Here is a 56,191-nt window from a genome sequence, read left to right as displayed (position 1 = left end):
GAGACACGCGCCCCTTGGTGACGCCCATACGGTCGGCCACGTCCTGCTGCGTCAACCCACGAGCCCGCCGCAGCTCCGCCAACCGCCGCCCGGTCATCTCCGCGAGCAGCGCCTCCCTGCCCTCCCGTACGGCGTCCTCTCCACCGGCACGGTCAACGTACTCGGCACGGATGTCCTGCCAACGGCTGTAGCCACTCATGTCGATCCACCTTCTTCCCGAGCTCGTTCCTTCAGATACGCGGAGTAGCGCTGTTCGGCCAGCGGAATCGCTTCCCTGTACCACTCGTTCCACCGACCGGACTTGTCTCCCGCGACCAGCAGAATGCTGCTGCGCCACGGGTCGAAGACGAAGAGGATGCGCACCGTTCCCGGCCGCAGCTCCTTCAGGTTGGCTATCGACGAGTCATGGACGGTATCGACCAGCGGACGCCCCAGTCCGGGACCCCCGTCCGCAAGCGCGTCGAGCGCCTGCACCACACGAGCCAAGGCGGCTCCGTCCAGATTGTCGATCCACTCGCGGACCTCGTCCACGAGAAAGATCTCCCACTCGCCATCCACAGCCCGAGTATAGCAATCGCTATACCGGCGGCCCATCCCGCGGCACGGCGGCCTCGGCAGCCGCAGCCGCAGTCGTCGCCGACCAGGAGGCCAGCAGGTGCAAACGTTCCTCGTCGGCGGAGCCGGGCTCGGCCGCGTGGTCGGTGAGGCTGAGGCCGGGCTCGGCGAGCAGGTCCATGCGCCCGTTGCTGACGTACGCCGGACCGTGGTGATGGCGTCGGGCGTCCAGCGCAGGCCGGGGTGCGGGGTCCGCGGCGCCGGACCTGATCGAACGGGTGCTGTCGGGCCGGATCGACCCGGGCCGGGTCTTCGACCTCGCCCTGCCCCTCGACCAGGTCGCCGAGGGCTACCGGGCGATGGACGAACGCCGCGCGGTCAAGGCCCTGTTGAGGCCCTGAACGCGGCGCGTCGTACACGGGCCCGCGGCGGCGGCATGGTGCGCGCCGGCGCGGGCCGGATCGGCGTCCTGCGGCGGGCGCGGGGTACGCGGCGCCCGGCTCGCGGCCCCGCCGTGGGCCGGGGAGGTCAGGACGCCTGGTAGGGCTTGGCCTCCAGGACCTGGACCGAGGCGCTGCTGCCGTTGGGCAGCTCGTAGCTGGCGTCCTGGCCGACCTTCTTGCCCAGCACGGCGCCGCCCAGCGGGGACTGGGGCGAGTAGGTGTCGATGTCCGAGGTGGCGAACTCGCGGGACGCCAGCAGGAACGTCATCGTGTCGTCCTTGTCGCCGTCGAAGGCGATGGTCACGACCATGCCGGGGGCGACCACGCCGGTGTCGGCGGGCGCCTCCCCCACCTGCGCGGTCTCCAGGAGCTGGGTCAGCTGGCGCACGCGCGCCTCCTGCTTCCCCTGCTCCTCCTTGGCCGCGTGGTAGCCGGCGTTCTCCTTGAGATCGCCCTCTTCGCGAGCCGCCTCGATCTTCTTCGCGATCTCGACGCGGGCAGGACCCGACAAGTGATCCAGCTCCGCCTTCAGCTGGTCATACGCCTCCTGGGTCAGCCAGGTGACAGTGTCGCTGGTCTGCGTCACAGGTGCTCCTCGGGTAGCAAGAGGGGATAAAAACAAGGCCCGTCCCAGACAAGTGCGCTCCTGGGCGGGCGGGCCATCGATCGAAATATCGACTCTAACAACGAAACGGTCGATGTGCGGAAGGATTACCCTTCGCGCTCCGCCACAAACCCGGTACGGGTTGTGGCAGGTCACCGGGGGTTCGCGTGGGTCCGACGCCGGGCGTCGGCCGCTACTCCTCCTGGCCGGCCGCCGAGCAACCCATCAGCTCCGCCGCCGTGGCGCGGGCCGTGGTGCGGAGGGTGACCGCCTCGTGGAGGCTGTCGTCCGGCTGGTCGAAGCGGAACTCGGCCCTGCCGACCTCCAACCCGTCCTCCGCCTGGGCCCGCACCGTACAGACACCCTCGGTGTCGGCCGGTTTGCGGACCGCGAGATGGACGTCGACCTCCTGGTCGGAGATCACCTCGAAGCCGGTCAGTTGGCCCGAGACGCGTTGCTCCCCGATGTAGGAGAAGCCGGCCCAGGCGACGAAGCCCACCAGGGCGACGCCCAGCACGAGCCCGACGACCTTCAGCCGCCGGTCACGGGCCCCGTCGTCGGAGGCGTCGCGGCCGTAGCGGCCCGCCGGTGGTCCGGTGGGGGCTGTGGTCACGGCTCCTCCTCTCGGTGACGTCAGCACGGCGTTCTCGGGGCGCGGACCGGGAATACCGGTGTCCGTTCCATCCGTCACTATAGAACGGTGTCTCCGGGGCCGAGACGACCAGTACCGAACGACGAGGACCGAGCGTTGACAGAGCAACTGCGACTCATGGCGGTGCACGCCCATCCGGACGACGAGTCGAGCAAGGGCGCCGCCGCGATGGCGAAGTACGTGGCCGAGGGCGTGGAGGTGCTCGTCGCCACGTGCACGGGGGGTGAGCGGGGGTCGATCCTCAACCCCAAGCTCCAGGGCGACCCCTACATCGAGCAGAACATCCACGAGGTGCGGGCCAAGGAGATGGCCGAGGCGCGGGAGATCCTGGGCGTCCGGCAGGAGTGGCTCGGCTTCGTCGACTCCGGGCTGCCGGAGGGCGACCCGCTGCCTCCGCTGCCGGAGGGCTGCTTCGCGTTGCAGGACGTCGAGGAGGCCGCCGAGCCGCTGGTGCGGCTGATCCGCTCGTTCCGTCCGCAGGTGGTCACCACCTACGACGAGAACGGCGGCTACCCGCACCCGGACCACATCATGACCCACAAGATCTCGATGGTCGCCTTCGAGGCGGCCGGCGACCCGGAGCGCTACCCGGACTCGGGCGAGCCGTGGCAGCCGTCGAAGCTGTACTACAACCAGGGTTTCAACAGGCCGCGCACGCTCGCGCTGCACGAGGGGCTGCTGGCGCGCGGCCTGGAGTCGCCGTACGAGGAGTGGCTCAAGCGCTGGGAAGACTCGTCCATGCCGGAGCGGCAGTTGACCACGCGGGTGCCGTGCGGCGAGTACTACCCGGTGCGGGACAAGGCGCTGATCGCGCACGCCACCCAGATCGACCCGGACGGCGGCTGGTTCAGGGTGCCGATGGAGGTCCAGCAGGAGGTCTGGCCGACGGAGGACTTCGAGCTGGCGCGGTCCCTGGTGGACACCTCGCTACCCGAGTCGGACCTGTTCGCCGGAGTCCGCGACAATTGACCCATGACTGATGTGACTCCGCTCGCCAAGGAGCTGACCGAGTACACGGTGACGCCGGGGGTGCTGGGCTTCGTCGTGTTCGCCGTGCTCGGTGTCGGGGTCTGGGTGCTGCTGAAGTCGATGAGCAGCCACCTGGGCAGGATCGACTTCGAGGAGAGCGCCGCCGCCGGCGAGGGCGGCGAGCCCGCCGCCGACACGGCCGCGTCGAAGGACAGGTCGGCGACCACCTCCTGAGTCCCGCGCGCGGGACTCAGGAGGGAGGCCGACGCCGGCCCCCTCCGGTCAGCGCCCGTCCACCGGGTCGCCGCCGGCCGGGTCGCCGACGCCGTCGTGGGCGCGGTCGCCCGCCGGGGCGTCCGTCGCGCCGCCCTCCGGGGGCAGCACGCCCACGATGTCGCGGGCCGCGCGCCGGGGCACCATGCCCAGGCGCCAGGCGGACCAGCCCGCCTCCGGGCCCTGCTCGCGTTCCAGCATCAACGCCAGCGAGCGCGCGGCGTCCGCGAGCCTCGGGTCGCGCGCCGGGTGCTCGGCGCGCAGCAGCTCGGCCAGCTCCTGCTGGGCCACCGCCTGCCCCACCTCCGAGCCGCCCGGCGAGGCCAGCGGCAGCAGCGTGCAGCGCAGGAACTGCGCCCAGTCCGCGCCCCGCAGGTCCGGGCCGCCGTCGCCGTAGCCCGCGGTGAACAGGGCCAGCGCCTCGTCGGTCAACTCCAGCGCGAGGCCGAGCCGTTCGTTGCCCGCCTCGATCACGGCCAGCTCCAGGGCCGACCACGCCTCGCCGTGGGTGACGCCGATCCGCTGGTAGTCGCGCCGGGCGTCGGTCAGCAGCTGGCGGGCGAAGCCGCTGTTGCGCAGCGAGCCGGTCTTCTCGGCCCGGCTGTCCCTGGTGACGCGGGCCGAGTGCTGCCGGGTGCAGGCCAGCCCGTAGACGTCCCGCATCCGGCTGAACATGGTGCGGGCGCGCTCCAGGGCGCGGACGGCGGCCGTGGTGTCGCCGGCCTCCTCCAGCGCCTGGCCCAGGTAGTAGAGGGTCCACGCCTCGCCGCGGGCGTCCTCCGTCTCCTGGTGCCGGGCGAGCGCGGCGCGCAGCTGGTCGACGGCCGCCGAGGCGTCCCCGTCGTAGACGCGGGCCAGGCCCAGCTCGCTGGCGGCCCAGGCCACGCCCCGCACGTCGCGGGAGCGCTCGTACAGGTCGAGTGAGAGGCGCAGCTCCCGCTCGCCCTCGGCGATCTCGCCCTGCCACAGCAGCGTCTGCCCCAGCTGGAAACGGGTCCACGCCTCGCCGTGCACGCTGCCGCTCGCCTGGTGCAGCGGCAGCGCCTCGGCGAGCAGCCGGCGGGCGGAGAGCACCCGGCCGCACTCGCGTTCGGCGGTGGCCAGGGCGTGCAACGTCCAGGCGCGGTCGCCGGCGAGCGCCTCGCCCTGCTGGAGGTCCAGCGCCTGGCGCAGCTTCTCCACGGACTCCCGCAGCTGGCCCTGGTGTTGCAGGGTGATGCCGAGGTCCCGCAGCGCCCGGGCGGTGCCGGCCTCGTGGCGCGCCTGCTGGTAGAGGGTGACGACGCTGGTCAGCGTGGAACGCGACTTGTCCAGCTCGCCGAGCTGCCGGGCGGCGACACCGGTCCGCCAGCGGACGGAACGCGTCAGCAGCCCCTGGTCGACGGCCTCCGCCAGCTCGTTCAGCTCGCCGAGGCGGTAGAGGTCGCCCCGGAGCAGGCAGTAGTCGCACAGCGCGCCGAGCAGGTGCTGGACGGCCTGGCGGTCGACGCGCTCGTCGGCGTAGCGCAGGGTCGAGGTGATGAAGCTGGTCTCGTCGTCCAGCCAGCGCAGCGCGGCGTCCAGCGAGGCGAAGCCGTGGCCGCCGGCGGCGGCCGGCAGCATGTCGGCGCGGGTCGAGGTCTTGCCGTCGACCAGCCGGATCACCGTGTCGGCCAGCTCGGCGTAGCTGCGGATCAGCCGCTCCTGGGCGGCCGACACCTGGCGGTCGCTGTCCTCCTCGTACATCCGGGCGCGCGCGAACCTGCGGACCAGCTCGTGCAGGCGGTAGCGGTTGCCCCGGACATGGCTGAGCAGGCCGGCCTGGGCCAGCCGCTCCAACTGGTCGGCCGCCTCGCGCTGACCGACGTCCAGCAGCGCGGCGGCGGCGCGGGCGCCGAGGCTGGCGCGGCCGGCGAGCGCCAGTCGGCGCAGCAGCCGGCGGGCGGTCTGGTCCAGGTCGTGGTAACGCATCCGCAGGGCGCGCTCGGCGGGGTCGGCGGCCTCGTCACCGGCCGGGCCCCAGGCGGCGAGGTCGTCGGCGAGGGCGGTGGGCGAGCGTTCGTCGAGCGCCGAGCCGACCAGCCGCAGCAGGATCGGACGGCCGGCGCACAGCTCGTTGATCTCGCGCCAGCCGCTCTCGTCGCGCGCGCCGGGCGCGATCCGGCCGCCGTCGGCGACGGAGGCGCGCAGCAGTTCCTCGGCGGCGTCGTCGTCCAGCGCCTCGATCGGCAGCTGGTGGACGGAGGCGGGGAACGAGGGGCTGATGTCGAGCGGCTCGGCCGCGGTGACCAGCACCAGCGAGGGGGAGCGCGCGGGGATCAGGGTGCAGACCTGCTCGGCGTCGGTGGCGTCGTCGAGGATGATCACCACGGGCAGGTCGCTGAGGTGCTGCTGGTAGCGCTCGGCGAGCCGGGACAGCTGGCCGGCGTCGGCGGCGCGGCCCGAGCCCTCGCGGAAGAGCAGTTGCTCCCGGGGGGCGCCGAGCCGGTTCATCAGGTGCAGCAGGGCGTCCCTGGTGGGCAGCGGGTCCTGGCTCTGGCCGCGCAGGTCCACCAGGCAGGCGCCGCGGAACAGCTCGCGGGTCTCCTGCGCGGCCCAGCCGGCGAGCGTGGTGCGGCCCGAGCCCGAGGGGCCGTGCAGCACGACGACGGTCGGCTGGGTCTCGGTGGCGGCGCGGTCGCGGTTGACCCACTGCACGATCTGGCCGAGATGGCGGCGGCGGCCGATGAAGGGCCGCTCCAGGTCGGCCAGCCGGTCGAAGGAGCGCCCCAGGACGGAACGGCCGCGGGCGCGGCCCGAGCGGTCCGTGGTGCGGGAGACGCGGCCGGAGCCGCGGGCGCCGCCGAGCTGCCGGCGGCGGGGCGCCACGGCGCGCTGCTGCTCCAGATAGGGGCGGATGCCGCGCACCTCGACGGCCGTCAGCCAGGCCAGCCGCAGCTGTTCGACGCCGCCGGGCTGTTGGCGGCTGCCGGCGTGCCGTTCGGAGGACCAGAAGTGGGCCAGCAGCGCCTGGGCGCTGAAGCCCGCCACGGCGGCCAGCGCCACCAGCACGCCGTCGTAGAAGGCGACGGCCGCCGAGTCGTTGAGCGAGCCGACCAGCAGCACCGTGGCGAGCGCGGCGCAGAGCGCCGCCGCGGCGAGGCCGCCGAGGAAGCGGGGCGCGAAGCGGTCGGCCAGCCGGCTCGGCGCGCTCTCCTGCTCGGCGTCGCGGAAGGCCGCGTACTCCTCGCGCGCCGGGCGCAGGATCTCGTCCAGCGAACCGCCGGCGCGGCGCAGCAGCTGGTCCGCCGAGACCCGCCCCTCCGAGCGGCGTTCCTCCTCCCTGGCCGCGTCGCGCAGCAGCCGATCGACCTCCGCGCGGTGCCGCTCCTCCAGCGTCGCCGTCTCCACCGCCATACGCGTTCCCTCCCCGTCGTCGTCCCGTCCGCCGGGGCGCGCGGGGTTCCCGCGCTGTGGCCCGGCCACCGCCTGGTGCGTGGGAGCGCTCCTGAAGGCGGGTCAACGCTCGGAGCGGCCCGGGAAGTTGGCCTGCCCCGGCTGACGGGGGCTCACGCCGATTTCGACCAAGTCGTTACCGGTATGTGGCGGAGTGGGGACGGCTCCCGGCCGGCGCGGAACGCCGTGGCCGGCCGGGGACCGGCGCCCGGGCGCACCGCGGCGCGCCGGGCGCGTGTGTCAGGAGGCCGCGCGCTTGTACTTGCGGACGGCCAGCGTGCGGAAGACCGCGATGATCAGGATCGACCACAGCAGCGACGCCAGCGCCGGGTGCTGCATCGGCCAGGCGTCGGGCGCCTCGTAGTGCGGCGGGAGGTTGCCGAACAGCTCGCGGGCGGCGAGCACGGTCGCGGAGAACGGGTTCCACTCGGCGACGGGTTGGAGCACCGACGGCATGTTCTCCGAGGGGACGAACGCCACCGAGACGAAGGTCAGCGGAAACAGCCACACCAGCCCGCCGGAGGTCGCCGCCTCCGGGGTGCGCACGGACAGCCCGATCAGCGCGCCGATCCAGGTGAACGCGTACCCGAGGAGCAGCAGCAGGCCGAAGCCGGCGACCGCGTCGACGACGCCCTCCCTCATGCGCCAGCCGACCAGCAGCGCGACCAGCGCCAGCACCAGCAGGATCACCGCCGTCTGCACCAGGTCGGCGAAGGTCCGCCCGGTGAGCACCGCGCCGCGCGCCATGGGCAGCGAACGGAAACGGTCGATGATGCCCTTCTGCATGTCCTCCGCGATGCCGGCGCTGGCGCCGGCGGTGGCGAAGGTGACCGTCTGGGCGAAGATGCCGCCCATCAGGAACTCACGGTAGGCGCCCGAGTCGTTCCCCGCGCCCGGCAGCGTGATGGAGCCGCCGAAGACGTAGGAGAACAGCACCACGAACATGATGGGCTGCACCAGGCCGAAGATGACGACCTCGGGGATGCGCAGCATCCGCAGCAGGTTGCGCTTGGCGACGACCATCGAGTCACGCCAGCTCTGGCGGAACGAGACCCGGTCCCCCGGCCTCGGGATCGGCTTGGGACTCGGCTCCTGGGCGGTGATGCTCACTTCTCCCCCTCCTCGCCCGTCGCCTCGTCGGTGGCGGGCGTCCCGTTCTCCTCCTCGGCACCGTGGCCGGTGAGCGAGATGAACACGTCGTCCAGCGTGGGCCGGCGCAGCCCGATGTCGTCGATCTCCACGCCCTCGCCGTCCAGTTCGCGGATCACCTCGGCGAGGAGCTTGGCCCCGCCGGCCGCCGGGACGCTGAGCTTGCGCGTGTGCTCGACGAGCGTGGTGTCGCCGTCCCCCAGCCGCCGCAGGATCCGCTCCGCGACCGGCAGATGCTCGCGGGCGTGGACGACGACCTCGACCACGTCGCCGCCGCTGCGGCTCTTCAGCTCGTCCGAGGTGCCGCGCGCGATGACCTGGCCGTGGTCGACGACGGCGATGCTGTCGGCCAGATGGTCGGCCTCCTCCAGGTACTGGGTGGTGAGGAGGAGGGTGGTGCCGCCGGCGACCAGCTCCTCGATCACCGCCCAGAGGGCCATGCGGTTCCTCGGGTCCAGGCCCGTGGTCGGCTCGTCCATGAACATCACCGGCGGGCTGATCACCAGCGCCGCCGCCAGGTCCAGGCGGCGGCGCATCCCGCCCGAGTAGGTCTTCGCGGTGCGGTCGCCGGCGTCCGCCAGGTTGAACCGCTCCAGCAGCGCGTCCGCCCTGCGGCGGGCGTCGCGCGCGGTGAGCTGGTAGAGCTGGCCGACCATCTGAAGGTTCTCCCGGCCGGTCAGATAGTCGTCGATGGCGGCGAACTGGCCGGAAAGCCCGATGGACCTGCGCACCTCACCCGGATGGGTGACGACGTCAAAGCCCGCGACCTCCGCGCGACCGCTGTCCGGCCTCAGCAGGGTGGTGAGCACCCGCACGGCGGTGGTCTTGCCCGCGCCGTTGGGTCCGAGGAGGCCGAGGACCGACCCCTCGGGTACTTCGATGTCCACGCCGTCCAACGCGCGGACGTCGCCGAAGGTCTTGACCAGACCCTCGGCGTAGATGGCGGCTGGCATGAGATCTCACTCTCGATCAGGTCCTGACGGCCAGAGTGGCCCGAACGTGGGAGGGTCGCCACTCTAGAACAGACGCGATGTATCGCGATAGCTCTCAAGCGGACGCCGGTTCGGCACGGTGCGCGACACCCCACCGGATCGCCAGGACCGCCGCCCGCCTCACCCCACGCGCACCCGCTCCGGCGCCGACGTCCCGCCGTCACCGCCCGGCGCCCGTCGGCGGTCGTGCAGCACCAGCAGGACGACCATCCCCATCAACACACCGAGGACGGCCCCGGCTTCCCGCGTGGCCGCGGCGGCCAGCGGGTGCTCGGGGGCGGGCTGCTGCATGTCGGTGAGGGTGAGCAGGTTGTAGACGCTGTAGGAGAAGAGCATCCCGGAGGAGATCCAGGCCGCGCCCATCGGCGGAAGGAACCAGCGCGTTCCGCGGCGCGTCGCCAGCACCACGAGCCCCCACGCCCCGGCGAGCGCCCACACGCCCGTGCTCAGCGTGAGGAGGTGCCACCAGATGTCGCGGCCGTCCAGCCGGTCCGGGTCGATGCCGAGCGTGCCGCCGGCCGCCCAGTAGACCTTGACCGCGCCGAGCAGCACGCAGCCGACGGCGAGCAGCCTGGCGGCCGTCGCCTGGAGCGCGCGCGAACTCCCCGCCGGCTCCCCGCGGTCCAGCGGCCCGCCGAGCGCCTCCGGCCAACGCGCCCTGGCGTACCCGAGCAGCGCCAGGGGGAGGCCGACGCCCGCCCCGACGAGCGAGATCATCACCAGGATCTGCTCGTAGATCCAGAAGTCCGGGGCCCCCGCGTCCTGGTCCCGGTTCATCGCGGCGGGGCCCAGCACCGGCGCCAGCAGCAGCATCGGAACGAGCAGACCGGTGCCCACCCACACCGGCAGGGCCACCAGCCACGCGGGCAGCCGCTCACCCCACGGACGGGAGAACGCCAACGCCAGGACGATCCCGACGGCCGCGAGCACCGCGGTGGCGGCGTTGGCGGCCCGCCAGTCGGCGCCGCCCATCTCCTCCGTGGGCACGAACAGCCCGAAGGCCCAGAGGACCTTGATGAACAGATACGGGGCGACGGCGACGACCGCCACGTTGCCCGATGTCCTGCGAAGTCTCGCCAGCCTTCCGGCAGGCTCCCCCGTGCGAATTGCCATGTACAGGATGATAGTCGACGGGGGACACACCCCCAGAAGCCGGCCACACCGGCGAAACCGGGCCGCTCAGGACAGGACGCCGTAACCCGACTCGCGCAGCGCGACGACGACCTCGTCGCAGTGGCGCGGACCCTTCGTCTCCAGCCACAGCTCGACCTCGGCCTCGGCCACCCCCAGCCGCGGGTCCGTGCGCACGTGGTGCACCGCCAGCACGTTGGCGTCGACCTCCGACAGCACCCCGAGCAGCGCCGCCAGCGCGCCCGGGTGGTCGGGCAGCCGCAGCCGCAGCGAGAGGTAGCGGCCGGCGGCGGCCATCCCGTGGCGCAGGGTTCGTTCCATCACGACGGGGTCCACGTTCCCGCCGGAGAGCACCGCGACGACCGGGCCCTCGAACGCGTCCGGCTCCGCCAGCAGCGCCGCGACCGGCGCGGCGCCCGCCGGCTCGACGACCAGCTTGGCGCGTTCCAGACAGTGCAGCAGCGCGCCCGAGAGGGCGCTCTCGGAGACGGTCCGCACGTCGTCGACCAACTCGGCCACCAGCTCGAACGGCACGTCGCCCGGCCGCCCCACCCGGATGCCGTCGGCCATGGTGGCCGCCCCCGGCAGCGACAGCGGCCGGCCGGCCGCCAGCGACCTGGGGTAGGCGGCGGCCCCCTCGGCCTGCACGCCGACGATCCGCACGTCGGGCCGGCGCGCCTTGATCGCCAGCGCCACGCCGGCCAGCAGCCCGCCGCCGCCGACGCTCATCACCACGGTCCGCACGTCGGGGCACTGTTCCAGCAGTTCGAGGCCCAACGTGCCCTGCCCGGCGACCACGTCGGGGTGGTCGAAGGGGTGGATGAAGACCGCGCCCGACTCCCTGGCGTAGGCGGTCGCCGCGGCCAGCGTCTCGTCGACGACCTGCCCGACCAGCCGCACGGACGCCCCGTAGTCGCGGGTCGCCGCCACCTTCGGCAGCGGGGCGCCGACCGGCATGAAGACCGTCGAGGTGACCCCGAGCAGCGAGGCGGCCAGCGCGACGCCCTGCGCGTGGTTGCCCGCGCTCGCCGCGACCACCCCGCGCTCGCGGTCGGCCGCGGTGAGGGCGGCGATCCGGTTGTACGCGCCGCGCAGCTTGAACGAGCCGGTGCGTTGCAGGTTCTCGCACTTCAACAGGACCGGCGCGCCGACCAGTCGACTCAGGTACCTGCTGCCTTCGAGGGCGGTCACCCGGGTCACCCCGGAGAGCGTCTTCTGGGCGGCGAGCACGTCCTCCAGGGTGGGCCGGCGTTGCGTGGACATGGCACCAGTCTCGCAGGCCACCCCCGCGCCGGCGCCCGGGGACGCCGCCACCGGAGGCCGCTACGCTGGAGTGCCCTTCGGGCGCCGGCACCGCTCGCCGTTCCCCGCAGCCGCTCCCGCCCCGTTCCTCCCCGCGAACCAGACGGACATGACGACGCCTGAACCCACCCCTCCCCACGCCCCGCCGCCGACCGCGACCGGCGGGAACGCCGAGGCGCCACACCACGACCCGCCGCACGGCGACGCGCTGCTCGACGCGTTCCAGCACGAGGTCGCCGTCTTCGGCCGCAGGGCCGAGCAGACGCGGCTCGGCGGGCTGGGGTCGGCCCGCAACTCGATGGACCGCGCCGCCTATCTGCTGCTCAGCCGGCTGGAGGCGGACGGCCCCCTCGGCGTCAAGGCACTGGCGGGCGGCATGGGCATCGACTCGTCCACGGTGACCCGCCAGGTCGCGCCGCTGGTCGACGCGGGGCTGGTCCGCCGCGCCCCCGACCCGGAGGACGGGCGCGCGGTGCTGTTGCAGCTCACGCCCCCGGGGCGCGAGCGGCTGGAGGAGGTGCGCGCCTCCAGGCGCGCGCTGATCGCGCTGCTCACGGACGACTGGAACGAGCAGGAGCGCGCGGACTTCCACGCGCTCCTGTCCCGCTTCAACGCGGCGATCGCCCGCTTCCACGGCCGGGACCTCGCCCCGCGCCCGTGAACGGGGCGAGGTCCCGTGCCCGTGCCCGCGCCCGCGCCCGCGCCCGCGAACGGAAACGGCGGCCGTTCAGATCGAGTTCAGCGCCTGCCGCAGGTCCGCCAGCAGGTCGTCTGCCGACTCGATGCCGACCGAGAGCCGCACCAGGTCGCCCGGCACCTCAAGGGCCGACCCGGCGGCAGAGGCGTGGGTCATCCGGCCCGGGTGCTCGATCAGTGACTCGACGCCGCCCAGCGACTCGCCCAGCGTGAAGACCTCGGTCCGGTCGCAGACCGCGACCGCCGCCTCCTCCCCCGCCGCGACCCGGAACGACACCATCCCGCCGAAGTCCCGCATCTGCTTGCCCGCCGTCTCGTGGCCCGGGTGCGAGGGCAGCCCGGGGTAGCGGACGTCGGCGACCTTCGGGTGCGCGGCCAGCATCTCGGCGATCCGCGTCGCGTTGGCGCTGTGCCGGTCCATCCGCACCGCGAGGGTCTTGATCCCGCGCATCACCAGCCAGCTGTCGAAGGGCCCGGCGATCGCGCCCATCGCGTTCTGGTGGAACGCCAGCTCGTCGGCCAGCGCCTGGTCCGAGGTGACCAGCGCGCCGCCGACCACGTCGGAGTGGCCGCCGAGGTACTTGGTGGTGGAGTGCACCACCACGTCCGCGCCCAGCGCCAGCGGCTGCTGGAGATAGGGGCTCGCGAAGGTGTTGTCCACGACCAGGCGCGCGCCGGCGGTGTGCGCGATCTCGGCGACCAACGCGATGTCGGTGATCCCCAGCAGCGGGTTGGAGGGCGTCTCCACCCACACCAGCTTGGTCTCGGGGCGGATCGCCTCCCGCACCGACATCGGGTCGGAGGTGTCGGCGACCGACCAGTCGACGCCCCAACGCTCCACGACCTTGGCCACCAGCCGGAAGGTGCCGCCGTAGGCGTCGTTCGGGATCACCAGGTGGTCGCCCGGGCCGAGCACCGTGCGCAGCAGGCAGTCCTCGGCCGCGAGCCCCGAGGCGTACGCCAGCCCGCGGGTGCCGCCCTCCAGCGCGGCGAGGTTCTCCTCCAGCGCGGTGCGCGTCGGGTTCGCGGAACGGCTGTACTCGTAGCCGCCGCGCAGCCCCCCGACGCCGTCCTGCTTGTAGGTGGAAACCTGGTGGATGGGCGGGACCACCGCCCCCGTCAACGCGTCGGGCTCCTGGCCGGCGTGGATGGCCAACGTCTCGAAGCGCCGCCCCACATGCTGCTCGTTCATGGACCCACGGTAGTGGCCTTACCGTGGAGTCAGGGACAGCGAACGCCCGTTCGCGGCACCCGGTCCCCCGGCGGCATAGGGTGTCCCTGTCCGCCGATACCACCCGTTCGGTACCCGCGCCACCGTCCGCACCGGCCGCACCGGCCGGCGCCACGGCGGTGCCCGCGGGCACACGCAGTACCCGCAGCACCGCCGTACTCCGCACGAGGGGGAGCGACTCCGCCATGGAAGCCCTGATCCTGCTGATCGCCCTGACCGCCGTCTTCGGCGTGCTGGTGCTGCCGGCGTTGCGCCGCCGCCGTGAGCGGCAGGAGTTCGAGCGGGCCGCGGCCCAGGCCGACGCCGCGACCCGTCCGGGCGGCGGCGGGATCTCCCTCGGCAAGGCGGGCGACGCCGCGGGGCCGAGCGCCGGGCTCGTCCCCGTCGACCAGCTCGACCTCCGGCTGCCCGGGCCGGACGACGCGCTGGTCGAGGCGTTGGACGAGGTCCGCGCGACGGGCGGCTGGCGTCCCGCCGGGCAGCTGCTGGCGCTCACCGACGACAGCGAGCTGCGCTGGCAGCGCGTGCAGTCGCTGGCCGGCGCCGCCGCGATGGAGCTGGCGCGGTGGCGCGCGGCGGGCGGCGACCCGGAGAAGGGCAAGCCGGGCGCCGGCTGGCTGCGCGACTGGCGCACCGAGGAGCCGAGCGACCCGGGCGGCGCGCAGGTCTACGCCCAGTTCCTGGTCTGGCAGGCGATGGCGGACCCGGGCGCGGCCGAGTACCGCATCGTGCTGGAGGAGGCCCGCACGGTCTGCGAGGAGGCGGCGGGGCTCGCCCCCGACGACCCGGTGCCGCACATCGTCGAGCTGGCCATCGCGCGCGGGCTCGACTACCCGCGCGACGAGTTCGACGCCGTGTGGCGTCGCGTGACCGAGCGCGAGCCGCAGCACATGGGCGCGCACCTGGCGGCCCTGCCCTACTTCTCCGAGAAGTGGCACGGCTCACGCAAGGACGCCGAGGGCTTCGCGGCGGCTGCCGCGGGCGCGGCGAAGCCGGGCAGCCTGCTGCCGGCGCTGCCGCTGTTCGCGGTCTACGACCACCTGCCCGACCTCCAGCACTCGCCCGGCATGTACCAGGGCGCGGTGGTGATGGACGCGATCGAGGCGGCGCAGTTCGCGTTGAACAACGTGCGGAACGACCACCCCGTGCAGCCGCACGTGCACCATCTGTTGCTGTGTTTCCTGGTCCGCGCGGAGCGGTACCCGGAGGCGGCGGAACAGGTCAGGGCGATCGACGGTTATGTGGGGGCGATCCCCTGGGTCGACGGCGAGAAGCCGGCCGCCGAGTACGCGGCCTACCGGGCCATCGCCATCGCCGGCCGGTAGCCAGCCGGGCGGGACCCGCCCGAGGAGCGAGGAGATACGAGGAACATGCTGTACACCACCTTCAAGAACCGGCTTCCCACCGCCGAGGAGGCCCTCCCCGGCCGCGAGGAGCGCCCGTTCGCCGTGCCGTCGACCCACACCGTCCTGGGCAACCCGCTGCTCGGCCCCTACCCGGAGGGTCTTGAGGTCGCCGACTTCGGCCTCGGCTGCTTCTGGGGCGCTGAGCGGCGCTTCTGGCAGACGCCCGGCGTCTGGACGACCCTCGTCGGCTACCAGGGCGGCGTCACCGCGCACCCCACCTACGAGGAGGTGTGCAGCGGCATGACCGGGCACACCGAGGCGGTGCGGGTCGTCTTCGACCCGGCCAAGGTCTCCTACGAGGAGCTGCTGCGGGTCTTCTGGGAGTCCCACGACCCGACGCAGGGGATGCGCCAGGGCAACGACGTCGGCACCCAGTACCGCTCGGCGATCTACACCCACTCCCCCGAGCAGCAGCACACGGCGGAACGTTCCCGCGAGGCCTACCAGCGCGTCCTGGCCGACTCCGGCTACGGCCCCATCACCACCGAACTGGCCCCGGCCGAGCCCCGCCCGTTCTACGCGGCCGAGGGGTACCACCAGCAGTACCTCGACCGCAATAAGACGGGGTACTGCGGCCTGGGCGGCACCGGCCTGAGCTGCCCGGTGGGGGTGGCGTCGGCGGAGCGGTGAGTTGGCCGGACGAGAACAACTGCCCCCGGGGTGTACTGGCCTCGGGGGCGAGCACTTTTCGCAAGAGCGGATCGCCGGCGAGGCTGACAGGCGCGCAACCATCAGGCGCGTATCCAAGAAGAAACATTCTTGTGCTCTCTACCTGGCTCCAACGTCAAAGCCCACTTACGCGCGCGGGTTGCCGCGCCGCACCCCTCCGAGGGTGTCGGCGTTCGTCAGTCACTTTCGGGGGCGTCGGCGTGACGCAGACCACACAGGCCGTACGTAGGAATCCCAGCTTGACGGCCGCGCTGGAGCTCGGCGATCTCTGGTCGGAGGCCAGCCGACGCGGCTAGACTCTCGTGGGCGGCACAGACGACGCGTGCGGAGGGGGCTTCATCGCGTGGTGATGCGTACAGACGACTTTGTCTCGCCAACAGGCCAACCCCGGTTGGGCGTACTGGCGGGGTTGGGTGCGGGTCGGCCAGGCAAGATAGACATTGCGATAGATGCCTTACTTTCTCTGGGATTGTCGGATCCCGGGCCCGAACTATTTGGCGGACTGCGCGCGGCTCTAATCCATAGATCATTTCTGCACGAGCATCAAGATCTTTTCCCCGGCCTTACCCGCGGCCTCTTGAGCACGCTCCAAAGACTGGGCATGGAATACGTCAGGAAGCAGGCGGCGGTTGAAATCTTCCGGCGCGGCGGGGCGCAGACAGCGGGATCACTGAGCAAGGAAGTCAGCCGGGTTCCGTCAGGCGTTCAGTCCTGGGCGACGCAGCAGGAGTGGATTAGTCAATCGTGTTCGGTCGGGCGAAGCCTTGAGGGCGGCCCACTCCCTGAGCGGTTGGTGGCTGACCTGTGCTACCAGGTCATCGGGGTACTTTGTCTCGCTGGGGAGGCAGCAGTTGCGGCAGCGCTGGTTAGCCGAGTGATCGCTGTCGAGGATGAAAGCATGGGTATCGGAGATCCTAAGACGGAGCTCCAAGAACGACTCAAGAATGGCTCGGTATCTTATGAATACCAGCGCGAAGGTCCCGATCACGGAGCAACGTTCCGCGCTGTAGCAACCGACGATCGCGGGCGCTGCGGTGTTGGTGTTGGACCAAACAAGAAGCGCGCATCGCAGGAGGCTGCGCTGGACTTCCTTCAGCGGCATGTGCCAGAGGCCTTCAGTACGCGCAAGGTCACTGTTGCCCGGGCCGCTGCCGCAGAGATCCCAACCAATCAGGCGCATACACGGATGGTACGTCGCCTACAGAAGCTGTTCTCTTTGCCAGCAACTGCCTGTCCGTTGCTGTCTCAGGCACTGATCCATTCATCGTGGGCATACGAGCACCGGGGTGTTCTGAGCGCCTGCCACCAACAGGACAATCAGGTCCTGGGGTTTATAGGATCTCAAGTATTGAATTACGAACATGCCCTAGCCGGAACGCGCCACGCGCTATTTAATCCTCCCGACGCGGCTACCAACCTGACCACGCTAAACGAGGTTCACGCAAATGCCTTCCGACACGCTGGCCTGGCATCCGGCCTGTTGTTGGGCGCAGGTCAGGCTTCGATAGGAATTTCGACCGAGACGGGTTCCAACGCGTTCCAAGCTGTGATCGGCGCGGTATTCGCGGCCACAGGTTTTCCGGAATCGCTGCGCTCCCGGTGGCCGCAAGAATGGGAACCCGTGTGGCGAATGGTTGCCTCGGAAATTCCACGGGAGATGGATCCAACCACCCTTCTCCAGCGGGCGACATCCGCCATGAAGCTGACATTCGATTTCAGCTATCGTTCTTCCGGCCCGGGGCATGCGATGCAGCAGCGCGCCACCGCCATCCTGAGTAGCGCAGAACTGGGCGCCGAAACGCGTATCGAAGGAACGTGGATAATTGGCAAGCCAAGGGCAAAACACCAAGCGTCCCAGGCTGTACTGAAGATTCTTGACCAGCTAGCCAAACGCCAGCCTGCAAAAGCTCTCAGAAGCGAAAACGAAAACTTTCGCGCAGTAGGTCGCTTTCTTTTGGCTCATCAGGTCGCGTTCTTAGCAGCAAATCGAGCACCAGTTCGGCGCTGGGTTGACGCTAGATTATTCGGCATGCACTGGGCGACTTCCCCTGCGGACCTCTTGTCATGGGCTCAAGAAGCCGATGAGGTCATTGCCGGAATCGCCGGATGCAATCCTAGTGTCAGTAATGTCGAGCATGCCTTCAGGGCAGCCAGTGAACTCGCTAGCAGCCCGCAGGATGCTGTTGAGCCGGAAATGGCGGCTCTCCTGAACATCTTGGAGCAGCTGCACACTCCGGAATCACTAACTACCGACCAGCTCCAGCGCCTCATGCAACTGGCAGAACTCTGCCGATGCCTGGGAAGTGATGACCTCGGCGTCGACTTCCGTGAGCTCGCCGACGACTGGCAACTCCTGCACCGAAATGGACTTCTCCTCCCGCGCTTTCTTCCCAGCGTGCGCTTGTCCGGAAGGGAACGGGCTGTCTTGGACGCTGGTGTCTCAGCCGTCCTTGCCCCCGACACTCAAGCGTCAGTCGAGGTCTTGCGCTCTCACCCGCTGCGTCTTCGCTTTTTGTCGGGCGCTCCGCTCGACCTGACTGCAGTAAGACGGATGTGCACACTGTGGTCCGGCGTGTGCAGGACGGCCAACCTGGAGCCCAACGAGTGCGGCATCGATGCCACTATTTTCACCACAGCGGACTCCGCCTCCGCAGGCCCCATTACGTCTGCGGCCAGAGCAGCATTGCAGCCAGCGGCCCTGCCCTACCAGGCTGCGGTGGCCGACCTGCTGCACGACCTAAAGAACCAGCTCGTAGCTGCCAGACTGGCCAGTTGCACTACTGCCGACACGCGCACCGCACATCTCCAGCAACAGCTCACTGCGAGCCGTCATCTGGACCAGGCCCATGCTCTAACCGCTCGGCTCCGCTCCACCACTTCACTGCTAGGGCCCGCCGGTACTGAGAGCGTGGATATCGGATCCTTCTTGCGCCAATATTCCGCCGGCGTACTCACCCGTCTCCCTGGCCGGATTTCCCTATCCATACCCGATGCAACGCACAGTGTTCGCGTCGCCTTGGACCAAGGCGGACTGACCGCCATCCTGGACAACCTCGTGGGCAACGCGATCGAAGCGCTCAGTAACGGTGGGTCGATCACTCTGGAGTGGACCGCAGACGACGATGAAGCTGTCGTCGAGATCACCGACGATGGTCCGGGCCTACCACCCGAAGTCTCTGCCGCCCTAGAAGCCGGAGACCGCGTGCGCAGTACCAAACCTGGCGGCAACGGCCTCGGCCTTCTGGGCGTTCGCTCACTCTTGAATCGCGTCGGTGGAGAACTTGCGAACGTTCCGGCTCCCTCGGGGACGGGTACCGCCTGGCTTGTCACCCTACCGATCGTCCCCACAGCAATACGGGAGCACCTGTGACCGACGAGATGACTGGGGTGCGCATCCTTGTGGCGGACGACCAGACCGACGTGGCCCGAACCCTGTGCGGCCCGTTACGCAAAGCGGGTGCACAACTTCGCTTCGCCCCAGACGGCCAGGCCGCCCTGACGGAGACCGCCTCTCGCCCCTTCGACCTTATCATCGTAGATATGAAGATGCCGCCCGAAGAATGGGGCGGCCTATGGCTCCTGCGGCAACTTAGCCTTGGCGGATGGAATATCCCGACCCTGGTGCTTTCCGGAGAAGGATCGAAACAGCAGGTCATTGAAGCCTTGCGGCTAGGATCGACAGACTGGATCGATAAGGACGCCGCCGGTGAGGAACTTTTGGGTCGCTGCGCTCGTATCCTGCGTGACCGCCTAGAACAAGCGCTTAAACTCGCTAGCACCCACCTGCCCAGCCCCCTCGCTACTCGCTTTGCCCGATACGCGCGAACCATCGACCCGGAAAAACAAGTATTGGAAGGCCTGCACACGCTAGAGGCCGTACTCCGCTTCGCAGCCGCACTGGGCCTGAGTAACCCCACGCCAGCTTCACTCCGCGGGGTTAATCCAGTGCGCCTCGTGCAGCCCAGCATGGGCACGTGGTTCACCCTTTGCAACGACCTCGCAAAAACCCCAGACAGCTGTTCCGCCTTCATCGAAATTCTCTCCTGGGTCATGCCGGAACGCGCTGACCGACAGCAGGTGCAAGACCTCATTGAACTGCGCAATGGCATCGCTCATGGCAGGGTTACTGCGACGCTCACTCACCGAGACAGCCTTGACCTCCTTCTCCGCAGTTTTGCCCACCGGGCGGCTTCGTCTTGGCGTTCTTCACTGGCAGTGCCCACATCTATGACTTATGACGGCTCGACATACCCTCACAGCGTGCTCACCTTCACCGGGATCGGAAAACCAATTCCCGGAACAGTGCGCACTGAGCGCCCTCAAGTCACCGGCGAGGTCATGCTTTTTAGTGGGCAGTCCGCACCCCTTAACCTATTCCCCTGGTTTGTTGCACAAGAAGCAGAGCATTCTGGAGTATTGCGCATTTTCCAATTTGACGGCCTGCAGCGCACGAAGGGTAATCTCGATTCTAACTCTCTATTGCAGTACTCCAAGGTCGACGACGGTGAAGACATGAAAGCAGCCGACCACCCCGGTACTACATGGCAAGCGCTGGCGCCATGGTTTCTCTGAGTTGGGCTAGCGGCCACGCCCATCCGCAGCAATATTAGTGAGGCGGGTCGAAATTTCCGAGATCGACTGCTTCGCTTCTCAAAATAAATTGGCCCTCCAAGCCCGCGCATAAATACCGAGCCTCGCCGCGATCGGGTGGATCGGCTTCGACCTCTCGCCCCGTACGGCGCAGTTCCTTTGCGAGAGCTGGACAGCCGATGGACGTTTCCTGCGGCTTGGGATTACTCGCGCAGACGCGTGATCTCGTGGTGCTGGGCGGCCAGCCGGGAGACCGCCAGCGTCTTGAAGGCAGCGAGGTTGGCGAGCTCCGCGTCACGGCGTGCAACCCGTGCTTCAATGCGGCAACCTGCGACTTGAGCCGTGCCCCAACCCTCGGTCAACGATATCCCCGGCCTCTTGATGCACCGCAGACTCAAAGCCTGCGCACAGGGTCCGCCCTCAGCGCACTGGGTACGGTCGTTTCTAGTGCTTGGTGCGCGACCGGAAAAGTGCTCGGGGCGCGTGATGGTCTCCGCCGTTCGAGGGAGTTGGTTAGGCATGAGGTCTGCCGAGACTGGGCAGTCCGTCGGGTTCTCGTCCGCAGGTGCGGAGCGGGTAACTCAAGCCGCTTGCAGGGCGGTGGGGCTCGACGGGGCCGGGGCCGAGCTGGTGCGGTTCGGGGAGAACGCGTTGTTTCGGTTGGCGGCGCATCCGGTGATCGTGCGGGTGGCTCGGTCGGTTGACTACCTGGGGTCGGTGCGGACCGAGGTGGGGGTGTCGCGGTGGTTGGCGCGGGAGGGGTTCCCGGCGGCTCGGGTGGTGGAGGACGTGGAGCAGCCGGTTGTGGTGGACGGGCATCCGGTGACGTTCTGGCATCTGATCCGGGAGGGGGATCGGAAGGCCACCTACAGGGAGTTGGGCGGGGTACTGCGGGATCTGCACGCGCTGACGCCGCCAGATGTTCTCGAACTGGCTGCGTACCCGGCGTTCGGGCGTACCGATCTGCGGGTGGAGCGGGTGACCGGGATACCTGAGGACGACCGGGAGTTTCTGCGGGCCCGGGGGCGGGAGTTGCGGGAGGGGTTGGCCGGGTTGCGGTTCACCTCGCGGAAGGGCCCGGTGCACGGGGACGCCCATGTGCAGAACCTCATGGTGGACACCTCGGGCACGGTGTTGCTGATCGACTTCGAGAACTTCAGCTTCGACCACCCCGAGTGGGACCTGATGGTCACCGCTACCGAACACCACAGCCTCGGTTGGCAGTCCCGCGAGCAGTACGCCGACTTCGTGGCCGCGTACGGGCGGGACCTGGGCGACTGGGAGGGGTTCTCGGTGCTGCGGGGCATCCAGGAGTTCCACATGACGACCTGGCTCATGCAGAACGTCGGCGAGAGTGCGGCCGTGGCAGCCGAGTACGAACGGCGGATCGCCTCGCTGCGGGACGACGACGCGCCCCGGAACTGGCAGCCGGGGTAGGCCCGTTACTCGTCCATCTCCACCATGGCGACGTGCACGCGCTCGTTGAACTCTCGGACCACCGGGTTCGCCGCGTGCGCCGAGACCTCGCGCTGGAAGTCCCTGACGTAGCGCACGAAGCGGGATGACTGGAGCGCGTCACCGGCCTCGACGGCGAGGGTCGCCGTGGTGGCGGCGGCTTCGAGTTCGCCGTTGAGGAGATGGCTCTGCGCGAGGACAAGCCGACAGAAGCCGAGCGTGCGGGCGTACTTGGGGTCGGTGAGCGCGACGGCGCGTTCGGCGAAGCGCACGGCTTCCGCGCCTTGGCCGAGGTCCCGGAAGCAGTGGCAGAACTCGCCGATCATCTCGGCCTCGTCCATGTAGGCCAGCCAGTCAGGGTCCTCGCCGGTCTCGGCGCGCTCGAAGTGGCGCTCGGCCTCGTTCATCGCGCGGGCCGCGCCCCTGGCGTCCCCGGCGGTGGAGAGCGCGCGGGCCTCGTGCGCCGAGAACAGGGTCATGGCGCGTGGCGTCGTCCTCCCCTTGCCTCCCTCAACCGACGCGCGAGCGAGGCGAACGGCGCGGTCGGTCTGGCCGAGGTAGTTGGCCTGGTGGCTCATGTTGGTGAGGATGCGAGCGCCCATCATGCGGTCGTCCACGACCTGGGTGAGCCGCAACGTGCCCAACAGATAGCGGTCGGCCAGCGCGTGGTTCCCCGTGTCGTAGGCGCTCCACGCGAGGAGTTGGGCGATCTCGGCTGCGGCCCCGAAGAGGGCGTTGCCCACCTTCTCGTTGTAGTGGGCGCGGAGCAGCGGAAGGACGTCCTCGCGGAAGTAGTGCCGCAGGGCGCGGTGTCCGTGGCCGCCGCCGAACTTGAAGTCGAGCTGCATGAACATCTCGGCGGCCGTGCGCACCGCCGCGACGTCGCGCATCCCGACCCGTCGGGCGTCTTCCCCGGCCGGGCGTAAGCCGTCGGGCCGCGACACCAGCCAGGAGAGCGCCGCCGCGTTCACCTCGGCGTCCGGGAGCAGCGTCGAGCCGCCCTCCCCGGGGTCCGGGCTGGTATGGCTCAACGCCTCCATGGCGTCCAGGGCATCCGGCAGGGAGTCGGCGTAGCCGGCGCTCGGAGTGGCCGGTGTGGGGGCCGTGGACAGGGCGGGGAAACCGAGGTCGGCGGGGCTGAGCCGGCGCCGCAGCTTCTCGCCCAGAGCGCTCGCGAGGAACGCCGCCGTCTGTGGCTGGATTCCGCTGCCGTTGAGCCAGCGTTGGACGGCGACATGCGTCGTTCCGAGGTGCGTACCGCGTTGTCGCGCGACGTCCTGGACGCGCTTGGCGAGGCCCTTGTTGGAGACGCCTGCCTCTCTCATGAGGGCTGCCAAGCGGTGGTTGGGCTCCCTGGCCATACTCCCCCTGCCGTTGGCGGGATAACAGCTGGTGTTCATCCTGCCACGCGGTTCAGACAACCGTGGGGGGTTCACCGATGAACCCCCCACGTTCCCCACTCGAACCCCCGGTGTGCGTGCGAACCCCCCGATGAACGCTCCCGGTTGCGTTGCCGTGCCTCTTCACTGGTCTCCACGCGGTGGACGGTCGCCGCGACCTCCGTGGAAGGGGCCAAACGATGGCGCGCGCTGAAGTGGTCGAGCGGTTGCCCGGGGCCGGCGTGTCCTGGCAACACGCGTCGGAGGCGTTGGCGTGCGAGGCGCTTCTGCGATCGGTCATGCTCTCGGCGTCCTCCCCCGAGTCCTGCCGGGAAGCCCGCGAGGCGGCCCGTGAGGCGCTACGCGACTGGGAGTTGACGGTCTCCGTCGACGACGTGGTGTTGTGCACCTCCGAACTCGTCGGCAACGCCGTGCATCACGCGGTGCCGTCCGACGACTCGTGGGGCTCGACGCGTGATCGTCGGCTCCTCGTCTCGTTCCAGGTGTGGCCCGGTCATCTGTTCGTGGGGGTGGCGGACGACGACCCGACTCCCCCGGTGCTGGCCGACGGCGTCTCGCCCTCGATCAGCCTGAGCGAGGGCGGCCGTGGCCTCTTCCTGGTCCGAATGCTCGCCGACGCCGTCTGGTGGTCGCCGCGCTTCGGGGGCGGCAAGAGCGTCTGCTGCCGCTTCGCCCTGACGGGCGGGGAAGTGCGGGCCGAGCGATGAACCACACCCAAGACTCCGCGACAACCGATCGCCCTGCGTCTCTTCACGGCGGCAAGGCGGCACGGTCGTCCGGGGACCGCGCGGAGAAGCGCAAGACTCCGACGCGGTGGGCACCCCACCGGGAGACCGCCGACCGTGGTTCCCCCGTCCCCGGTGGGGTGCCCCAAGGCCATGAGCCGGGCGGTGTACTCCGATGACTCCCCGGTCGATCAACGAGACCTCTCAGTGGACGTTGAGCGAGGAGACGGCCAAGGGGCCCCCTCGCGCCACGTTCGTCGTCACGTGCGTGACGTGCGGCTCGGAATCCGGGGTCGTGGACGACGAGTCACATCCCGTCGAGATGTGGGCGCTCCGCCACACCAGCCTCCACACCGACCACCGGCAGTTCCGGCTCACCACTGAGTGGTTCCTGCGCGTCGATCCCGCGCCTGGCAACCCACTCCACGACACGGAGAAGGAGAACACACCGTGAGACAACGCCTGTTGTGCGCCGGAGTCTGGGTCTTCTGGCTGGCGGTCCTGGGGCCGCTGGTCGTGATCAGTGATCCGAGCCGATCGACGTTCCTCTGACGCCGACGCGCCGCCGGGCGCGTCCCACAACCTCATAGCAAGGCCGGACCACCCCTGAACCCTGGCAGGCACCGGGTGGTCCGGCTGGGATTCCGCGGAACCCCGATGCCGATGGTATCGGGGCCGCGGTCGTGCCGATCAAGCCGACGCACCGCCTCAGGCCATTCCAAGTCAGCGCGTGAGAAGGGGTGTTGAGGCCGTGCACGGCCCGGATGACGAGATGGGACCACTCAACGAGGAGTTCGACCCGGACGCCGTGCTGTGGGTGCGGGGCGTCGACTACGTCGGCGGGTGGCGCGAGGCGCGGGGAGCGGCACGGGAGTTGTCCGACGCGTTGGCCCGCGTTGGCCTGGCCGGTGACGATGTCACGGTGCGAGCGGACGCCGCCCCCGACGGCTCGGGGCTCGTGCGGCTCACCTGCTCGGCGGAGACGGCACGGAACGTCGCGCTGCTGACCCGCGTGACGGCGGCCCGGCTGCGGCGGGCGGGGTGAGGGGCGGTGGCATCTTTCCTACGGACTGAGAGCCCAGCCACGACAAGCCGACCACGACGAAATCGCCGTGTGGCCACTCGGGCGCGGGGGCCACCTCAGCAGGCCACCGGGCTGTGCCACTCCTCCCTGCTCTTCACGTCACGGCCCGTCAGTCGATGGTCGAGTGGCGTTCTCGGCTCACCCTGGGCGGGGACGGCGGGCGCCCGGACGGGACCGGCCGCCAGGCCGCACGCCCGGCCGGGGCAGCCCGCCGGCTTCAGCAATCGATTCGGAAGTGGCCAGCCTCACCGCAGACTGGTGGTGATCAAGCTGGCGGATACACGGCATGTTCCGCCTTTGCTGCGACTCGTCGCATGTGACCGATTCCTGGAATTTGGCCACCACAATAGACGGCCTGGCTGTACAGGTCGCGAGCCCACCACCGGCCGTCTTGATCGCGCCAGACGATGGCCGAATCGCCGGTCTGGCGGTAGCCAGGGATGTGCTCATGGTCGCTGGTGTGGGGCTGCAAGACGTCGTAGAGCAGCACTGTGCGCTCAACAGTGGCCAGGCACACCCTGCCCAATGGCCGATCTGTGCCATTCTCAACGGCAACCTTGTAGGTGGGAGCGTTCTTGTTTCCGCAGCACACAGCCATATTGTCTTGGCTCACGGCAACCTTGACGGCTTCGGCGTGCCGGTCACGTGCACGTGCGCGCTGGTAGGTTGCCGCGCTCACGATCAACGCGAGGATGCTAATAGGAACAGTTGCCCAAGTTGCCAACGGTCCAGGGTCCATGGCGTCAGTATGCAGTGGACCGGCTGCCCACGTTCGGAATTTGAGGAAAACCTGAGGATAGCTGGCGAACGCGGCGAGCCCAGCTGGCGCATCGCCAGACTTGAGGAAGTAGAGACAGGTTTCGACACAGCATCGAGGGGTTTGTCTGCCATACCTGGAGATTGGCTAGCCGGGAGAATGCTCCTTTTCGAACGCCTCTACGTCGATAAAAAATGCTACACGAGCGCGATCCCCATCCACAGAACATACTTCCTGAATCAAATGCGCACCATCGGTGGAACGAGTCACACGAACCGCTTGAAGCATCGGAACGGCGTCGGGAATAGCAAGTGCCACACGTTCATCGGGAAGTGGCATCCGGGCACTGACGGTCTCTCGCCACGTGAGGTGGTACCCGGCTTTTGCCAGAGCCGCATAGACCTGGTCCGGGCTGATGTCCGGGTGCTCCAACTCCTCGACCTCGGCCGCCGTCGCCAACGGGATCACCATCCGGTGCATGGCGCGGGTGCCCGTGGAGGGTTCGGCGAGGAGGCGGTCAACGATGAAGACCGCCTCGCCCTCGTCCAAGCCGAGCAGCGGCCCGGTGGTCGCCGTCGTGTGCCCACGCGTGACCGTCGGGGGCTCGACTTCCTCCCAGTCGGACAGGCCGGTGCGGAAGGTGTCGCCCTCGCGGGTGATGGTGCGGTCGATCGTGACCGATGGGGTGGGGAGGGAGCGGACGAAGCTGCCCTTGCCGTGGACGACATCGATCAGCCCTTCCGACCGTAGGCGGTCCACGGCCTTGCGGACTGTCGGGCGGCTGACCTGGTAGCGCTCCATGAGCTGGGCTTCCGAGGGGAGTAGCGCTCCCGGTGGGTACTCACCAGCCGCGATGCCGCTTCGGATCTCGGCTGCGACCTGCTGGTACAGCGCTCCGGGGCGCTGGATCTCTCCCATGGCCGGGGCCCTCTTCCCTTCGCTGACGTTTCGTTACGCATCCTGACGTGTGGTGACGTCACTCGTAAGCATAAGCACTTGCCTCCGACCGTCAAGGTGCCGCATACTCTCAACTCGTAAGCACGAGTGACGTCATGAGACGTCTTGTCTGGAGGCGATACCTGATGCAGTCCATCCCCGTGGACACGACCCGGCTCGGCGTACTGCGGTGCGCCGTGGGTCCTGAACCCAAGCTCGCGGACTACGAGCGGGGTGAGGTGAAGAAGGACCGAGACGGCAACACCGTCTACACCGTGGCCGTGATGGTCAGGCAGGACGGGCGGCGGGTCTCGGTCATCGAAGTGGCGGTGCCGGGTGAGCCCAAGGGCCTCGCGGAGGGCACCGAGGTGCGGATCACCGGCCTGGAGGCGTTCGCCTGGGCCATGGGCGACCGGCACGGGGTGAGCTTCCGCGCCTCGGCCATCACCCCCGTTCCGGCCAAGGGCACGGGCGGTGGTGCCTGATGGACGGCTCCCACGTGCTCGCCCTGGTCCTGGCCGTGCTGGCCTGGTGCGCGGTCGTCGGCCGTGAGTTCACGCTCCGGCACCCCACCTGGCGGTGGTACCTGACCGGCTACCCGCTCATGGCGGCGCGCGTCCTGCTGACCTGGCGCAAGGTCGCACAGGTCAACGACCTGACCGTCTCCTACCAACCGACCCGCCGCGTCCTGGGCGAACTCGTCGTGCGCGGTGAGGCGTTACGCGGCCTCGCGCCCCGGGCCGGCCTGCCGCGTCCCGTGCCCGGCGGGCTTCGGCTGACCGTGCGGCTGCGTCCCGGGCAGACCCCGGCGCCGTTTCTGGACGCCGCCGACGCGTTGGCCCACGCCTGGCGGGCGCACGCCGTGCGGGTCGTCTCCCCGCAACGCGGGCTCGTGGTGATCACGGCCACGGCGTTCGATCCGCTGGCCGAACCACGGGACGGCGCCCGGGAGTCGGCGGCGCTGCTCACCGCCGTGCTCGGCGTCCTGGAGACCGGCCGCGACTGGGTCATGGACTTCCGGCGGGTGCCGCACTGGCTGATCGTCGGCGCGACCCGTTCCGGCAAGTCCACGCTGCTGGCCCGCCTCGTGTCCCAGCTCGCCCCACAACCCGTCGCCCTGGTCGGCATCGACTGCAAGGGCGGAATGGAACTCGGCCTGTTCCGCGAACGGTTCACCACGCTGGCGAGCAACCGACGGGAGGCCGTGGACGTCCTGGCGGCGCTCGTCGCCGAGGTCCACGACCGGATGCGGGCCTGCCGCGCCGCCGGCGCCCGATCGGTCTGGGAGCTGCCGGAGAAGGAACGCCCCGTCCCCATCGTGGTCCTGGTGGACGAGTTGGCGGAGCTGTATCTCACCAACGGCAGCCGCGCCGACCGTGCCGAGGCTGAGCAGTGCTCGACCAGCCTCCTGCGGCTGGCCCAACTCGGCGCCGCCCTCGGCGTGCACCTGGTGGTGGCCGGTCAGCGCGTCGGCTCCGACCTCGGCCCCGGGGTCACCGCGCTCCGCGCCCAGCTCGCCGGGCGCGTCTGCCACCGGGTCAACGACCCCGGCACGGCGGAGATGGCCCTGGGCGACCTGAACAAGGACGCCGCCGCCGTCGCCCAGTCCATCGGCACCCACGAACAGGGCGTCGCCGTCCTGGCGGCCGACTCCGGCGGCTGGGTCCGCGGCCGTTCCCACCTCACGAAGCCCGACGCCGCACGGGAGACCGCGCATCGCCACGCGTGCGCGACCCCGAGCCTTCCCGCCCTTCAGACGGCGGTGGAGGCGGGTGAGGAGTCGTGACCTCGGCCCTGAGTATTCCGCTCGTCGTTCTCCTCGGCGCCATGACCTTCCTGCTGGTGCGCGGCCGGTCCGTGCGCGGCTGGGAGGCGGCCCTGATCGCCCTCTTCGGGTTCCACCTCGCCCTGACGCCCATCGGGCCCGCCCTGCTCGTCAGCGTCGAGTGGCTGTTCAGCGGCTTCGCCCAGACCTGACCGACAACGAGAGAGCCGAGAGAGTCCGAGAGGAGGTGTACCCACCCGTGCCCATGCGCCGCGTCCCCTGCCCCCGCTGTAAGGGCGAACGCACCCGGACGACCTGGACCGGCCGACAGCGCCGCTGCCGCTGCTGCCGGGGAACCGGCACCATCCGCTGACCAGCTGAACCCGTGAGGAGTGAACGCCATGGACCGACACCACCCCATCCCGTCCACCCGTGCCGCCCCGGCGGCCCACCCCGGAAGGAGTCCGCCCCATCTCGCCCACGCACCGCGACTCGACCGGCGGGCGCGCCGCTCCCCACCGAACGGCGCGCCCTCCCCGGCTCCCTGAGACCGACCGTGATGTCATCCGTCTCGCCAACGACCCCCGCTTCGGGCGCTGGTTGGCACAGGTCACCGCGACCGGCGGCTGTGCCCACCCCGTCCAACTGACCGGCTCCACCCTCACCTACGACCCGGCGACCGGCGAGATACTGCGCGGCTACGACACCGCAGACGAACCCGGCGAACGCCTGCTGGTCCGCTGCCGCAACCGCCGCGCCACCGTCTGCCCCGCCTGCTCCCGCCTCCACGCCGGAGACACCTACCACCTGGTCCGCGCCGGTCTCCTCGGCGGCAAGAACGTCCCCGCCGAGGTGGGCGAACGTCCCCGGCTCTTCGCCACCCTGACGGCGCCCAGCTTCGGAGCCGTGCACCGAACGGCCAACGGTGAGCCCTGCCGACCGCGCCGCGCGTCCCGCCGCTGCCCCCACGGACGACCCGTCGACTGCCGCGCCGCTCACACGCCCGACGACCCGTTGACCGGGCAACCGCTCTGCCCGGACTGCTACGACTACCCCGGCCACATCCTGTGGCACGCAAACGCCGGGCGGCTGTGGAAGGCGTTCACCGACAACCTGTACCACCACCTCGCTGCCGACACCGGCCACACCCGGACCGCGCTCCGCCGTTCCGTCCGCCTCTCCTACGCCAAGGTCGCCGAGTACCAGCGCCGCGCCGCCGTCCACGTGCACGCCGTCCTCCGCCTCGACGGCCGCGACGGGACACAACCGCCCGAGGGCATCGACGCGGACACCGTGGCCGCGTGCGTACGGACGGCCGCCGCTGCGGTCCGCCTCGACACCCCGCACACCGCCGCGCTCGGGCAACGCGCGCTGCGCTGGGGGCGACAGCTCGACGTCCGGCCCCTGAGCACCGCGACCGTCACCGATGACGCCGTTGCGGCCTACGTCGCCAAGTACGTGAGCAAGGGCGCCGCCGACACCGGAGCCGGCCTCGACCGCCGCGTCACCGGCCCCGACGACATCGCCGCCGCTCGCGTGACCCCGCACGTCCGCGCGCTGATGGCCACCTGCTGGCGCCTCGGCGCCCTGCCCGAACTCGCGCCCCTACGGCTCCGCGCCTGGGCCCACACCCTCGGCTACCGGGGTCACATCCTCACCAAGTCCCGCGCCTACTCGACGACTTACGCCGCGCTCCGCGACGCCCGCGCCCAGCACCGCCGACCGCAGGAAGAGGATGCCCCGCACACCGTCACCGAAGCCAACTGGCGCTACGCCGGCTCCGGCCACACCCCCGGCGCCGCCCTCCTCGCGGCGGGTATCGCCGAGGACCTGGCACGGAACCGGGAGTGCGCCCGGGAGGCTGGCGAGTGAGCCGCCCAAGCGCCCGGGAGTGGGGGCGCGCACAGGCGCTCCGGGCGCCGGAGTGGAGCGAGGAACGGTGGCGGCGGATATCCGGCATCCTCGGCCTGGAGCTGCGCCAGCGCACGGTTCCTCACCGCGACCGCCTCACTCCTCCTTCCACACCGGAACGAGAAGATCGGGGTTGAACGGCTTCCGCCCCTTGCCCGCCGGGTGGACGATCACCGCGTGCAGGGCCTCGAAGATCAGCGCGCGGCGCTGCGAGACATGCAGCCCCTTCCAGCGTTTCCGCACGTCCTCCGTCTCCCCCGCCCGCGCGGCCATGGCCTGGCGGCGGTGCCGTTCCGCTCGTAGCTCCTTGAGTTGGGCCTCGATCTTCTTCACCCCGGGGAAGTAGACGTCGTCGCTGATCGCGTCGTTCTGCCACTCCTCCGACAGCCGGGAGCGCTTGGCCACCAGGCGCGCCAGCCGCTCCTCCCCGTCCCAGGGCTCCGCGCTCGCGGCCCGCGCCTGCCGCTCCTCCAAGCGGGCCAGCACGGCCTCGGTGACGTACTCCTCGACAAGGTCGCCCCGGCGTCCGAGTCCGCCGCATCCTCCGGCGGCCTTCGAGGGGCAGACGTACAGGTGCGACTTGCAGTCCTTGTGACGGGACACCCGGAGCGCGGTGCCGCACATCTCCCCGTCGTGGACGCGTCCGCACCGCAGCACGCCCGTCAGCAGGTGCCGCGCCTGGCTGTGGTTCTCGGGAAGAACGTCGCCGATCTCCTGGCCGGTGCCGACGCTACGGCCCCTGCGGGCCTGGAAGACGGCGTCCACGGCCTCCCACTCCGCCGGGGTCACGATGGTCTCCCACTGGCCGACGACGGGAGCGCCTTCCTCGTCCCGCAGGATCTCGCCCCGGTAGTTGCGCCAGCCGCACACCCGGGGGTTCCAGAGGGTCAGCTTGAGGGACCGCAGCGTCCACTCGTTGCCGAGTGACGTTCTGAGTCCGGCCGCGCGCCACTCGGCGCAGATGGCGGTGAGCGACTTCCCCTGGGGAAGGTCCCGGATCGCCTGGCGCACGTACGGCGCCTCCGCCTCGTTGAGTGTGCGCTTGTCCTCGTTCCAGCCGAACGGGCGTGTCCCGCCGACCGGTACGCCGCGCTCGGCGCGGGAGCGGTGGTTGTCGCGCAACCTGCGCTGGATCTTGCGGACCTCGATCTTGGAGATCACGACGCCGAACAGGCCCATGGCCTCGACGTCCTCGCTGTAGAGGTTCTTCGGGCCCCGCGCGTCGGCGTAGACACGGCCGTCGTCGTAGGTGAGCGCGTCCACGAACCGTTCGTAGTCACCGGCCCGGCGCACCAGCCGGTCGTCCGCCACGACCACCGCGCCGCGCACCGCGCCCCCGTCCGGGAGCCGCCCGGCTCGCAGCGCGCGCACCATCGCCTCGAATCCGTCGCGCGTGACGCCCGCCTTGGCCGCCGACAGGTCGTTGTCGGTGATCTCCGCGACGACCGACCAGCCGAGGCGCCGCGCGGTGCCGGCGTTGGTCCGGTGCTGGTCCTCGACGCCGTGTTCGTCCTTCTCGGTGTCCGACGAGATCCGCGCGTACGAGATCACGGGTAAGGGCTGGTCCACCACGGCTCCTCCTGCGGGCTGAAAATATGCTGTTGGAGCAGTGATACCACCAGCAGTATCTGGACAAGAACCCGGCCGGCTACTGCGGGCTCGGCGGCACGGGTCTGTCCTGCCCGGTGGGCGTGGCGCGGGCCTGAGGGCCGCCTCGCCCGGCGGGCTCAGGCTGGGATGACGGCCGCGTGCACGCCGGGGAGGTCGTCGAAGGCCGTCTTGCCGTCGGTGGTCAGCAGCGTCCTGGCCGTGGCGGCGGCGGTCGCCGCGATGATCAGGTCGTGGGCGCCGCGGGGCTTCCCCTCGCGGCGCACATGCGCCAGCAGGCGCGCGTGCACGAGCGCCACGTCGTGCGCTAAGTCCTCGTCCACCGGGTGCGACTCCAGGAACGCCTTGATCGCCGCGCCGTTGCCGGCGGGCGTGGGAGCCAGCGTCGCCAGCCGTCGCCCACCACGGGTGATCACGATCGTCTCTCCGTGTTCGGCTCTGTCGAGCACGGAGGCGAAATTGCGTGCGACCTCCGTCGCCGTCATCATCCTTACGGAATCGGAGTATCTGACTTCTCCTGATGAGCGAGGTGACTCGCGCGCGGGAGTGGTACTGGTGGATCGTCGCTATGCCAGTTGACCTGACGCTGGTCGGCGTTGGCGGCTTGTTGCCAGGCGGCGAGTGCGGTGTTGGCCGGTGCGGCTGGGCGGTCGAAGGCGATCACGCGTGCTTTCCCGCGCTCGGCCGGGTCCTCCCCCGCGGTGATCGCGTAGAGCGTGTCCCCGTCGACGGCGGCGGCCAGCACGGTGGCGGAGGAGAAGCCGCCCACCTCGGTCCGTTCTCCGTCTTCCGTGTTCACCCGCAGCAGGACCTGCTCGGCGTCCCCCTCGTCGGCGGGCGCTACCACCAGCACATGGTCGTCGCCCGCCCCGGCCAGCACGCCGTCACCGAACTCCTGCCGCCACGAGGGGCTCGGGGAGTGGGCAAGGTCGGCGCCGCCGAGGTTCAGCCCCGGGGACCACCGCACCGGGGACACCAGCCGTGACTCTCCCAGCAGCAGAGGTATGCCGTCGACCGGGTCCTTGAAGCTGGCCTCGCCCGTGACCTCCCCGTTGTCCCCCAGGGACGTCACGCTGTGTGTGCCGATCACCATCAGCGGTGCGCCCGGGACGATGGCCTCGACCGGTCGCGGGCCGGCGCGCTCGGTCCACAGCTCCTCTCCGCTGCCCGTGGCGAACGCGGTGAGCGTGTCCCCGCAGCGTGCCAGCGTGTACTCCGCGCTCTGCACCCACTCCAGCCGCTCCTGGCAGCCCTCGGACGGGGGGTCGAGGAGCGGCATTTCCGCGCCCTCGGGGGAGAAGCGGTGGTGGCTTCCCGCCTGGCGCACGTCGACCGTGATCACCTCGTCCCCGGTGGCGACGGGTATCTCCCTCCCCGCGGTCGGGCCCAGCGGCTCCGGCAGTCGACGGCTCCACAGCAACGCGCCGGTACGGGTGTCCACCGCGCCCACCACGTCGCACGGGCCGCCGCCCGCGGGCTCGAAGACGATGGCCACGAGCCCGGCCGCGTTGGGCTCGGGGGAGACCACGCACGGTGACAGCTGGCTCTCGTCGTCGGTCATGGCCCACCGTTGCTCCCCGGTCGCCGTCTCGAACGCCCAGCCGCCCCGCTCGGTGACCACGACGACGGCGTCGTCCACGACCCAGGTCGCCAGCGACTCCTCGGCCTCCCGCGCCTGGAGAGCGGGCTCCGAGGCCCAGCGTTCTTCCAAAGGCTGCGGACCGTCCTCGCCGCCCTCCACCATCAGCGCCACGGCGCCGGCCGCCACGAGCACGCCGGCGACCGCACCGGCGAGCAGCACCTTCCGCTTCCCCATCGCTCTCTCCCCCTGAAACGGCGTCCTGAGGCGGCGTTCGCACCACGACCTGCCCCACCCTAGACAGCGGGCGAACCCCCCGACCACGGGGTTCGCCCGCCGGGGCTCAGGGCGGGGCGCCCACGGTCAGCCCGTGACCGGGGCCTGACCCACGGCCGACCGGGGTGGGCGGGAGGGTGGGGGCGTCGCCTACCCGAGGGGGAGAACATGCCGACGAGGGCGCCGATCGACCTGCCCCGGCTGGGGGTGGGGCTCGGGTACCGGAGGGAGCTGCACGACGGCATCCTGGCCCACCGCGACGGGATCGGGTGGTTGGAGATCGTGACGGATCAGTTTCTGAACGATCCGGACAATCCGTTGTTGGAGACGCTTCGCGAGTCGTTCGTGCTGGTGGCCCACGGGTTGGAGATGTCGATCGGGTCGCGGGCGCCGCTGGACGAGGAGTATCTGGCGGCGGTCGCCGCAGTCGCCGACGCCGTGGACGCGCCGTGGGTCAGCGACCATCTCTGCTTCACCCGCGAGGAGGGCGTCGCGCTGCACAACCTGACCCCCGTCTTCCGCACCCCGGAGCACGCCGAGCTGGTGGCGGCCCGGGTGCGTGCGGTGGAGGAGAGGCTGGGCAGGCCGTTCCTGGTGGAGAACATCTCCTACTACGTCGATCCGCCGAGCGAGATGACCGAGCCCGAGTTCCTCACCGCCGTCATGGAGCGGTCCGGCTGCGGGATGCTGCTCGACCTCAACAACGTCACGGTGAACGCCGCCAACCACGGCTTCGACCCGTACGCCTACCTCGACGCGCTGCCGCTGGAGCGCGTCGGCCAGATCCATCTCGCGGGCAACACCCCCGAGGGCGTGCTGCTCGCGGGCCCGACGGGGATGGAGACGGACCGGCACGACGGACCCGTCGGGGAGGACGTGTTCGCGCTGCTGGCGTACGTGGCGGACCGGGTGGACCTGCCGGCCGTGATGATCGAGCGGGACCAGAACTTCCCCGAGGACTTCGGCGAGATCGCCGACGAGCTGCGCCGTACCCGCGAGGTGCTCGCGGCGAGCGGCGGCGCGAGGTGAACGGGCAGCGGTTGTTCGCCGAGCTGCTGGTGCGGCCCGAGCTGCGCGCCGAGCTGCGGGCGGACCCCGGGGCGTTCGCCCGCGCCCATGGGCTGGACCCGGCGCTGTGCGGGCGAATCGCCGGGCTGCCGGAGCCGGGGATGGAGTTGACGACGGGCATCACCCAGTACGAGCGCCGCCTGCGGGTCACGACGGTCTTCCCCGCCACGTTCGCGCTGGCCGACAGCGCGCAGCGGGAGGCCCTGCTGCGCTCCGCGTTGACCCATCCGCGGCTCTCCAGGGGCGGGGACGCCGCGGCGGTCGAGGTGGGGCGGCTGCTGGCGAAGGCCGCGGCGGAGTGGGCGCCCGAGGCGGGCGGCGGGGTGTCGTTGCTGGCGGAGATGGTCGAGTTCGAGACGCTGTGCGAGGAGGCGTTGGCCTCGGCTCGGGCGCTCCCGGGGCGCGTGCCGGGACCGCCCGCGCCGGCGCCCGGGGTTCTCTTCGTGACGTCCGGCCGGCCGCTGCCCGTCATCCGACGGCTGCTGCTGGGCGGCACCCCGCCGGCGGAGCTGGCGGCGGCAGTCGCCGCGGAGTCGGCCGACGAAGGGCCCTGGCACTACGCGCTGCGCGCCGAGGCCCGGCCGCCACGGACCCGCTGCCACCGGCTCCCGGCCCGGCTCGCGCGGCTGCTGACCTACTGCGACGGGACGCGCGGGCTGCCCGAACTCGCCACCCTCACCGAACTGCCGGAGCCGACCGCGGAGCGGACGCTGCGCACGATGGTCGGCAGAGGGCTGATCACGTGGCGCGCCGCCGGGCCGGAATGACGTGGGGTGGGGTGAGCGCCCCCCGACGCACACCCCACCTCACTCGGTCCTGTCCACCGGACAGGACCTACGCCGCGGCCCCGGTTCTCGGGGCCGCAGCGAGCAGTTGGGCGAAGCGCGCCTGGAGTTCGGGCCCCGGGGCGACGCCCAGCCGTTGCCGCAGCTCCTCGCGGATGCGTGCGAACTCCCTCAGCGCCTCGTTCGGCTGTCCGGCACGCTCCAACGCCTCCATGAGCAGCCCGGCCACGGCCTCGTTCAACGGGTGCTCGACGGTGAGTTCGGTCAGCGTCGCGGTCAGCTCGCGTTGGCAGCCCAGCGTCATCCAGGCCGAGGCCGAACCGAGCTGTGCGACGAGCAGTTCGCGGCTCAGGGCCTGTCGGACCCGCTCGGCCCACGGCGAGTCGAACCCCGCCATGGGCGTGCCCTGCGCCGTCCTGATCGCCCTCCCGTACAGGAAGGCCCGCTGGGCCGGCTCCTCGCTGTCCCTGGCGTCGCGCGTCAGCCCCCGGAACCGGTGCACGTCGACCTGCTCGGGCGCCACGCGCAGGGCGTAACCGCTGCGCCCCCGCTCCAGGACGACGGGGTCGGCACCGCTCAAGGTGAGCGCGCGGCGCAGCCGCTTGGCGCACGTGTACAGCGCGTCCCTGGGGTCGTCGGGGAGTTCGTCGGCCCAGATCCGGTCGATCAGCACCTCGTCGCGGACCAGCTCGTCCGGCTGCCACCCCAGGCAGGCCAGCAGGTCGGCGGCCCGCCCCGCCGGCGGCGCCCCTCTCCCGCCCGTCACCGTGACGGACACCACACCCCACAAGTCGATTCGCACAACGCCCTCCCCGTGTCTTCCGTGTCGCGCTCGCACCACCTTGCGGAGTCGAAGCGCGTTTACCGCATGGACCGTGCATGGGTGGTGCGCGGATAGCGCTTGGACGGAACAAACAGGCTCCCCTATCATCTGGCCGGTGCCCCCCGATGTGCTGTCCGCCAGGTTGCTGGGGCCCCTGGAAGTGACCGTCGGGGACCGTCGGATACGGCTGACCGGGCGCCAGCGGGCCCTGTGCGCGGCCCTTCTCCTCGACGCCAACCGCCCGGTTCGGGTCGAACAGCTCGTGGACCGGCTGTGGAACGACCGGCCCCCCTCGGCGGCCGGCGCCAGGCTGCGTTCTCTCGTCACCGAGGTACGGCGCGCGCTGGGGACGCGGGCGGACGCCCTGGAGACCCACAGCCCCGGCTATCTGCTCCGTGTCGAGCCGTCCCGGTGCGATCTGCCGGTGTTCGAGTCCCTGGTGGCCGAGGGCAACCGGCTCGCCGCGGGCGGCGACTGGTCGAGCGCCGGCGAGCGCTACGCGCGCGCCCTGGCGCTGTGGCGGGGCGACCCGCTTCCCGACCTGCCCGCGGCACCCGAGCGCCAGCGGCTGCTCGAACTGCGGGTGACCGCCGCCGAAGGGCGCTGGGAGGCGGCCGTGGAACGCGGCGAACGGGGAGCCGCCGTCGCCGAACTCACCCGGCTGACCGGCGAGCATCCACTGCGGGAACGCCCGCACGCCCTGCTGATGCGGGCGCTGCACGCGGAGGGCAGGACTGCGGAGGCGCTTGAGGTGTACGCGGCCCTGCGGCGGCGGCTGGTCGACGAGCTGGCGGTGGAGCCGTCCGCCGAGCTTGCCGCCGTCCAGTGCGAGCTGCTGGCCCCGGAGCCCCACGCCGTCCCGCGGCCGACGCGTGGCCTCTTCGGCGTTCCCCGCCAACTCCCCGCCGTGACACCGCTGTTCACCGGGCGCGTCGCGGAACTCGGCCAGCTTGAGAGCGCGTGGGCGGAAGGGGGCCGGCTGCTCGCCGTCACGGGCCCGGCGGGGGCGGGGAAGACGGCGATGGCGCTGGCCTGGGCGGGGCGGGCGGCCGACCGCTTCCCCGACGGGCAGCTCTGCCTCGACCTGCGCGGCTTCGACCGTTCCGGACCGATGCCGGTGGCGGAGGCGCTGCCCGTGCTGCTCCAGGGGCTCGGCTGCCCGGCGGCGCGGGTGCCGGTGACCGTGGAGGCGCAGGCGGCGCTGCTGCGCACGCTGCTGGCCGACCGGTGCGTCCTCATCGTGCTGGACGACGCGGCCGACGCCACGCAGATCCGCCCGTTGCTGCCCGGGCCCTCGCGGTCCGTGGTGCTCGTGACCAGCAGGGATCGGCTCAGCGGGCTGGTGACGGCGGACGGCGCGCGCCGGGTCGTCTGTGAGACGCTGCCGCCGGCCGACGCGCTGACGTTGCTGGCCCGCGCGGTCGGTGCCGACCGCGTCGCGGCCGAGCCCGAGGCGGCGGCCCGCCTCGCGCGGCTCTGCGACCATCTGCCGCTCGCCCTCTGCGTGGCGGCCTCCCGGATCGGCGAACGGCCGGCCGCCCGGGTCGCGGACTACGTCGAGGAGTTGGCCGAGCGCGGCCGGCTGGCGCGGCTCGCGGTCGACGGGGACTCCGCCCTCATGGTCCGCGCGGCGCTCGACCTCAGCTACGCGAAGCTCCCCGAGTCGGCACGCCTCGTGGTCAGGTCGCTGGGCGCGGTCGGGGGAACGGGCCGGTCGGCGCGGGCGGCCGCGGCCGGAGCGGGGGTGGAGCCCGCCGTGGCGGAGGAAGCGCTGCGCGGCGCGGCCCGGGTGCACCTGGTCGAGGAGTCCGCCGACGGCCGGTTCACCTGGCACGACCTGGTGCACGAGTTCGCCGCCCAGCGGCTGTGCGAGGAGGAGTCGCCGGAGCGGCGCGAGGCGGCGGTCATCCGGCTGCTGGACCACTACCTGCACGGCGCCGAACGGGTGGCGACGGCCTGCCGGCTCGTGCCGTCCCGGTTGCCGCTGACGGCGCCCGTGCCGGGTGCCCAGGTGCCGGAGTTCGCCGACCGCGCCGAGGCGTTGGCCTGGGTCCACCGCGAGTGGGAGGACCTGACCGCCGTGCTCACCCACGCGGCGGAGCACGGGCCGGGCCGCCAGGCGTGGCAGCTCGTCGTCAGCCTCTCGGACGTGCTGTCGCACGAGCTGCCGCTCGCCGACTGGCTCCGGCTCGCCGAGTTGGCCCTGCGGGTCGCCGACCGGACGGGCGACCGGCTGGGCGGCGCGGCCGTGCGGCTCTCCCTGGCCCTGGCGCACTGGCGGGCCACGAATCTGCCGGAGGCGCTGGCGGAGTACGGCCGGGCCAGGGAGCTGGCGCGCGAGGCGCGATGGCCGGAGGGCGAGGCCATCGCGCTCCAGGGCATGGGCGTGGCCATCAAGCAACTGGGGCGGCCGCGCGCGGCGTTGGGGTACTACCGGCGGGCGCTGACGCGCTTCCGGGAGGCCGGATTGGTCGTGGACATGGCGAATGTGCTGGGCAACATCGGCTCCGCGCACCTGGCGCTGGGCGAGCTGGAACAGGCCCGCGAGGCGCTCGACGAGGACCTGCCGCTCGCCCGCGCCTCCGGCAAGCCGCACTCCCACGCGATGGCGCTGGTCAACCAGGGGCTGGTGCGGCTGCGGCTCGGCCGGCTCGACGAGGCGCTCGACACCCTCGCCGAGGCACAGCACATGGCGACGGAGGCCGGCCTCACGTATGTGCGGGCCGTGGCGTCGGAGACCGTCGCGCTGGTCCACATGGACGCGGGGCGGCCCGCACGGGCCGAGGAGGTCTTCACCGAGGCCCTCGGGCTCGCCACGCTCGTCGAGAACGACAGCTGCCGAACCACCTGCCTGGTGGGCCTGTCGGACACCGCCCGCATCGCCGGCAGGCTCGACGAGGCCCAGAGCCGGCTCGCCGAGGCACGCGGAATCGTCGAACGGACCGGGGAGGCGACGGGGAGCATGATGGTGCTGCTCTGCGACGCCGAGCTGCTCCTGGCGCGGGACGACGCGAGCGGCGCCCTGGCCCGCGTCCGGTCAGCGGAGCGCATCGGGGACGAGGGGGCCAGGTTCGCGCTGTCCCGGCTGCGGTTGCTCCAGGCCCGGGCCCTGGCGCGCCTCGGCTCCTCCGCCCGGGCGGAGGAGGCGGCCAGGGCCGCGCTCAGCCTGGCCGAGCGGTCCGGAGAGCGCGCGGTCGCCGGCTGGGTCCGGCGGTTCCTCGACGAACTGCTCGGCCGCGCCCCGGAGGCCGGCTCGCTCAGCCCATCGGCTGAGGCCACGGGTTCAACCCGGACTCCGCCTGAGTGACGTACCCCATCCGCCTCGGGGCCTCGGACAGGCGCCGATGCGCACCGAAGGTGGCGAGCGGGCGCAGGGACATCGGCTGGAGGTCGGGGACGACCGCGTTCACCGCGGTGAGGCCGACCTCCGCCAGCTCGCGGGTGGTGCGGTCCACGAGCACCGGCCGCATTCCCGCCTCGGCCAGCCGCTCCAGCAGCGCGTCGAGCGCGGCGCGCGGCGCGTCGGGCAGCGGGGCACGGGACGACGGCGGACGGTCGGCGAGCCCGTCGAGGAGGAAGTCGAACGCCTCGGCGTGCTCGACCCGGGCCATGTAGCGCGCGGTGTCGCCGACGGTTGCCATGTCGGCGACGGCCCCGGGCAGTTCGTCCTCAGCGACGTGGTGGACGAACGTCGGAGCGGACATCGCCTCCCCGAGGGCCTTACCGGCGGCGCCCGCCAGGGTGCGGTCGGCGGCGGAGCCGACCACGCGGTGCGCGCGCCGGTCGTGCTCCGCGGTGAGCAGGCAGTAGGCGACGGGGACGCCGAGGTCGGTGGTGGCGTCGAAGAGCCGGGCGTCGAGGAAGCGCGATCGGCACCACCCCACGAGGTCGGTCGTGCGGGTGTCGAGCGCGGCGGGGTCGACCGGCGGCAACGGCAGACGGCGCTGCCAGGTCAGGGCGTTGGCGTCGCGTTCGACGCACTCCAGCAGCCCGCGCACGGCGGCCTCTACCGGGTCGGTGTGGACGGCGTACCCCGTCGAGATCCGGGGCGCGAACCGTTCGGCGGGCCGGAGGTCGGCCATGTGGTAGCAGGCCATGACGGACGGCAGCCAGACCGACCGTCGCGTCAGCGGGTCGTACCCGCACGACCAGCGGATGCGCGCCGCGGGATCGAACGGGGTGGCCTGCGCCCGCGGGTGCGCGTACTCCTCGGGAGTGCAGACGGGGTAGCGCCACGGTTCGAGGCAGTCGATGCCGGGCTGCCGGACCAGTTCGTCGTAGGAGGCGTCGACGCGCGGCTCGCCGAGCACGTCGAGTCCCGCGTAGCGTTCCGCCACCTCGGCGAGGGCGACGAAGCGGGCCAGCTCCGGGTCGTCCCAGGTGCGGCCGCCGCCGTCGAGCGGCCCCGCCCCAACGGGCCGGCCGCCCTCCGCCTTCCAGAGGCGGTAGCCACCCGGCAGGCAGGTGTGGCGCAGTTCCCCGACGCGTTTCACCAGGCCCAGTGGCGAGACGAGCCCGTCCAGGGAGGTCACGTCGGCCCGGGGCGGCACGGGCAGCTGGCGTGGCGTCATGGGGCTGGTCCTCCGATTGCCGCTCGGCGCGGGGCGGGTGGGGCTCCAGCCTCGCGCCCGCGCCGGTCCCCATGCGGTCGGCGTCCGACCGATCAGGGACCAGGGGGAGACCGACGTCCGCCGCAGGCTGGGGAACGCAAGTGTTCCCGTCAGAGAGGAGCCCATGATGGCCGAGTTCGACACCGAACTGGACCTCGACATCGACGACACCGAAGAGATCGGCACGCAGGACAACGCCGCGCAGTGCGGTAACAGCTACTGCGCGATGTGCGGCGGCGGTTCCGTCCAGTGCGGCTGAACCACTCGCGGTGAACCCCCGTCGGTGAACCGCGCCCCCGGGCCGGCTCACCAGCGACACCCCGGCCCGCCGCATCCGCGGCGGGCCGGGCCGGGTCCTTCCCACCGTGCCCGCCTGTTCCCGTTCGCCGCACAGCGCGTCGCCCCGGGTGCCGCGCGGATATCCGGAGAACCACATGTCCTCCTTCGTGTCCCCCCTTGCCACCGGCCGGTCGTACCGGGCCGCGCTGCTCTCGGTCGGCCCCTTCGGCGTGCGCGTCGTGGAGCACCTGGAGCGTCAGGGAACCGGCACCCGACTGCCCGACCACTCCGACCCGGCGGACGTCTTCGCCGGCGCCCACGAGGCGGTGGTGCTCGCACTGCACCGCCCCGCGCCGGAGCTGATCGAGGCGTTCGACGACCAGGCGTACCAGTCCGGACTGCCGTGGCTACCGGTCGTCCTCGAACCCGACCACGTACGGGTCGGACCGGTGATCTTCCCGGGGGCGGGTCCCTGCCACCGCTGCTACGCCGTCCGCGCGGCCGAGCACGACCCGGACCCCGCGCTGGCGGCGGCCGTCGCCACGGCGTGGGACCGCGACCCCGCCCTCCGTTCCCCCGGCCACCTCCCCCACCAGGCCCGCACGGCCGCCGGGTTGGCAGCCGCCGCGCTGCGCCGCCCCACCGCCGCGGCCGGCTCGGTGCTGACCGTCACCACGCACCGGCGCGCCGTGCGACGCGACACGGTGCTCGGCGTGCACGGCTGCCCGCGCTGCGACCGCGCGGAGCGCCGGTCCGCCCTCGCGGAGGCGCTGGCGCCGACGGCGGGGGAGGTGCCCGGTGTCGGGTGACCCCGTCCCGCCGCTGTGCCGCGGTCTCGTGGTGCTGCCCGTCGGTGAACGGCTCGTCGTGCGGGCGGCCGACCGCCGCCATGTCTTCCGGGGCCGGGCCGCGACCACCCTGTTGCCCCGGCTGCTGCCGCTGCTGGACGGGACCCGTTCCGTCGCCGCGCTGGCCGACGCATCGGGCGTTCCGGAGCGGCACGTCGACCGTGTGCTGGAGGCGCTGCGCGACCGCTCGCTGCTCGACCTGGTGCCGGCGGCGGCCGACGCGTCCGTGCCCGACCCCGTCCTCGATCACCACGCGGGGTCCCTCGACGGGAACGGCGGCCACCCCGGCACCGGCGCGCTGCTGGGCGCCCTCGCCGAGGTGGCGGTGCGGGTGGTGGGACCGCCCTCGCTCGCCCCGCGCATCGCCGCCGACCTGCGGGAGAGCGGGCTGCTCCGGGCGCTGGCGGGACCGGTGGACCGCCCGGCCCTCGCGGCGCTGCGCGAAGCGTCCAGGGCGCTGGCCGTCGTCGTCGAGGACCCGGCCGACCCGGAGCTGACGGAACGCGTCGTCGCCCGCTGCGGGCCCCTCGGGGTGCCCGTGCTGCGGGCCGCCGCCTACCCGGAGAGCGTCGAGATCGGTCCGCGCTTCCTGCCGGGGCACGCCGCGTGCCCGGCCTGTCTGCGGCGGGCCAGGGCGGCGGCGGGCCGCGCGCCGGACGCCGGCGGGGACCCGGTCGCCGACGAGCTGCTCGTCGGGCTGGTGGGGGCCGAGGCCCTGGCGCTGGCCGCCGGCGCGGCGGCGGAGCGGGCCATGGCGGTGACCACCGTCGATCTGGCCACCTTCACCATCGAGCGGCATCTCGCCGTTCCGGAGCCCGACTGCCCGTGCGACGACATCGGCGGCGCCGGAACGGAACCCGACCTGGTCGACGTGCAGTTGTGGGCGGCCACCCCGGCCGCCGGACCCGCGCTGCGCCCCGGGACCCCGACCCGCGCCTTCCGGCGGCTGGCGCGGGAGCTGACCGGAGAGCGCCCGGCTTATCACAACCGGCCGAGGCGGCTGTTTCCCACCGCCGAACTGCCGCTGCCCGCAGGGGCGTTCGGCGCGGAACGGCCCGAGGGCGGCGCCCGGCTGGACGGCACCGTGCTGGCCGACCTGCTGATGCGGGCGGCAGGGAGGCGGCAGGCGCCCGGCGACCCGCCGGGGCCGCGCTGGACGCCCAGCGGCGGGAACCTCGGCTCGGTGGAGCTGTATCTGGCCACGGCGGGGACGTCGGCGACGTTCGGCCTGCCGGAGCTGCCGGGGACGCTCTTCCGCTACGACGACCTCGGGCACGCCCTGGTCGCGCTGCGGGCCGAAGGCGTGCCGCTCTCCGTTCCGCTGGCGGAGACCGACCTGCCGGCGGAGGGCACGGAGGCCCTGCTGGTGTGCGTCGCCGCCCATGCCCGGGTGGCGCTCAAGTACCAGGGCTTCGCGCACGGTCTCTGCCATCTCGACGCCGGCTGCGCCACCACCCAGATCGCCGCGGTCGCGGGGGCGCGCGGGCTGGGGCTGCGGTTCGCCTCCCATTGGACCGAGGGCCTGGCCGAGCTGCTCGACCTGATCCCCGACCGGCAGTACGTGACGGCCGTCGCCGGCCTGCGAGGAGGAGAACCGTGCCCCTGATCCCCGCGTCCCAGGCCGCCGAGGCGCTGACCGAGGCGGTGCGCCGCCGGGACCCCGTCGGGCCCCGGCCGGCGGGCGGCGGCGAGGAGAACGCGCCCGCGCCGGCGGCCGGGTGGGCCGTGGGGCTGGCGGAGGTGCTGGCCGGGCGCCGCTCGGTCCGCGCGTTCGGGCCCTCGCCGCTGGAGCCAGGGCCCCTGTGGGAGGCGCTCGCGGTGGCCGCCGCCGACCAGCGCCGGCAGTGGCCGGCCGCGCGCCACGGCGACGCGGGGCTGCGGCTGCTGGTCGCGGCCCGACGCGTCACGGGGGTGGCCGAGGGGTTGTACGAGGGGGCGCCCGACGGCGCGCCGCTCGCCGAGGCGCCCGACGGGCTCGCGGAGGACTACGCCGACGCCCCGGCGCTCGTGTTCGTCTGCGGCGGCGGCACGGCGAACGCGCCCCGTGCCACCCCCGAACTGCTGGTGCGCGCCGGGGCGTTGGGGTACGCGGTCTGGCTGGCCGCCAGGACGCGGGGGCTGGAGTGCTCCGTCTACGGCGCCGCGCACGCCGGCGTGCGGCGGGTCGCCGCGCGCGCCAGGCCGGGCGCCCGGCACCTGTTCACGGTCGCCGTCGGCCACCGGGCGCGATGACGGCGCCCCCGAACGCCCAGGCCGCCCCGAACGCCTCGGCCGCCGAGCCCGGTGTCTCCGGGGTGGCCGTGCTGCGCCAACTCCTGGGCAGGTTCCGGCCGTACCGCGCGCGGTGCGCCGGGATGTTCGCCCTGGCCCTGGTGGCCGTCGTGCTGAGCGTGATGTCACCGCTGCTGCTGCGGCGCGTCGTCGACGAGGCGCTGCCGGAGCGCGACGTCCCGCTGCTGGCCACCCTGTGCGGCGTCATGCTCGCCCTCAGCCTGGTCGCCAGCGTGCTGGTGGTGGCCCAGACCGCCCTCGCCAACTGGGTCGGGCAGCGCGTCACCGCCCTGCTGCGCGCCGAGATCCACGACCGGGCCCGCTCCCAGCCGCTGCCGTTCTACACCGAACGGGGGCAGAGCGAGATCCAGGCCCGGCTGGTCAACGACGTGGACGGGGTGGACCGGTTCCTCACCGGCACGGTGCAGCGCTGGCTCTCGACGGTGCTGTCGCTGCTGGCGATCGGTGGGGCCATGCTGGTCGTCGAGTGGCGGCTGGCGCTGCTGTGCGTGCTGATGGCCCTGGGGCTGGGCCTGGTCAACAACCGCTTCGCCCGCCGCCGCAGGGCGCTGGCGCGCGACCGGCAGCGGCTGCTCACCACGGTGCTGCGGCACGTGGCCGAGGATCTGTCGCTCTCCGGGGTGCTGCTGGGGCGGACCCTGCGGCGCACCCGTTGGCAGCGGACGCGGTTCCTGGACGTCTCGGAGGAGATCCGCGAGGTGACCTACCGCCAGCGGATCACCGGGATGTCCGCGCAGGTGCTGATCGGGTCGTCGTTCGCCGCCCTGCCGCCGTTGATCTTCCTCGCCGCCGGGACGCTGGGCTCCGGGGTGACCGTCGGCTCCGTGGTGGTGCTGATCATCCTCCAGGGGCGGCTCTCCCAGCAGATCCAGGAACTGCTGCGGCTGAGCGGCCAGTTCCAGGCGTCGCTGGCGATGTTCGAACGGGTGCAGGAGTTTCTCGACCTGCCGGCCGGGGAGGTGGAACCCACCGCGCCGGGCGCCAGGCGCGCGGGGGCGCCGCCGGCCGTGCGGCTGCGCGGCGCCGCGCACGGCTATCCCGGCGCCGGGCGGCGCGCGCTGGGCCCCGTCGACCTGGACTTCCCCGCCGGTTCGACCACGGTGGTGATGGGCCGCAGCGGCTCGGGCAAGAGCACCCTGGCGCTGCTGCTCGCCGGGCTGCTGCCGCCCGACGAGGGCAGCGTCGCCCTCGACGACGGCACCGACCCCCGGGCGGCCGTCACCCTGATCCCGCAGCAGACCGCGCTGCTCAAGGGGACGCTCAGGGAGAACCTGCTCTTCGCCCGCGACGGCGTCCCCCCGGCCGCGCTCGACTGGGTGCTGGCCGCCGTCCGGCTGGACACCGTGGTCGCCCGGCTGCCCGAGGGGCTGGACACGCAGCTGGGCGCCGAGGGCCTGCGGCTCTCCGGCGGGGAACGCCAACGCCTCGCCGTCGCCCGCGCGATGCTCGCCGACGCCCGGGTGCTGGTCGCCGACGAGATGACCAGCTCCCTCGACCACGAGACCGCCGAACAGGTCACCGCCGCGCTGCGCGCCCACTGCCGGAACCGGACGCTGGTGCTCGTCGCCCACCGGCTGCCCACCATGGCGCCCGACGACCGGATCGTGGTGCTGGACGAAGGGCGGGTCGCGGAGGCCGGCACCCACCTGGAGCTGGTGGCCCGCGGCGGCTACGCGCGGCTGACCGGCTCGCCCGCCCCGCGCGGGGCCGAAAAGGCGGTGGTGCCCGGCGGCGGGCGCGGGTAGGCAGTCCCTTGGGGCCCGAACGCCCCGGCGTTTGTGAACGGACCACCGCCGCCGAGAAGTTGGGGATGAGCCGACGATGCTGACCGACCTCACCGACCGCCTGCCGACGCCCGAGGAGGCGCTGCCGGGACGCACCGAGCGGATGTACTCCGTTCCCGAACGGCACCGGGTGCTCGGCACGCCGCTGCTCGGCCCGTACCCGGCGGAGTGCGAGATCGCGGAGTTCGCGCTCGGCTGCTTCTGGGGCGCCGAGCGGCGCTTCTGGCGCACCGAGGGGGTGTGGACCACGCTGACCGGCTTCCAGGGCGGGCCGACGCCGCACCCCATCTCGGAGGAGGTCGCCACCGGCCGCACCGGTCACGCGGAGACGGTGCGGGTGGTCTTCGACCCGGCCCGGGTCTCCTACCGCGCCCTGCTGCGGGTCTTCTGGGAGGGCCACGACCCGACGCAGGGAATGCGCCAGGGCAACGACATCGGCACGCACTGCCGCTCGTTGGTCTTCCACCGCTCCCCCGCCCAGCGCGAGGCGGCCGAGGAGACCCGCGACACCTACCGGAGGATCCTCGCCGACGCCGGCTACGGCCCGGTCACCACGGAGATCGTCGCCGAGGCCGACTTCCCGTTCTACCCGGCCGAGGAACGGCACCAGCAGTACCTCGACCGCCACCCCCGCGGCTACTGCGGCCTCGGCGGCACGGGCCTGCCGTTCCCCGTCGACTGAACCGGCCCCGTTCCTCTTCTCGCCCCGAGCCCCCGCCCGGCCCCACCCGGCCGCCGGGGGCTCTCGCGTCTCCCACGCGCCGGCCGCTCTGCCCGTGGCAGATCTGCCGCGGGCCGAGATTCCTTCCGCGGCGGGGTGCCGCCGCGGAAGGTGGGTCCCGAGGGCGACGCCGGCGGGACGGCCGGCGTCGCGGGAAGCGGAGGAAGAGGAGGTTCCGTGTGACGACCGCACCGGTCACCGCGTCCGAGGGCGAGACCCAGGCGACGCGGTTCGACGACGACCTGAACGCACGGCTGCTGACGCAGCGCGTCGTGTTCCTCGGGACGCAGGTCGACGAGGTCTCGGCCAACCGGGTCTGCGCACAGCTGCTGCTGCTGTCCGCCGAGGACCCGCGCAACGACATCAGGCTCTTCATCAACAGCCCCGGAGGCTCGGTCTCCGCCGGGCTGGCGATCTACGACACGATGCGGCTCATCCCCAACGACGTGGCCACGTTGGCCCTGGGAATGGCCGGCAGCATGGGCCAGTTCCTGCTCACCGTGGGGGCGCGCGGCAAGCGCTACGCGCTGCCGAACGCGCGGGTGATGATGCACCAGCCGTCCGCCGGCATCGGCGGCGCCACGGCCGACATCGCGATCCAGGCGGAGAACCTGGAGCACACCAAGCGGACGATCGAACGGATCACCGCCGAACACACCGGCCAGAGCGAGGAGACGATCGCCAGGGACGGCGACCGCGACCGCTGGTTCACGGCCGAGGAGGCCAGGGAGTACGGGATGGTCGACCGGGTGGTGGCCTCGCTGGCCGACATCCGGCCGGACTCGCAGCGCAGGACGGGGTTCTGAGATGGGCCAGTACACGATTCCCACCGTGGTCGAACGCACCCCCAACGGGGAACGCGCCTACGACGTCTACAGCCGACTGCTCTCCGACCGGGTCATCTTCCTCGGCACGGAGATCGACGACGGGGTGGCCAACGTGGTCATCGCGCAACTTCTCCACCTGGAGTCCTCCGCCCCGGAGCGGGAGATCTCGATCTACCTCAACTCCCCCGGCGGATCGCCCACCGCGCTGATGGCGATCTACGACACCATGTCGTTCGTCAACGCGCCGATCGCGACCTACTGCGTCGGCCAGGCCGGCTCGACGGCGGCAGTGCTGCTGGCGGCCGGGGCGCCCGGCCGGCGCGCGGTGCTGGAACACGCGCGGGTCCTCCTCGGCCAGCCGGCCAGCGGCGGGCAACGGGGAACGGTCGCTGACCTCGCCATCCAGGCGAAGGAGATGCTCCGCATCCGGCGCCAGGTCGAGGAGGTCCTGTCCCGCCACACCGGCCACGACGTGGAGTCCCTCCGCGCCGACATGGACCGCGACAAGGTCTACACGGCCGAGGAGGCCGTCTCCTACGGCCTCGCCGACCACGTCCTGCGCTCACGCTGACCCCACGGGACCGCTGCGCGGCAACCCACCTCACCGGTGCGGACCACAGTCACGTGCGGCCCGCCACCCATGCACCGCGCAGTTCCCCGCGCCCCTGACGGGGCCCGACCCCACCGACAAAGAAACCCGCACCTCACGGCGAACGCCCACCCCCACAAGGGGCGCGAGGAACTGCGCGAGCAACCCACCACCGGGCTCACGCCGACAACCCACCCACCCACCAAGCTCCGTAGTCGACCAACCCCCGCCACACATGCACCGCGCCGTTCCCCGCGCCCCCAAACAAGCCGCCCACGGCAGTGCAGGGGCGCGGGGAACTGCGCGAGCAACCCACCACCAGGCAGCAGACGACAAAAGGCCCGCCACAACGACGGCGCGTGGTCACCCGCACCCCCCGGAGGGGTTACGCGGCGAGCAGCAACGCCCCGCCGTCCCCGTGCGGCGCACGGCCGTGCGCCGCACGGCGCACGGCCGCCAGCGAGGTGGCGCGGCCGTCGGACGGCCGCTCCGCGGCCGGCCGTTCGCCGGCCAGCCGGTGCTGCGCCAGCGCCAGCAGGTCGGCGAGGTCCAGGCCCAACGCCCGGGCAGCCGCCGCCAGCACCTCGGACGAAGCCTCCTTGCGTCCGCGCTCCACCTCGGAGAGATACGGCATCGAGATCCGCGCCGCGTCCGCCACGTCCTTCAACGTCCGCCCGCGCGCGAGACGTTCGCGCCGCAGCACGTCGCCCACGAGGTCCCGCCACAGCGGCTCGCGGACGGGCGGCCCGTCGGTCCTTCGAGGCCCTCGGGGCTCGTTCGGCACCGGGCGCAGTCGTACGCGGCGGTCGTCGGCACGGATCGGCTCGGGTGCTCGGCTGCTGCTCACCGTCCCAGACTAGGAGCGGGACCCGCCCCACGACCCCACCCGACGTTCCGCCCCTCGCGAAAGGGCTGGCCGCCCGGGCCGCACCGACCACCCACCCGCCGCCAGCGGCTACCCGTGTGCCCGCACCCCGTCCAGCATGCGCAGCAGCGCCGCGGTCGTGTCCTCCAGCGCCTCCGGGCCCTCGCCGGAGGAGGCGAGCCACAGCGCCGCCTCGTTCATCGCGCCCGACAGCAGATGGGCCAGCGGCGGCACGGGCTGCGGTGCCAGCGTTCCCTCCTCGACCAGCGCGGCCAGCGACTCCTCCAGATGCCGCGCCGACGCCGCCTCGTCCATCGCCCGCCAGGCGTTCCAGCCCAGCACCGCCGGCCCGTCGACGAGCATGATCCGGTCGATCCCCGGCGCGGTGGCGGCGGCGAGGAACTCCCGGCAGCCCACCGTCAGTCGGGACCACTCGTCGTCGTGGGCGTCGGCCGCCGAGGCGACCCGTGCGCCCACCTCCTGCTGTACCTCGTCGAGCACCGCCCGGAAGAGGTCGGTCTTGCCGCCGGGGAAGTGATGGTACAGCGCCCCCTTGGTCACCCCGGCCGCGGCCACCAGCTCCGCGAGGCCGACGTCCGCGTAGCCGCGCCCGGCGAACAGCGTTCTGCCCTCGCGCAGCAGCGCCCGCCTCGTCTGCTCCCGCTGCCGTTCCCTGACGCCCGCACCCGCGCCCGCACCCGCGTCTGACCGCGCCATCGCTCTCCCCTCCCCTTTGACATACCGACGGTACGCCGAATACGCTCCCGACACCACTTGACATACCGACGGTATGTCAACATCGAGAGGGGTTGCCTCATGGGCCTGACCAGCCTTTACGCCGTGATCTGCACGGAACGACCCGCCGAGTCCCGGGACTTCTACACCGGGCTGTTCGGCTTTGAGACGACCTTCGACGCGGACTGGTACGTCAGCCTGCGCCACCCGGACGGCGGCCACGAGTTGGCGCTGCTGGACCCCTCCCACCCCACGCTCCCCGCCGACTACCGCGCCACCGCACGCGGCCTGCTACTGAACATGGAGGTCGAGGATGTGGACGCGGAGTGGGAGCGACTGGTGGTCGGCGCCGGGCTGCCGGCCGTTCTGCCGCTGCGCAGCGAGGAGTTCGGGCAGCGGCACTTCATCGTGGCCGACCCGAACGGCGTGCTGATCGACGTCATCACGCCGATCCCGCCCACCGGCGAGTTCGCCGCCCAGTACCGCCCCTGAGCACGGGCGCACGGGAGCACGGAAGCACGGGGCACGGGAGCACGCCGAAAGGACCCGTCGCCCCGCCGGACCCGGGGCGGGCCGACGAGGCGACGGGGTGGATGGGCGCGCGAACGGAACGGAACGGGGTCAGCCGAAGTTCACGTCGCTGCAGATGTAGTACGACTGGTCGGAGTGCGACGCCTGCCAGATCGTGTACACGAGGTGGTGGCCGCTGCGGCCCGGCGCCGAGACGTCGACCAGCATGTGGGAGTTGGGCTCCAGGCGGTCGGTCTCGGCGACCAGTTCGAGGTCGCCCCAGCCCAGCGCCTCGGTGGTCGGGTCGAAGCCCTGCTCCGTGACGTAGACCAGCATGTAGTCGGCGCCGTGCAGCGCCTGGTCGTGGAGGTCGACGGTGAAGTCCGTACCGACGTCGGTCGTCTTCCAGTCACCCGGGGTGTCCATCGCGGCGTAGCGGCCGTCGCCGGTCAGGCCGGCGCTGCACAGCTGGCCGTCGGGGATGGCGCCCTGGTGGTCGCCGGCGACGCCCTCGCGGTAGAGGCCGTTCCAGTTCCACATCGCGTTGGTGTCGGCCTGCCAGGCCGCCCAGCACATCGGGTCCTCCTGCTCCATGGCCGGGTTCTGGAAGTCGTCGCCCCAGCGGTCCCAACAGCCGTAGTTGCGCGAGGGCGGGTCGATCACCGAGCCGTGCGCCGAGGCGCCGCCGGCCCAGGGGACCAGCAGCAGCATCGCCACGGCCGAGACCATGCCCACCACGCGCGCCGCCCAACGTCGCCCGGTCCGGGCTCCGGCGCCGCCGCCTCGTTCTCGGTTCATCCTCTGGTCGCCACCTTCCGTCGTGGGGGGGGTGCGCGAGGGAGTGCGGGAGCGCTCCCATCGGTTGACCTGGGCGTTACCCATGGACATGTCACCGAAACCGAAGCGACAACGTTCGACACGTTCGCGAACGACTTCGACAGCGAGCAATCGTTTTCCGCTCCCAGCGGGCGGCGACGCCCCCGCTCAGGCGGGCTGCGCACCCGGGCGGCCGGCCTCCACGTGGAAGGTGGCCACGGTCGAGATCCCTGAGCCGGGGACGGTGACCACCGGGGTGACCCGGTAACTGGCCGTCATCGCCTCGGAGTCGGCCTCGACGACGGTGTAACCCCGCTGCGAGCTGTGCCACTTCAGATGCGGGTTGACCCCGGGCGCCATCCAGGCGGCGCCGACCTCGTCGGTCGGCGAGCCGTCCTTGCCCGAGCTGATCGAGCTGCCGGCGAACTCCGTGGCCACCACCGGAGCGTCGGCGTCCGCGAAGTCCAGCGTCAGGTCGGCGACCACGGCGCGGTGGATGTCGCCGGTGACCACCACCGGGTTGGCCACGTTCCGGTCGCGCAGCCCGCGAAGGAGCCGGTCACGGGCGTCGACATAGCCGTCCCACATGTCGAGCCCGGAGGTGTGGACCGCGGGGTCGGGGTTCTGGTCGACCTGGGCGATGAGGGTCTGGTTGGCGAGCACGTTCCAGACCGCGCCCGAACCGCCGGCGCCGTCCAGCAGCCACCGTTCCTGCTCCTCCCCGAGCATCTGCCGACCCGGCGCCGAACGCTCCACGTCGCAGCCGGACTTGGTGCCGTCGCCGCAGACCTGGTCGTCGCGGTGCGAGCGGGTGTCCAGGACATGCAGGTCCAGCAGCGGGCCGAAGGCGAGCCTCCGGTACATCCGGGCCTCCGCGCCCCGGGGGCGCTGCGGCAGCCGCAGCGGCAGGTGCTCGTAGTACGCCTGGAACGCGGCGGCCTTGCGGGCGCGCCACGCCTCCGGGTCCTGGTCGGGGTAGCCGTCGGTGTCCAACTGGGCGAAGTCCCCCGCCCAGTTGTTCTCGACCTCGTGGTCGTCCCAGCTCAACACCCAGGGGAACGCCTGGTGCGCGGCCTGGAGATCGGTGTCGAGCCGGGTGAGGGCGTGGCGGTTGCGGTAGTCGACCAGGCTGAGCGTCTCGCGTTGGAACGAGGCGTCCAGCGCCAGGCCGCGCACGCCGCCGTTCTCGCCGACGCCGTACTCGTAGAGGTAGTCGCCCAGGTGCAGCACCAGGTCCAGGTCCTCGTCCGCCATGTGGCGGTAGGCGGTGTAGAAGCCCTCGTACCAGCACTGGCAGGAGGCGAACGCGAACCTGAGGCGGGCGGGGTCGCTGGGGGCGGTGCGGGTGCGGCCGACGGGGCTGATGTCGGCGCCGGCGCGGAAGCGGTAGAAGTACTCGCGTCCCGCGTCGAGTCCGGAGACCTCGGCGTGGACGGAGTGCGCGAGTTCGGGAGTCGCCTGCTCCGCGCCCCGGCGCACGCCCCGCGTGAACCGTTCGTCCTCGGCGACCTCCCAGTCGACGGTCACCACGCGTTCCGGCATCCCGCCCCTGCCGTCCAGCGCGAGGGGGTCGGGGGCGAGGCGGGTCCACAGCACGACGCCGTCCGGCAGCGGGTCGCCGGAGGCGACGCCGAAGGCGAACGGGTCGCCGGCGAACCGGGGTGCCGCCCAGGCGGAGCCGGCGCTGAAACCCGCGCCGTGCAGGGCGATTCCGCCCAGGGATGCGCCGGCCAGACCGAGGAGACGACGTCGCGTGAGTTCCATCGAGAGGTTCGCCCGTCTGTGGGGAAGTGCTGACGAGGCGCCACCTTTCTGGCCCGCCGGCCGATTTCGGCGGAGGCTCGCCTGACACTCACCGTCCCGGCGGGATGACGGGCGGACGGGCGCTCCCCCGTCGAGGACCCAACGTGAAGCCCTGGCCGGCGGTCGGGCGGCCGTGGCCGGCCGCGCTCAGGAGGACTCGGCAGCCAGCGCGGCGCGGAGCTTCGCGGCGGCGGGGGCGGCGTCGTAGCCCTCGGGGACGCCGGGGACGAGGATCACGTTGCCGCCGAGGTGGTCGGTGCGCAGCGGCAGGATCTCCCGGTAGGCGTCGGAGGCGTACCAGGCGCGGGCGGCTTCCATGTCGGGGAAGCCGATCATCACCACATCGCCGTTCCAGACGCCCTCGACGGTCTCGTGCTGGGCGTTGTGGACGAGAAAGCGTCCGCCGAAGGGCTTCATGGTGCCCTGAACGCGCTCGATGTACTCGGCGACCTCGGGGTGCTGCTCGCCGGAGAGCAGATGGGCGATCGCGTAGGCGGTCATGGCGGAGCCTCCGTGGTGGTGCGGTTCTCCGGGGCGCTCCCGGGTACGGCTCCATCCTGTGCGGCGGGCGCCGCCACGTCGATGACCTCGGAGGTCATGACGGCGCCCGGCCTCGCTCCGCCCCGGGGCGTCAGCCCACCGGATCGGCCAGCAGCCCCCTGGCGGCGAGGTTGCTCATCAGGGAGCGGATGCCGAACGTCCAGGGTTCGGCGGTCTCGGAGTGCGTCACCACGTTGGCGAGGGTGCCCAGGCGCGGGGTGGAGATCCGCACCAGGTCGCCGAGGTGGTGGGTGAAGCCCTCGCCCGGCGCGTCGCGGTCCTGGGTGGGGGCGAACATCGTCCCGGTGAACAGCAGCAGCCCGTCCGGGTACTGGTGGAGCCGGCCGATGGTCTGCGCCACCAGGTCGACCGGGTCGCGGCTGATCTCGGAGAGCGAGCTGACGGACTCCAGCTGGAAGCCGTCCCGGCCGGTGATGGTCAGCGTGATGTCCAGGCCGCGCAGGTCGTCGAGGGTGAACTCGTCGTCGAGCAGCCGCAGGAACGGGCCGACGGCTGTCGAGGCGTTGTTGTCCTTCGCCTTGCCCAGCAGCAGCGCGCTGCGGCCCTCGACGTCACGGAGGTTCACGTCGTTGCCGAGGGTGGCGCCGACGACGCGCCCCACGGAGTCGACGGCGAGGACCAGTTCGGGCTCCGGGTTGTTCCACTCGGAACGGCTCCAGACGCCTATCTCGGCGCCCGCGCCGACGGCGGAGAGCACGGGGGCCTTGGTGAAGACCTCGGCGTCCGGGCCGATGCCGACCTCCAGGTACTGCGACCACAGCCCCTCGGCGGTCAGCACCTCCTTGGCCCTGGCCGCCTCCTCGGAGCCGGGCACCAGGTGTTCGAGCCGGCCGCCGATCGCCTCCAGCACCCGCTCCCTGACCTCGGCGGCGCCGCCCCGGTCGCCCTTGGCCCGCTCCTCGATGACCCGTTCCACCATGGAACGCACGAAGGTCACCCCGCAGGCCTTGAGCGCCTGGAGGTCGCAGGGCGCCAGCAGGTGCGGCCGGTCGCGCGCGCCGCCGAGGGTGGCGGCCAGCACGTCCTCCAGCGGGAAGGCGCGCTCGGCCGGCGCGGAACGGACGAACTCCGCGACGTCCGGCCGTTCCAGCAGCTCGCTCACGGTCGGCGCGTACGGGGTGAGGTCCACGAGGCGGTCCCCACGCACGGTCACCACGCAGGGTCCGCCGACCTCCGGGTCGAAGACCCGGCCCACCAGGGTCGCCCGGTCGGCGTCCTCCGGCAGCAGCGGCGGCAGCAGCGCGGTCAGCTCGACCGGGCCGGGGTCGACCTCGCCGGGAACACCCTCGGTCGACGTTTCCGGCGCGACCGGCGCGACCGGCGCGACCGGCTCGGACACCTGGCGGGCGGGCGGGACGGTGTCCTGGTTCGGGGACAGCGAGTCGGTCATGGCGTGGATTCCCCTGGCTTTCGTGCTCGGTGCTGCGTGCTCGGCGCCCGGTGCGGGTGTGCCCTCGGGCTCCCGGCTCACCTTCCCCGGGAGGGCGGTCGCCAGACACCTCGACCGCAGTTAAGCAGCGCTTGAACGTCGGCGACAGAAGGTTTCACTGGTGCTTTGAGCCGCTCGTCGGTGATTCTGAGCACATGATCACAACAGGAGCCGTGGCCGGTGTCGCCGCCGTCGCGCTCGGGATGGTGCTGACCCCGGGGCCGAACATGATCTACCTCGTGTCGCGCTCCCTCACCCAGGGGCGGACGGCGGGTCTGGTGTCGCTGAGCGGGGTGGCGCTGGGCTTTCTCATCTACCTGACGGCGGCCAACCTCGGCCTCTCGGTCGTCTTCGCCGTCGTCCCCGGCCTCTACCTCGCGGTCAAGCTCGCCGGCGCCTGCTATCTGGGCTGGCTGGCCTGGCGGACGCTGCGCCCGGGCGGGACCTCGGCGTTCACCCGCCGCGACCTGCCGCCCGAGTCGGCGCGGCGGCTCTTCGGCATGGGTCTGTTGACCTGCCTGCTCAACCCGAAGATCGCGCTGATGTATCTCTCGCTGATCCCGCAGTTCGTGGACCCGGAGGCGGGTCACGTGATGGCGCAGGGATTTCTGCTCGGCGGCGTCCAGGTGCTGGTCGGGGTGGCGGTCAACGGGATGTTCGTGCTCGCCGCGGGCGCGATCGCGGCCTTCCTCGGCCGGCGCCCCGGCTGGCTCGCGGCCCAGCGCTACGTGATGGGCGGCGTCCTCGGCGCCCTCGCGGTGCACCTCGCGCTGGACAACAACCGCCCCACGCGTCCGGCCTAGCCGGCCGGTTCCCGACGCCCCCGCGAGGCGGGGCCTCATCACGGCGGCCGGCAGGCGGCCCGGGGACGCGGTGCCTCCGGGCCGGGAGCCAGACGACCACCGTCCCGCACCGGCAAGGTGGGTAGTCGGCCTCGCCGAACACCCGCTTGCCCGCGCAGTTCCCCGCGCCCCCTCCCCGCCGGCTACCGCCTGAGGACACGACGCACCAGCGGCGGAGCAGGGGACGACCACCGTCCCGCACCGGCAAGGTGGGTAGTCGGCCTCACCGAACACCCGCTTGCCCGCGCAGTTCCCCGCGCCCCCTTCCCCGCCGGCTACCACCTGAGGACACGACACATCAGTAACGGAGCAGGGGACGACCACCGTCCCGCACCGGCAAGGTGGGTAGTCGGCCTCACCGAACACCCGCTTGCCCGCGCAGTTCCCCGCGCCCCCTTCCCCGCCGGCTACCACCTGAGGACACGACACATC

Annotated in this window: 53 protein-coding genes and 2 pseudogenes (1 of these 55 cut by a window edge); 30 read left to right on the top strand and 25 right to left on the bottom strand. The window is 72.1% G+C overall.

All coding sequences use genetic code 11. The features are described 5' to 3' along the window. The 3 genes in view from FH715_RS05065 to FH715_RS28070 are tightly spaced (at most 19 nt apart) and all read right to left on the bottom strand, a layout consistent with a single transcriptional unit that may run on beyond the window. Positions 1-199 carry the 5' portion of a helix-turn-helix domain-containing protein gene (locus FH715_RS05065; RefSeq protein WP_097230578.1) on the bottom strand. 119 nt of this gene lie to the left of the window's left edge, so the window shows 199 of its 318 coding nt (coding positions 1-199); the start codon lies at positions 197-199; the stop codon falls past the left edge of the window. Then, positions 196-558, bottom strand: coding sequence for a type II toxin-antitoxin system RelE/ParE family toxin (locus tag FH715_RS05060; RefSeq protein ID WP_211367446.1), 363 nt, complete (start codon positions 556-558; stop codon positions 196-198). The genes FH715_RS05065 and FH715_RS05060 overlap by 4 nt, the downstream gene beginning before the upstream one ends. Positions 559-577: 19 nt before the next feature. Continuing rightward, positions 578-736, bottom strand: coding sequence for a hypothetical protein (locus FH715_RS28070; RefSeq protein ID WP_170184633.1), 159 nt, complete (start codon positions 734-736; stop codon positions 578-580). Positions 737-815: 79 nt separating this feature from the next. Between FH715_RS28070 and FH715_RS05055 the strand changes: the two are divergent. Then, positions 816-956 (top strand): annotated as a pseudogene (locus FH715_RS05055) (IMP dehydrogenase); the annotation flags it as partial. A 127-nt stretch (positions 957-1,083) separates the two neighbouring features. Here FH715_RS05055 and greA read toward each other — a convergent pair. Both greA and FH715_RS05045 read right to left on the bottom strand, forming a co-directional pair. Beyond that, positions 1,084-1,584, bottom strand: a complete 501-nt coding sequence (greA, locus tag FH715_RS05050; protein WP_139641148.1) for a transcription elongation factor GreA — start codon at positions 1,582-1,584, stop codon at positions 1,084-1,086. A gap of 211 nt (positions 1,585-1,795) precedes the next feature. Beyond that, positions 1,796-2,215 carry a DUF4307 domain-containing protein gene (locus tag FH715_RS05045; RefSeq protein ID WP_246108566.1) on the bottom strand — a complete coding sequence of 140 codons (420 nt, stop codon included), beginning with the start codon at positions 2,213-2,215 and terminating at the stop codon, positions 1,796-1,798. A gap of 135 nt (positions 2,216-2,350) precedes the next feature. Here FH715_RS05045 and mca point away from each other — a divergent pair, with 135 nt between their 5' ends. Both mca and FH715_RS05035 read left to right on the top strand, forming a co-directional pair. Further along, positions 2,351-3,223: a mycothiol conjugate amidase Mca gene (mca, locus tag FH715_RS05040; RefSeq protein WP_139641144.1), complete on the top strand. Its 873-nt coding sequence runs from the start codon at positions 2,351-2,353 to the stop codon at positions 3,221-3,223. Positions 3,224-3,226: 3 nt separating this feature from the next. Then, complete coding sequence (locus FH715_RS05035) at positions 3,227-3,457, top strand: hypothetical protein (RefSeq protein ID WP_139641141.1); 231 nt, start codon at positions 3,227-3,229, stop codon at positions 3,455-3,457. Positions 3,458-3,505: 48 nt separating this feature from the next. Here the strand turns inward: FH715_RS05035 and FH715_RS05030 are convergent, their stop codons facing one another. The 5 genes from FH715_RS05030 to ilvA form a co-directional block, all read right to left on the bottom strand. Beyond that, entirely contained in the window at positions 3,506-6,871 is a 3,366-nt protein-coding gene (locus tag FH715_RS05030) for a tetratricopeptide repeat protein (protein WP_139641139.1), read from the bottom strand. A gap of 279 nt (positions 6,872-7,150) precedes the next feature. Beyond that, entirely contained in the window at positions 7,151-7,984 is an 834-nt protein-coding gene (locus FH715_RS05025; RefSeq protein ID WP_484422040.1) for an ABC transporter permease, read from the bottom strand. 32 nt (positions 7,985-8,016) lie between these two features. After that, the gene (locus FH715_RS05020) at positions 8,017-9,012 is read right to left on the bottom strand and encodes an ATP-binding cassette domain-containing protein (RefSeq protein WP_139641137.1); all 996 of its coding nucleotides are present in this window, start codon (positions 9,010-9,012) and stop codon (positions 8,017-8,019) included. Between the two features lie 159 nt (positions 9,013-9,171). Continuing rightward, positions 9,172-10,164 (bottom strand): hypothetical protein, encoded by a 993-nt coding sequence (locus tag FH715_RS05015; protein WP_139641135.1) that lies wholly within the window; start codon positions 10,162-10,164, stop codon positions 9,172-9,174. 66 nt (positions 10,165-10,230) lie between these two features. Continuing rightward, positions 10,231-11,445, bottom strand: a complete 1,215-nt coding sequence (ilvA, locus tag FH715_RS05010; RefSeq protein WP_139641133.1) for a threonine ammonia-lyase — start codon at positions 11,443-11,445, stop codon at positions 10,231-10,233. Between the two features lie 148 nt (positions 11,446-11,593). Between ilvA and FH715_RS05005 the strand changes: the two genes are divergently transcribed. After that, entirely contained in the window at positions 11,594-12,145 is a 552-nt protein-coding gene (locus FH715_RS05005) for a MarR family winged helix-turn-helix transcriptional regulator (protein WP_139641130.1), read from the top strand. 66 nt (positions 12,146-12,211) lie between these two features. On the opposite strand, the gene FH715_RS05000 is transcribed toward FH715_RS05005, so the two are convergent. Beyond that, positions 12,212-13,372, bottom strand: a complete 1,161-nt coding sequence (locus FH715_RS05000; protein WP_139641128.1) for a cystathionine gamma-synthase — start codon at positions 13,370-13,372, stop codon at positions 12,212-12,214. Positions 13,373-13,596: 224 nt separating this feature from the next. On the opposite strand from FH715_RS05000, the gene FH715_RS04995 reads away from it, so the two are divergent. The 5 genes from FH715_RS04995 to FH715_RS04975 all read left to right on the top strand — a co-directional run bounded on the left by FH715_RS04995 (position 13,597) and on the right by FH715_RS04975 (position 21,513). After that, a complete protein-coding gene (locus FH715_RS04995; protein ID WP_139641126.1) occupies positions 13,597-14,736 on the top strand; it encodes a hypothetical protein in 1,140 nt (379 codons plus the stop codon). Positions 14,737-14,781: 45 nt separating this feature from the next. Next, the gene (gene msrA, locus FH715_RS04990; protein ID WP_139641124.1) at positions 14,782-15,447 is read left to right on the top strand and encodes a peptide-methionine (S)-S-oxide reductase MsrA; all 666 of its coding nucleotides are present in this window, start codon (positions 14,782-14,784) and stop codon (positions 15,445-15,447) included. 640 nt (positions 15,448-16,087) lie between these two features. After that, complete coding sequence (locus FH715_RS04985) at positions 16,088-18,856, top strand: ATP-binding protein (RefSeq protein ID WP_170184632.1); 2,769 nt, start codon at positions 16,088-16,090, stop codon at positions 18,854-18,856. Further along, a complete protein-coding gene (locus FH715_RS04980) occupies positions 18,853-20,058 on the top strand; it encodes a response regulator (RefSeq protein WP_139641121.1) in 1,206 nt (401 codons plus the stop codon). The genes FH715_RS04985 and FH715_RS04980 overlap by 4 nt, the downstream gene beginning before the upstream one ends. A gap of 537 nt (positions 20,059-20,595) precedes the next feature. Next, positions 20,596-21,513 (top strand): phosphotransferase family protein, encoded by a 918-nt coding sequence (locus FH715_RS04975; RefSeq protein ID WP_139641116.1) that lies wholly within the window; start codon positions 20,596-20,598, stop codon positions 21,511-21,513. A gap of 5 nt (positions 21,514-21,518) precedes the next feature. Here FH715_RS04975 and FH715_RS04970 read toward each other — a convergent pair whose 3' ends face one another. Next, positions 21,519-22,856 carry an NsdA family TPR-like regulatory protein gene (locus FH715_RS04970; RefSeq protein WP_246108565.1) on the bottom strand — a complete coding sequence of 446 codons (1,338 nt, stop codon included), beginning with the start codon at positions 22,854-22,856 and terminating at the stop codon, positions 21,519-21,521. A 254-nt stretch (positions 22,857-23,110) separates the two neighbouring features. On the opposite strand from FH715_RS04970, the gene FH715_RS04965 reads away from it, so the two are divergent. From FH715_RS04965 to FH715_RS04955, 3 genes are all read left to right on the top strand, one after another. Then, positions 23,111-23,638, top strand: coding sequence for an ATP-binding protein (locus tag FH715_RS04965; RefSeq protein WP_139641114.1), 528 nt, complete (start codon positions 23,111-23,113; stop codon positions 23,636-23,638). A 193-nt stretch (positions 23,639-23,831) separates the two neighbouring features. Beyond that, positions 23,832-24,110 carry a DUF7848 domain-containing protein gene (locus FH715_RS04960; RefSeq protein WP_484422039.1) on the top strand — a complete coding sequence of 93 codons (279 nt, stop codon included), beginning with the start codon at positions 23,832-23,834 and terminating at the stop codon, positions 24,108-24,110. A 318-nt stretch (positions 24,111-24,428) separates the two neighbouring features. Further along, positions 24,429-24,701: a hypothetical protein gene (locus FH715_RS04955; RefSeq protein WP_139641111.1), complete on the top strand. Its 273-nt coding sequence runs from the start codon at positions 24,429-24,431 to the stop codon at positions 24,699-24,701. A 304-nt stretch (positions 24,702-25,005) separates the two neighbouring features. On the opposite strand, the gene FH715_RS04950 is transcribed toward FH715_RS04955, so the two are convergent. Together FH715_RS04950 and FH715_RS04945 are read right to left on the bottom strand one after the other, a co-directional pair. Further along, on the bottom strand, positions 25,006-25,425 hold the full coding sequence (locus FH715_RS04950) for a hypothetical protein (protein ID WP_139641109.1): 420 nt from the start codon (positions 25,423-25,425) through the stop codon (positions 25,006-25,008). 219 nt (positions 25,426-25,644) lie between these two features. Beyond that, the gene (locus FH715_RS04945) at positions 25,645-26,415 is read right to left on the bottom strand and encodes a GntR family transcriptional regulator (protein WP_139641107.1); all 771 of its coding nucleotides are present in this window, start codon (positions 26,413-26,415) and stop codon (positions 25,645-25,647) included. 164 nt (positions 26,416-26,579) lie between these two features. Here FH715_RS04945 and FH715_RS04940 point away from each other — a divergent pair, with 164 nt between their 5' ends. The 4 genes from FH715_RS04940 to FH715_RS04925 all read left to right on the top strand — a co-directional run bounded on the left by FH715_RS04940 (position 26,580) and on the right by FH715_RS04925 (position 30,070). Next, positions 26,580-26,918 (top strand): SCO3933 family regulatory protein, encoded by a 339-nt coding sequence (locus FH715_RS04940; protein WP_139641105.1) that lies wholly within the window; start codon positions 26,580-26,582, stop codon positions 26,916-26,918. Beyond that, positions 26,918-28,219 (top strand): FtsK/SpoIIIE domain-containing protein, encoded by a 1,302-nt coding sequence (locus tag FH715_RS04935; protein WP_139641103.1) that lies wholly within the window; start codon positions 26,918-26,920, stop codon positions 28,217-28,219. The genes FH715_RS04940 and FH715_RS04935 overlap by 1 nt, the downstream gene beginning before the upstream one ends. Then, the gene (locus FH715_RS04930; RefSeq protein WP_097230559.1) at positions 28,216-28,410 is read left to right on the top strand and encodes a hypothetical protein; all 195 of its coding nucleotides are present in this window, start codon (positions 28,216-28,218) and stop codon (positions 28,408-28,410) included. Before FH715_RS04935 ends, FH715_RS04930 begins: the two co-directional genes overlap by 4 nt. A 352-nt stretch (positions 28,411-28,762) precedes the next feature. Next, positions 28,763-30,070, top strand: coding sequence for a replication initiator (locus FH715_RS04925; RefSeq protein ID WP_139641703.1), 1,308 nt, complete (start codon positions 28,763-28,765; stop codon positions 30,068-30,070). Positions 30,071-30,205: 135 nt separating this feature from the next. Here FH715_RS04925 and FH715_RS04920 read toward each other — a convergent pair whose 3' ends face one another. Then, entirely contained in the window at positions 30,206-31,678 is a 1,473-nt protein-coding gene (locus FH715_RS04920; protein WP_170184631.1) for a recombinase family protein, read from the bottom strand. A gap of 44 nt (positions 31,679-31,722) precedes the next feature. Here FH715_RS04920 and FH715_RS28750 point away from each other — a divergent pair. Then, a pseudogene (locus FH715_RS28750) lies at positions 31,723-31,815 on the top strand (peptide-methionine (S)-S-oxide reductase MsrA); the annotation flags it as partial. A gap of 21 nt (positions 31,816-31,836) precedes the next feature. Here FH715_RS28750 and FH715_RS04910 read toward each other — a convergent pair. Both FH715_RS04910 and FH715_RS04905 read right to left on the bottom strand, forming a co-directional pair. After that, positions 31,837-32,202: a type II toxin-antitoxin system prevent-host-death family antitoxin gene (locus FH715_RS04910; protein WP_139641098.1), complete on the bottom strand. Its 366-nt coding sequence runs from the start codon at positions 32,200-32,202 to the stop codon at positions 31,837-31,839. A 5-nt stretch (positions 32,203-32,207) separates the two neighbouring features. Beyond that, the gene (locus tag FH715_RS04905) at positions 32,208-33,533 is read right to left on the bottom strand and encodes an outer membrane protein assembly factor BamB family protein (protein WP_139641096.1); all 1,326 of its coding nucleotides are present in this window, start codon (positions 33,531-33,533) and stop codon (positions 32,208-32,210) included. 207 nt (positions 33,534-33,740) lie between these two features. Between FH715_RS04905 and FH715_RS04900 the strand changes: the two genes are divergently transcribed. Together FH715_RS04900 and FH715_RS04895 are read left to right on the top strand one after the other, a co-directional pair. Next, positions 33,741-34,601, top strand: coding sequence for an MbnB/TglH/ChrH family RiPP precursor modification enzyme (locus FH715_RS04900; protein ID WP_246108563.1), 861 nt, complete (start codon positions 33,741-33,743; stop codon positions 34,599-34,601). Then, positions 34,598-35,407 carry a helix-turn-helix domain-containing protein gene (locus FH715_RS04895; protein WP_139641093.1) on the top strand — a complete coding sequence of 270 codons (810 nt, stop codon included), beginning with the start codon at positions 34,598-34,600 and terminating at the stop codon, positions 35,405-35,407. Before FH715_RS04900 ends, FH715_RS04895 begins: the two co-directional genes overlap by 4 nt. 67 nt (positions 35,408-35,474) lie before the next feature. On the opposite strand, the gene FH715_RS04890 is transcribed toward FH715_RS04895, so the two are convergent. Then, on the bottom strand, positions 35,475-36,227 hold the full coding sequence (locus FH715_RS04890; RefSeq protein WP_170184630.1) for an AfsR/SARP family transcriptional regulator: 753 nt from the start codon (positions 36,225-36,227) through the stop codon (positions 35,475-35,477). A 136-nt stretch (positions 36,228-36,363) separates the two neighbouring features. Here FH715_RS04890 and FH715_RS04885 point away from each other — a divergent pair, with 136 nt between their 5' ends. After that, positions 36,364-39,555 carry an AfsR/SARP family transcriptional regulator gene (locus FH715_RS04885; protein ID WP_170184629.1) on the top strand — a complete coding sequence of 1,064 codons (3,192 nt, stop codon included), beginning with the start codon at positions 36,364-36,366 and terminating at the stop codon, positions 39,553-39,555. On the opposite strand, the gene FH715_RS04880 is transcribed toward FH715_RS04885, so the two are convergent. Then, the gene (locus tag FH715_RS04880) at positions 39,506-40,819 is read right to left on the bottom strand and encodes a YcaO-like family protein (RefSeq protein WP_139641085.1); all 1,314 of its coding nucleotides are present in this window, start codon (positions 40,817-40,819) and stop codon (positions 39,506-39,508) included. The two genes, FH715_RS04885 and FH715_RS04880, sit on opposite strands and share 50 nt — an antisense overlap. 166 nt (positions 40,820-40,985) lie before the next feature. Here FH715_RS04880 and FH715_RS29270 point away from each other — a divergent pair, with 166 nt between their 5' ends. The 8 genes from FH715_RS29270 to FH715_RS04850 all read left to right on the top strand — a co-directional run bounded on the left by FH715_RS29270 (position 40,986) and on the right by FH715_RS04850 (position 48,180). Further along, the gene (locus FH715_RS29270) at positions 40,986-41,117 is read left to right on the top strand and encodes a hypothetical protein (protein ID WP_281290697.1); all 132 of its coding nucleotides are present in this window, start codon (positions 40,986-40,988) and stop codon (positions 41,115-41,117) included. Between the two features lie 175 nt (positions 41,118-41,292). Further along, positions 41,293-41,946 carry a TOMM precursor leader peptide-binding protein gene (locus FH715_RS04875; protein WP_139641083.1) on the top strand — a complete coding sequence of 218 codons (654 nt, stop codon included), beginning with the start codon at positions 41,293-41,295 and terminating at the stop codon, positions 41,944-41,946. Beyond that, positions 41,936-43,591: a hypothetical protein gene (locus tag FH715_RS28065; protein WP_170184628.1), complete on the top strand. Its 1,656-nt coding sequence runs from the start codon at positions 41,936-41,938 to the stop codon at positions 43,589-43,591. The genes FH715_RS04875 and FH715_RS28065 overlap by 11 nt, the downstream gene beginning before the upstream one ends. Next, a complete protein-coding gene (locus FH715_RS28060; protein WP_170184627.1) occupies positions 43,582-44,217 on the top strand; it encodes a nitroreductase family protein in 636 nt (211 codons plus the stop codon). The genes FH715_RS28065 and FH715_RS28060 overlap by 10 nt, the downstream gene beginning before the upstream one ends. Beyond that, positions 44,214-46,022 (top strand): ABC transporter ATP-binding protein, encoded by a 1,809-nt coding sequence (locus FH715_RS04865; RefSeq protein ID WP_139641079.1) that lies wholly within the window; start codon positions 44,214-44,216, stop codon positions 46,020-46,022. Before FH715_RS28060 ends, FH715_RS04865 begins: the two co-directional genes overlap by 4 nt. A gap of 76 nt (positions 46,023-46,098) precedes the next feature. Next, positions 46,099-46,743 (top strand): peptide-methionine (S)-S-oxide reductase MsrA, encoded by a 645-nt coding sequence (msrA, locus tag FH715_RS04860; protein WP_139641077.1) that lies wholly within the window; start codon positions 46,099-46,101, stop codon positions 46,741-46,743. A 218-nt stretch (positions 46,744-46,961) separates the two neighbouring features. After that, positions 46,962-47,588 (top strand): ClpP family protease, encoded by a 627-nt coding sequence (locus FH715_RS04855; protein ID WP_139641075.1) that lies wholly within the window; start codon positions 46,962-46,964, stop codon positions 47,586-47,588. A gap of 1 nt (position 47,589) precedes the next feature. Beyond that, a complete protein-coding gene (locus tag FH715_RS04850) occupies positions 47,590-48,180 on the top strand; it encodes a ClpP family protease (protein ID WP_139641073.1) in 591 nt (196 codons plus the stop codon). Between the two features lie 403 nt (positions 48,181-48,583). Here FH715_RS04850 and FH715_RS04845 read toward each other — a convergent pair whose 3' ends face one another. Together FH715_RS04845 and FH715_RS04840 are read right to left on the bottom strand one after the other, a co-directional pair. Next, the gene (locus tag FH715_RS04845) at positions 48,584-49,045 is read right to left on the bottom strand and encodes a helix-turn-helix domain-containing protein (protein ID WP_425472672.1); all 462 of its coding nucleotides are present in this window, start codon (positions 49,043-49,045) and stop codon (positions 48,584-48,586) included. Positions 49,046-49,153: 108 nt separating this feature from the next. After that, the gene (locus FH715_RS04840; protein ID WP_139641071.1) at positions 49,154-49,780 is read right to left on the bottom strand and encodes a TetR/AcrR family transcriptional regulator; all 627 of its coding nucleotides are present in this window, start codon (positions 49,778-49,780) and stop codon (positions 49,154-49,156) included. Between the two features lie 99 nt (positions 49,781-49,879). Here FH715_RS04840 and FH715_RS04835 point away from each other — a divergent pair, with 99 nt between their 5' ends. Then, the gene (locus FH715_RS04835) at positions 49,880-50,290 is read left to right on the top strand and encodes a VOC family protein (protein WP_139641069.1); all 411 of its coding nucleotides are present in this window, start codon (positions 49,880-49,882) and stop codon (positions 50,288-50,290) included. Between the two features lie 129 nt (positions 50,291-50,419). On the opposite strand, the gene FH715_RS04830 is transcribed toward FH715_RS04835, so the two are convergent. The 4 genes from FH715_RS04830 to FH715_RS04815 all read right to left on the bottom strand — a co-directional run bounded on the left by FH715_RS04830 (position 50,420) and on the right by FH715_RS04815 (position 54,878). Beyond that, positions 50,420-51,037, bottom strand: a complete 618-nt coding sequence (locus FH715_RS04830; protein WP_246108593.1) for a lytic polysaccharide monooxygenase auxiliary activity family 9 protein — start codon at positions 51,035-51,037, stop codon at positions 50,420-50,422. 255 nt (positions 51,038-51,292) lie between these two features. Further along, positions 51,293-52,888, bottom strand: a complete 1,596-nt coding sequence (locus FH715_RS04825; RefSeq protein WP_139641066.1) for an alkaline phosphatase D family protein — start codon at positions 52,886-52,888, stop codon at positions 51,293-51,295. Positions 52,889-53,074: 186 nt separating this feature from the next. After that, on the bottom strand, positions 53,075-53,428 hold the full coding sequence (locus FH715_RS04820) for a DUF1330 domain-containing protein (protein WP_139641064.1): 354 nt from the start codon (positions 53,426-53,428) through the stop codon (positions 53,075-53,077). 130 nt (positions 53,429-53,558) lie between these two features. Continuing rightward, positions 53,559-54,878: a fumarylacetoacetate hydrolase family protein gene (locus FH715_RS04815; RefSeq protein ID WP_139641062.1), complete on the bottom strand. Its 1,320-nt coding sequence runs from the start codon at positions 54,876-54,878 to the stop codon at positions 53,559-53,561. Positions 54,879-55,072: 194 nt separating this feature from the next. On the opposite strand from FH715_RS04815, the gene FH715_RS04810 reads away from it, so the two are divergent. Then, a complete protein-coding gene (locus FH715_RS04810) occupies positions 55,073-55,720 on the top strand; it encodes a LysE family translocator (RefSeq protein WP_139641060.1) in 648 nt (215 codons plus the stop codon). Positions 55,721-56,191 lie beyond the last annotated feature (471 nt).

The organism is Streptomyces sedi, assembly GCF_006335015.1.
Taxonomy (GTDB): Bacteria; Actinomycetota; Actinomycetes; order Streptomycetales; family Streptomycetaceae; genus Streptomyces; species Streptomyces sedi.
Note: the sequence above shows the minus strand (reverse complement) of the source record. Positions and strands in the feature narration are given on the sequence as shown.

Coding starts and splice junctions, on each gene's coding strand:
- FH715_RS04945 (WP_139641107.1), bottom strand. CDS start 26,415: ATGGGAGAGATCCAGCGCCCCGGAGCGCTGTACCAGCAGGTCGCAGCC.
- FH715_RS05005 (WP_139641130.1), top strand. CDS start 11,594: ATGACGACGCCTGAACCCACCCCTCCCCACGCCCCGCCGCCGACCGCG.
- msrA (WP_139641124.1), top strand. CDS start 14,782: ATGCTGTACACCACCTTCAAGAACCGGCTTCCCACCGCCGAGGAGGCC.
- FH715_RS04880 (WP_139641085.1), bottom strand. CDS start 40,819: ATGACGCCACGCCAGCTGCCCGTGCCGCCCCGGGCCGACGTGACCTCC.
- FH715_RS04840 (WP_139641071.1), bottom strand. CDS start 49,780: ATGGCGCGGTCAGACGCGGGTGCGGGCGCGGGTGCGGGCGTCAGGGAA.
- FH715_RS04995 (WP_139641126.1), top strand. CDS start 13,597: ATGGAAGCCCTGATCCTGCTGATCGCCCTGACCGCCGTCTTCGGCGTG.
- FH715_RS04940 (WP_139641105.1), top strand. CDS start 26,580: ATGCAGTCCATCCCCGTGGACACGACCCGGCTCGGCGTACTGCGGTGC.
- FH715_RS04975 (WP_139641116.1), top strand. CDS start 20,596: ATGAGGTCTGCCGAGACTGGGCAGTCCGTCGGGTTCTCGTCCGCAGGT.
- FH715_RS04830 (WP_246108593.1), bottom strand. CDS start 51,037: ATGGTCTCGGCCGTGGCGATGCTGCTGCTGGTCCCCTGGGCCGGCGGC.
- msrA (WP_139641077.1), top strand. CDS start 46,099: ATGCTGACCGACCTCACCGACCGCCTGCCGACGCCCGAGGAGGCGCTG.
- FH715_RS04820 (WP_139641064.1), bottom strand. CDS start 53,428: ATGACCGCCTACGCGATCGCCCATCTGCTCTCCGGCGAGCAGCACCCC.
- FH715_RS05035 (WP_139641141.1), top strand. CDS start 3,227: ATGACTGATGTGACTCCGCTCGCCAAGGAGCTGACCGAGTACACGGTG.
- FH715_RS04935 (WP_139641103.1), top strand. CDS start 26,918: ATGGACGGCTCCCACGTGCTCGCCCTGGTCCTGGCCGTGCTGGCCTGG.
- FH715_RS04955 (WP_139641111.1), top strand. CDS start 24,429: ATGGGACCACTCAACGAGGAGTTCGACCCGGACGCCGTGCTGTGGGTG.
- FH715_RS28070 (WP_170184633.1), bottom strand. CDS start 736: ATGGACCTGCTCGCCGAGCCCGGCCTCAGCCTCACCGACCACGCGGCC.
- FH715_RS04985 (WP_170184632.1), top strand. CDS start 16,088: ATGGAATACGTCAGGAAGCAGGCGGCGGTTGAAATCTTCCGGCGCGGC.
- FH715_RS04810 (WP_139641060.1), top strand. CDS start 55,073: ATGATCACAACAGGAGCCGTGGCCGGTGTCGCCGCCGTCGCGCTCGGG.
- FH715_RS04815 (WP_139641062.1), bottom strand. CDS start 54,878: ATGACCGACTCGCTGTCCCCGAACCAGGACACCGTCCCGCCCGCCCGC.
- FH715_RS04910 (WP_139641098.1), bottom strand. CDS start 32,202: ATGACGGCGACGGAGGTCGCACGCAATTTCGCCTCCGTGCTCGACAGA.
- ilvA (WP_139641133.1), bottom strand. CDS start 11,445: ATGTCCACGCAACGCCGGCCCACCCTGGAGGACGTGCTCGCCGCCCAG.
- FH715_RS29270 (WP_281290697.1), top strand. CDS start 40,986: ATGGCCGAGTTCGACACCGAACTGGACCTCGACATCGACGACACCGAA.
- FH715_RS05000 (WP_139641128.1), bottom strand. CDS start 13,372: ATGAACGAGCAGCATGTGGGGCGGCGCTTCGAGACGTTGGCCATCCAC.
- FH715_RS05015 (WP_139641135.1), bottom strand. CDS start 10,164: ATGGCAATTCGCACGGGGGAGCCTGCCGGAAGGCTGGCGAGACTTCGC.
- FH715_RS04850 (WP_139641073.1), top strand. CDS start 47,590: ATGGGCCAGTACACGATTCCCACCGTGGTCGAACGCACCCCCAACGGG.
- FH715_RS05030 (WP_139641139.1), bottom strand. CDS start 6,871: ATGGCGGTGGAGACGGCGACGCTGGAGGAGCGGCACCGCGCGGAGGTC.
- FH715_RS04960 (WP_484422039.1), top strand. CDS start 23,832: ATGACTCCCCGGTCGATCAACGAGACCTCTCAGTGGACGTTGAGCGAG.
- FH715_RS04835 (WP_139641069.1), top strand. CDS start 49,880: ATGGGCCTGACCAGCCTTTACGCCGTGATCTGCACGGAACGACCCGCC.
- FH715_RS04900 (WP_246108563.1), top strand. CDS start 33,741: ATGCCGACGAGGGCGCCGATCGACCTGCCCCGGCTGGGGGTGGGGCTC.
- FH715_RS04865 (WP_139641079.1), top strand. CDS start 44,214: ATGACGGCGCCCCCGAACGCCCAGGCCGCCCCGAACGCCTCGGCCGCC.
- FH715_RS04965 (WP_139641114.1), top strand. CDS start 23,111: ATGGCGCGCGCTGAAGTGGTCGAGCGGTTGCCCGGGGCCGGCGTGTCC.
- FH715_RS04825 (WP_139641066.1), bottom strand. CDS start 52,888: ATGGAACTCACGCGACGTCGTCTCCTCGGTCTGGCCGGCGCATCCCTG.
- FH715_RS05020 (WP_139641137.1), bottom strand. CDS start 9,012: ATGCCAGCCGCCATCTACGCCGAGGGTCTGGTCAAGACCTTCGGCGAC.
- FH715_RS04905 (WP_139641096.1), bottom strand. CDS start 33,533: ATGGGGAAGCGGAAGGTGCTGCTCGCCGGTGCGGTCGCCGGCGTGCTC.
- FH715_RS04875 (WP_139641083.1), top strand. CDS start 41,293: ATGTCCTCCTTCGTGTCCCCCCTTGCCACCGGCCGGTCGTACCGGGCC.
- FH715_RS04970 (WP_246108565.1), bottom strand. CDS start 22,856: ATGAGAGAGGCAGGCGTCTCCAACAAGGGCCTCGCCAAGCGCGTCCAG.